This is a genomic window from Solitalea lacus, from assembly GCF_022014595.1.
GTDB lineage: Bacteria > Bacteroidota > Bacteroidia > Sphingobacteriales > Sphingobacteriaceae > Solitalea > Solitalea lacus.
The window spans coordinates 2,825,899-2,883,342 of record NZ_CP091740.1 but is presented as its reverse complement, the minus strand read 5'-3'; the positions used below and the strand labels follow the sequence as shown (position 1 = coordinate 2,883,342).

Annotated in this window: 60 protein-coding genes and 1 other RNA gene (2 of these 61 cut by a window edge); 25 read left to right on the top strand and 36 right to left on the bottom strand. The window is 35.7% G+C overall.

Annotation, left to right across the window (positions count from 1 at the left end; all coding sequences use genetic code 11):
- From L2B55_RS12450 to L2B55_RS12440, 3 genes are all read right to left on the bottom strand, one after another.
- A protein-coding gene (locus L2B55_RS12450) for an MATE family efflux transporter (protein ID WP_237846138.1) crosses the window boundary here: on the bottom strand, positions 1-632 show its beginning. 757 nt of this gene lie to the left of the window's left edge; 632 of the gene's 1,389 nt are visible here — the first part of the coding sequence; it begins with the start codon at positions 630-632; its stop codon lies off the left edge, out of view.
- A gap of 164 nt (positions 633-796) precedes the next feature.
- The gene (locus L2B55_RS12445; RefSeq protein WP_237846133.1) at positions 797-1,420 is read right to left on the bottom strand and encodes an AlbA family DNA-binding domain-containing protein; all 624 of its coding nucleotides are present in this window, start codon (positions 1,418-1,420) and stop codon (positions 797-799) included.
- 12 nt (positions 1,421-1,432) lie between these two features.
- Positions 1,433-1,918 carry a DUF4442 domain-containing protein gene (locus L2B55_RS12440; RefSeq protein WP_237846130.1) on the bottom strand — a complete coding sequence of 162 codons (486 nt, stop codon included), beginning with the start codon at positions 1,916-1,918 and terminating at the stop codon, positions 1,433-1,435.
- 191 nt (positions 1,919-2,109) lie between these two features.
- Between L2B55_RS12440 and L2B55_RS12435 the strand changes: the two genes are divergently transcribed.
- The 4 genes from L2B55_RS12435 (at position 2,110) to L2B55_RS12420 (ending at position 8,296) form a co-directional block, all read left to right on the top strand.
- Positions 2,110-3,369 (top strand): MFS transporter, encoded by a 1,260-nt coding sequence (locus tag L2B55_RS12435; RefSeq protein ID WP_237846127.1) that lies wholly within the window; start codon positions 2,110-2,112, stop codon positions 3,367-3,369.
- Between the two features lie 102 nt (positions 3,370-3,471).
- Complete coding sequence (hemF, locus tag L2B55_RS12430; RefSeq protein ID WP_237846124.1) at positions 3,472-4,371, top strand: oxygen-dependent coproporphyrinogen oxidase; 900 nt, start codon at positions 3,472-3,474, stop codon at positions 4,369-4,371.
- A 196-nt stretch (positions 4,372-4,567) separates the two neighbouring features.
- Entirely contained in the window at positions 4,568-7,135 is a 2,568-nt protein-coding gene (gyrA, locus tag L2B55_RS12425; protein WP_237846122.1) for a DNA gyrase subunit A, read from the top strand.
- A gap of 27 nt (positions 7,136-7,162) precedes the next feature.
- Positions 7,163-8,296 carry a tetratricopeptide repeat protein gene (locus L2B55_RS12420; RefSeq protein ID WP_237846119.1) on the top strand — a complete coding sequence of 378 codons (1,134 nt, stop codon included), beginning with the start codon at positions 7,163-7,165 and terminating at the stop codon, positions 8,294-8,296.
- A 196-nt stretch (positions 8,297-8,492) separates the two neighbouring features.
- Here the strand turns inward: L2B55_RS12420 and mgtE are convergent, their stop codons facing one another.
- The 7 genes from mgtE to L2B55_RS12385 all read right to left on the bottom strand — a co-directional run bounded on the left by mgtE (position 8,493) and on the right by L2B55_RS12385 (position 18,657).
- Positions 8,493-9,875 carry a magnesium transporter gene (gene mgtE, locus L2B55_RS12415; RefSeq protein ID WP_237846117.1) on the bottom strand — a complete coding sequence of 461 codons (1,383 nt, stop codon included), beginning with the start codon at positions 9,873-9,875 and terminating at the stop codon, positions 8,493-8,495.
- Positions 9,876-10,087: 212 nt separating this feature from the next.
- Positions 10,088-10,822 (bottom strand): polyprenol monophosphomannose synthase, encoded by a 735-nt coding sequence (locus L2B55_RS12410; protein WP_255696442.1) that lies wholly within the window; start codon positions 10,820-10,822, stop codon positions 10,088-10,090.
- A 129-nt stretch (positions 10,823-10,951) separates the two neighbouring features.
- A complete protein-coding gene (locus L2B55_RS12405; protein ID WP_237846112.1) occupies positions 10,952-12,652 on the bottom strand; it encodes a peptide MFS transporter in 1,701 nt (566 codons plus the stop codon).
- A gap of 57 nt (positions 12,653-12,709) precedes the next feature.
- Positions 12,710-14,368, bottom strand: coding sequence for a peptide MFS transporter (locus L2B55_RS12400; RefSeq protein ID WP_237846109.1), 1,659 nt, complete (start codon positions 14,366-14,368; stop codon positions 12,710-12,712).
- A gap of 333 nt (positions 14,369-14,701) precedes the next feature.
- On the bottom strand, positions 14,702-16,873 hold the full coding sequence (locus tag L2B55_RS12395) for a S9 family peptidase (protein WP_237846106.1): 2,172 nt from the start codon (positions 16,871-16,873) through the stop codon (positions 14,702-14,704).
- A gap of 32 nt (positions 16,874-16,905) precedes the next feature.
- On the bottom strand, positions 16,906-17,817 hold the full coding sequence (locus tag L2B55_RS12390) for a hypothetical protein (RefSeq protein WP_237846103.1): 912 nt from the start codon (positions 17,815-17,817) through the stop codon (positions 16,906-16,908).
- Positions 17,818-17,985: 168 nt separating this feature from the next.
- On the bottom strand, positions 17,986-18,657 hold the full coding sequence (locus L2B55_RS12385; protein WP_237846100.1) for a DUF4136 domain-containing protein: 672 nt from the start codon (positions 18,655-18,657) through the stop codon (positions 17,986-17,988).
- A 247-nt stretch (positions 18,658-18,904) separates the two neighbouring features.
- On the opposite strand from L2B55_RS12385, the gene L2B55_RS12380 reads away from it, so the two are divergent.
- Both L2B55_RS12380 and L2B55_RS12375 read left to right on the top strand, forming a co-directional pair.
- On the top strand, positions 18,905-19,360 hold the full coding sequence (locus tag L2B55_RS12380; RefSeq protein WP_237846097.1) for a hypothetical protein: 456 nt from the start codon (positions 18,905-18,907) through the stop codon (positions 19,358-19,360).
- A gap of 202 nt (positions 19,361-19,562) precedes the next feature.
- A complete protein-coding gene (locus tag L2B55_RS12375) occupies positions 19,563-20,039 on the top strand; it encodes a hypothetical protein (RefSeq protein WP_237846095.1) in 477 nt (158 codons plus the stop codon).
- 57 nt (positions 20,040-20,096) lie between these two features.
- Here L2B55_RS12375 and xerD read toward each other — a convergent pair whose 3' ends face one another.
- Positions 20,097-20,996, bottom strand: coding sequence for a site-specific tyrosine recombinase XerD (gene xerD / locus L2B55_RS12370; RefSeq protein ID WP_237846087.1), 900 nt, complete (start codon positions 20,994-20,996; stop codon positions 20,097-20,099).
- 136 nt (positions 20,997-21,132) lie between these two features.
- Here xerD and aroQ point away from each other — a divergent pair, with 136 nt between their 5' ends.
- A complete protein-coding gene (aroQ, locus tag L2B55_RS12365) occupies positions 21,133-21,552 on the top strand; it encodes a type II 3-dehydroquinate dehydratase (RefSeq protein ID WP_237846085.1) in 420 nt (139 codons plus the stop codon).
- A gap of 139 nt (positions 21,553-21,691) precedes the next feature.
- Here aroQ and L2B55_RS12360 read toward each other — a convergent pair whose 3' ends face one another.
- From L2B55_RS12360 to L2B55_RS12345, 4 genes are all read right to left on the bottom strand, one after another.
- Positions 21,692-22,048, bottom strand: coding sequence for a helix-turn-helix domain-containing protein (locus L2B55_RS12360; protein WP_237846082.1), 357 nt, complete (start codon positions 22,046-22,048; stop codon positions 21,692-21,694).
- Positions 22,049-22,053: 5 nt separating this feature from the next.
- Positions 22,054-22,347, bottom strand: a complete 294-nt coding sequence (locus L2B55_RS12355) for a type II toxin-antitoxin system HigB family toxin (protein ID WP_237846070.1) — start codon at positions 22,345-22,347, stop codon at positions 22,054-22,056.
- A gap of 432 nt (positions 22,348-22,779) precedes the next feature.
- On the bottom strand, positions 22,780-23,364 hold the full coding sequence (locus L2B55_RS12350; RefSeq protein ID WP_237846069.1) for a carboxymuconolactone decarboxylase family protein: 585 nt from the start codon (positions 23,362-23,364) through the stop codon (positions 22,780-22,782).
- A gap of 64 nt (positions 23,365-23,428) precedes the next feature.
- A complete protein-coding gene (locus tag L2B55_RS12345) occupies positions 23,429-23,983 on the bottom strand; it encodes a peroxiredoxin (protein WP_237846063.1) in 555 nt (184 codons plus the stop codon).
- A gap of 180 nt (positions 23,984-24,163) precedes the next feature.
- On the opposite strand from L2B55_RS12345, the gene L2B55_RS12340 reads away from it, so the two are divergent.
- Positions 24,164-24,583 (top strand): CBS domain-containing protein, encoded by a 420-nt coding sequence (locus tag L2B55_RS12340; RefSeq protein ID WP_237846062.1) that lies wholly within the window; start codon positions 24,164-24,166, stop codon positions 24,581-24,583.
- Between the two features lie 8 nt (positions 24,584-24,591).
- Here the strand turns inward: L2B55_RS12340 and L2B55_RS12335 are convergent, their stop codons facing one another.
- A complete protein-coding gene (locus L2B55_RS12335) occupies positions 24,592-25,596 on the bottom strand; it encodes a glycosyltransferase family 2 protein (RefSeq protein WP_237846060.1) in 1,005 nt (334 codons plus the stop codon).
- A gap of 94 nt (positions 25,597-25,690) precedes the next feature.
- Positions 25,691-26,548 (bottom strand): lysophospholipid acyltransferase family protein, encoded by an 858-nt coding sequence (locus tag L2B55_RS12330; RefSeq protein ID WP_237846058.1) that lies wholly within the window; start codon positions 26,546-26,548, stop codon positions 25,691-25,693.
- A gap of 137 nt (positions 26,549-26,685) precedes the next feature.
- On the opposite strand from L2B55_RS12330, the gene L2B55_RS12325 reads away from it, so the two are divergent.
- The 3 genes from L2B55_RS12325 (at position 26,686) to L2B55_RS12315 (ending at position 29,776) form a co-directional block, all read left to right on the top strand.
- Complete coding sequence (locus L2B55_RS12325; RefSeq protein ID WP_237846056.1) at positions 26,686-27,315, top strand: WbqC family protein; 630 nt, start codon at positions 26,686-26,688, stop codon at positions 27,313-27,315.
- Positions 27,316-27,427: 112 nt separating this feature from the next.
- Positions 27,428-28,417, top strand: coding sequence for a biotin synthase BioB (gene bioB / locus L2B55_RS12320; protein WP_237846055.1), 990 nt, complete (start codon positions 27,428-27,430; stop codon positions 28,415-28,417).
- A gap of 99 nt (positions 28,418-28,516) precedes the next feature.
- A complete protein-coding gene (locus L2B55_RS12315) occupies positions 28,517-29,776 on the top strand; it encodes a hypothetical protein (RefSeq protein WP_237846053.1) in 1,260 nt (419 codons plus the stop codon).
- Between the two features lie 353 nt (positions 29,777-30,129).
- Here the strand turns inward: L2B55_RS12315 and L2B55_RS12310 are convergent, their stop codons facing one another.
- Together L2B55_RS12310 and L2B55_RS12305 are read right to left on the bottom strand one after the other, a co-directional pair.
- Positions 30,130-30,516, bottom strand: a complete 387-nt coding sequence (locus L2B55_RS12310; RefSeq protein ID WP_237846051.1) for a hypothetical protein — start codon at positions 30,514-30,516, stop codon at positions 30,130-30,132.
- Entirely contained in the window at positions 30,516-31,019 is a 504-nt protein-coding gene (locus L2B55_RS12305; RefSeq protein WP_237846049.1) for a hypothetical protein, read from the bottom strand. The genes L2B55_RS12310 and L2B55_RS12305 overlap by 1 nt, the downstream gene beginning before the upstream one ends.
- Before the next feature lie 315 nt (positions 31,020-31,334).
- Here L2B55_RS12305 and L2B55_RS12300 point away from each other — a divergent pair, with 315 nt between their 5' ends.
- Together L2B55_RS12300 and L2B55_RS12295 are read left to right on the top strand one after the other, a co-directional pair.
- Positions 31,335-31,730, top strand: a complete 396-nt coding sequence (locus tag L2B55_RS12300) for a hypothetical protein (RefSeq protein ID WP_237846047.1) — start codon at positions 31,335-31,337, stop codon at positions 31,728-31,730.
- Positions 31,731-31,803: 73 nt separating this feature from the next.
- Positions 31,804-32,049: a hypothetical protein gene (locus L2B55_RS12295; RefSeq protein WP_237846045.1), complete on the top strand. Its 246-nt coding sequence runs from the start codon at positions 31,804-31,806 to the stop codon at positions 32,047-32,049.
- 322 nt (positions 32,050-32,371) lie between these two features.
- Here L2B55_RS12295 and L2B55_RS12290 read toward each other — a convergent pair whose 3' ends face one another.
- Positions 32,372-32,584 carry a hypothetical protein gene (locus L2B55_RS12290; protein ID WP_237846042.1) on the bottom strand — a complete coding sequence of 71 codons (213 nt, stop codon included), beginning with the start codon at positions 32,582-32,584 and terminating at the stop codon, positions 32,372-32,374.
- Between the two features lie 160 nt (positions 32,585-32,744).
- Positions 32,745-33,563 (bottom strand): 4,5-DOPA-extradiol-dioxygenase, encoded by an 819-nt coding sequence (gene ygiD / locus L2B55_RS12285; protein ID WP_237846040.1) that lies wholly within the window; start codon positions 33,561-33,563, stop codon positions 32,745-32,747.
- Between the two features lie 134 nt (positions 33,564-33,697).
- Between ygiD and L2B55_RS12280 the strand changes: the two genes are divergently transcribed.
- Both L2B55_RS12280 and L2B55_RS12275 read left to right on the top strand, forming a co-directional pair.
- A complete protein-coding gene (locus L2B55_RS12280) occupies positions 33,698-34,231 on the top strand; it encodes a TrmH family RNA methyltransferase (protein WP_237846036.1) in 534 nt (177 codons plus the stop codon).
- A gap of 18 nt (positions 34,232-34,249) precedes the next feature.
- Entirely contained in the window at positions 34,250-34,918 is a 669-nt protein-coding gene (locus tag L2B55_RS12275) for a YdeI/OmpD-associated family protein (RefSeq protein WP_237846035.1), read from the top strand.
- A gap of 95 nt (positions 34,919-35,013) precedes the next feature.
- On the opposite strand, the gene L2B55_RS12270 is transcribed toward L2B55_RS12275, so the two are convergent.
- The 3 genes from L2B55_RS12270 to L2B55_RS12260 all read right to left on the bottom strand — a co-directional run bounded on the left by L2B55_RS12270 (position 35,014) and on the right by L2B55_RS12260 (position 36,591).
- On the bottom strand, positions 35,014-35,265 hold the full coding sequence (locus L2B55_RS12270; protein WP_237846034.1) for a hypothetical protein: 252 nt from the start codon (positions 35,263-35,265) through the stop codon (positions 35,014-35,016).
- 269 nt (positions 35,266-35,534) lie between these two features.
- Positions 35,535-36,248: an ImmA/IrrE family metallo-endopeptidase gene (locus L2B55_RS12265; protein ID WP_237846025.1), complete on the bottom strand. Its 714-nt coding sequence runs from the start codon at positions 36,246-36,248 to the stop codon at positions 35,535-35,537.
- 10 nt (positions 36,249-36,258) lie between these two features.
- On the bottom strand, positions 36,259-36,591 hold the full coding sequence (locus tag L2B55_RS12260; RefSeq protein ID WP_237846021.1) for a helix-turn-helix domain-containing protein: 333 nt from the start codon (positions 36,589-36,591) through the stop codon (positions 36,259-36,261).
- 299 nt (positions 36,592-36,890) lie between these two features.
- Between L2B55_RS12260 and L2B55_RS12255 the strand changes: the two genes are divergently transcribed.
- The 5 genes from L2B55_RS12255 (at position 36,891) to L2B55_RS12235 (ending at position 40,647) form a co-directional block, all read left to right on the top strand.
- Complete coding sequence (locus L2B55_RS12255; RefSeq protein ID WP_237846018.1) at positions 36,891-37,970, top strand: PEGA domain-containing protein; 1,080 nt, start codon at positions 36,891-36,893, stop codon at positions 37,968-37,970.
- Between the two features lie 18 nt (positions 37,971-37,988).
- Positions 37,989-38,570: a leucine-rich repeat domain-containing protein gene (locus tag L2B55_RS12250; protein ID WP_237846015.1), complete on the top strand. Its 582-nt coding sequence runs from the start codon at positions 37,989-37,991 to the stop codon at positions 38,568-38,570.
- Between the two features lie 87 nt (positions 38,571-38,657).
- Positions 38,658-38,751, top strand: an RNA gene (ffs, locus tag L2B55_RS12245) — signal recognition particle sRNA small type.
- A 90-nt stretch (positions 38,752-38,841) separates the two neighbouring features.
- Entirely contained in the window at positions 38,842-39,510 is a 669-nt protein-coding gene (gene fsa / locus L2B55_RS12240; protein ID WP_237846011.1) for a fructose-6-phosphate aldolase, read from the top strand.
- A 162-nt stretch (positions 39,511-39,672) separates the two neighbouring features.
- The gene (locus L2B55_RS12235) at positions 39,673-40,647 is read left to right on the top strand and encodes a hypothetical protein (protein ID WP_237846008.1); all 975 of its coding nucleotides are present in this window, start codon (positions 39,673-39,675) and stop codon (positions 40,645-40,647) included.
- A gap of 6 nt (positions 40,648-40,653) precedes the next feature.
- On the opposite strand, the gene L2B55_RS12230 is transcribed toward L2B55_RS12235, so the two are convergent.
- Positions 40,654-41,751: a DUF3810 domain-containing protein gene (locus L2B55_RS12230; RefSeq protein ID WP_237846005.1), complete on the bottom strand. Its 1,098-nt coding sequence runs from the start codon at positions 41,749-41,751 to the stop codon at positions 40,654-40,656.
- A gap of 4 nt (positions 41,752-41,755) precedes the next feature.
- Positions 41,756-42,244, bottom strand: coding sequence for a D-glycero-alpha-D-manno-heptose-1,7-bisphosphate 7-phosphatase (locus L2B55_RS12225; protein ID WP_237846004.1), 489 nt, complete (start codon positions 42,242-42,244; stop codon positions 41,756-41,758).
- 295 nt (positions 42,245-42,539) lie between these two features.
- Here L2B55_RS12225 and L2B55_RS12220 point away from each other — a divergent pair, with 295 nt between their 5' ends.
- Entirely contained in the window at positions 42,540-44,582 is a 2,043-nt protein-coding gene (locus L2B55_RS12220) for an OPT family oligopeptide transporter (protein WP_237846001.1), read from the top strand.
- Positions 44,583-44,636: 54 nt separating this feature from the next.
- Here L2B55_RS12220 and L2B55_RS12215 read toward each other — a convergent pair whose 3' ends face one another.
- The 4 genes from L2B55_RS12215 to L2B55_RS12200 form a co-directional block, all read right to left on the bottom strand.
- Positions 44,637-44,867 carry a ferredoxin gene (locus L2B55_RS12215; protein WP_103788451.1) on the bottom strand — a complete coding sequence of 77 codons (231 nt, stop codon included), beginning with the start codon at positions 44,865-44,867 and terminating at the stop codon, positions 44,637-44,639.
- Between the two features lie 40 nt (positions 44,868-44,907).
- Entirely contained in the window at positions 44,908-46,152 is a 1,245-nt protein-coding gene (locus L2B55_RS12210; protein ID WP_237845999.1) for a peptidase U32 family protein, read from the bottom strand.
- A 157-nt stretch (positions 46,153-46,309) separates the two neighbouring features.
- Positions 46,310-47,734, bottom strand: a complete 1,425-nt coding sequence (locus L2B55_RS12205; protein WP_237845997.1) for an MFS transporter — start codon at positions 47,732-47,734, stop codon at positions 46,310-46,312.
- A gap of 364 nt (positions 47,735-48,098) precedes the next feature.
- Entirely contained in the window at positions 48,099-49,421 is a 1,323-nt protein-coding gene (locus tag L2B55_RS12200; RefSeq protein WP_237845995.1) for a sugar MFS transporter, read from the bottom strand.
- A gap of 282 nt (positions 49,422-49,703) precedes the next feature.
- Between L2B55_RS12200 and L2B55_RS12195 the strand changes: the two genes are divergently transcribed.
- The 4 genes from L2B55_RS12195 (at position 49,704) to L2B55_RS12180 (ending at position 52,180) form a co-directional block, all read left to right on the top strand.
- A complete protein-coding gene (locus L2B55_RS12195) occupies positions 49,704-50,600 on the top strand; it encodes a nucleotidyltransferase family protein (protein WP_237845994.1) in 897 nt (298 codons plus the stop codon).
- A gap of 133 nt (positions 50,601-50,733) precedes the next feature.
- Positions 50,734-50,976, top strand: a complete 243-nt coding sequence (locus tag L2B55_RS12190; RefSeq protein ID WP_237845992.1) for a hypothetical protein — start codon at positions 50,734-50,736, stop codon at positions 50,974-50,976.
- Positions 50,977-51,033: 57 nt separating this feature from the next.
- Positions 51,034-51,555 carry a DUF6580 family putative transport protein gene (locus tag L2B55_RS12185; protein WP_237845990.1) on the top strand — a complete coding sequence of 174 codons (522 nt, stop codon included), beginning with the start codon at positions 51,034-51,036 and terminating at the stop codon, positions 51,553-51,555.
- A 235-nt stretch (positions 51,556-51,790) separates the two neighbouring features.
- Positions 51,791-52,180: a hypothetical protein gene (locus L2B55_RS12180; RefSeq protein WP_237845988.1), complete on the top strand. Its 390-nt coding sequence runs from the start codon at positions 51,791-51,793 to the stop codon at positions 52,178-52,180.
- Between the two features lie 116 nt (positions 52,181-52,296).
- Here L2B55_RS12180 and L2B55_RS12175 read toward each other — a convergent pair whose 3' ends face one another.
- The 6 genes from L2B55_RS12175 to cobT all read right to left on the bottom strand — a co-directional run.
- Positions 52,297-53,058, bottom strand: coding sequence for a hypothetical protein (locus L2B55_RS12175; protein WP_237845986.1), 762 nt, complete (start codon positions 53,056-53,058; stop codon positions 52,297-52,299).
- A 319-nt stretch (positions 53,059-53,377) separates the two neighbouring features.
- Positions 53,378-54,571 (bottom strand): class I SAM-dependent methyltransferase, encoded by a 1,194-nt coding sequence (locus tag L2B55_RS12170; protein ID WP_237845984.1) that lies wholly within the window; start codon positions 54,569-54,571, stop codon positions 53,378-53,380.
- Positions 54,572-54,663: 92 nt separating this feature from the next.
- Positions 54,664-55,353: an SIR2 family NAD-dependent protein deacylase gene (locus L2B55_RS12165; RefSeq protein ID WP_237845982.1), complete on the bottom strand. Its 690-nt coding sequence runs from the start codon at positions 55,351-55,353 to the stop codon at positions 54,664-54,666.
- A gap of 12 nt (positions 55,354-55,365) precedes the next feature.
- On the bottom strand, positions 55,366-55,932 hold the full coding sequence (gene cobC / locus L2B55_RS12160) for an alpha-ribazole phosphatase (RefSeq protein WP_237845980.1): 567 nt from the start codon (positions 55,930-55,932) through the stop codon (positions 55,366-55,368).
- On the bottom strand, positions 55,917-56,765 hold the full coding sequence (locus tag L2B55_RS12155) for an adenosylcobinamide-GDP ribazoletransferase (RefSeq protein WP_237845978.1): 849 nt from the start codon (positions 56,763-56,765) through the stop codon (positions 55,917-55,919). The genes cobC and L2B55_RS12155 overlap by 16 nt, the downstream gene beginning before the upstream one ends.
- Before the next feature lie 57 nt (positions 56,766-56,822).
- Positions 56,823-57,444, bottom strand: the 3' portion of a protein-coding gene (gene cobT / locus L2B55_RS12150) for a nicotinate-nucleotide--dimethylbenzimidazole phosphoribosyltransferase (RefSeq protein WP_237845976.1). It continues 416 nt past the right edge of the window; 622 of the gene's 1,038 nt are visible here — the last part of the coding sequence; its start codon lies off the right edge, out of view — the gene reads right to left on this strand; the stop codon is at positions 56,823-56,825.

The following is a 57,444-nucleotide window of genomic DNA, read 5'->3' as shown; positions in this document are numbered from 1 at the left end:
ATGGCCATTAAAATACGATCTGTTAAGGTTGCAATACCCACGCCAACAACCCCCATCGGTTTTATCCCGAACAGTCCAAATACTAAGGTTACTCCAACCAAAATATTTATTAGGTTACCCCAAATGGTAATACTCATAGCTTGTTTTGTAAATCCCAGCCCTTCTGTAAACTGCTTAAAAGTGAGAAAAACCATTAAAGGTATTATTGAAAATCCCAACAATCCCAAAAAAGGTTTTGCTTGTTTAGCCACTGCCTCTGGTTGGTTGAGATATTGAATCAGAAATAACCCGAAGAAAATAATTAAAAACAAAATAAAGCCTGCAGTGATGTTTATTTTAAGACTATTGGCTAACAGTTTACCACATTCAGCTTTATTTTTACGTCCGTTTTCCTGAGCAATTAAAGGGGTTAATCCATAGGAGATTCCTATGCCCGTTACCATAAAAAGAGTGAATATACTGCTGCCTAATGCAACTGCTGCCAATGATACATCACTTCCGGTTTTCTGACCGATAATAATGCTATCGGCAATAGCAACAGCAACATGTCCCAACTGCGAAATAACAACTGGATAGGCTAATTGAAAATTGCTTTTATATTGATCCCTGTATTTATAGTATAATTGATGCATGATCTTTAATAGAACGTATCGAAATAAAAATAAATTTATCTATCTGATACCAAATAATATGAAAAAATGGAGTTGAGCCGGAACGCGCCGATGTGCAGCCATTAATATGACAAAGATACTTTTCGGTGACTTTTAATTGTACGTTGCTACAAACAGGTTACAAGTTAGCTTGCCGTGTAAAATTCCAGTTTTTCAGTAGTGTGTACCCTTATAACACCCGTTAAAACCAAATTTACTAAAATACGTGATGCTGCTCGCTTGGAAATATTGAGCATTTTGGTGTATTCCGGAAGTGTAATTCGGTCGTTATTTGCAAGGTATTCTAAAAGGGCCTTTTCTTTAGATGAGTATTCAATCAATACATCATCTCCTTTGGTTTCCTTACTTAGCACATCAACTACAATTTTGCTGGCCAGTACACTATGGTCTTTAATTCGAATGTAGACCCACCATTTATTGTCTTCGCCAAGGGCATAATGAGGTTTAACATCACTTTCTTTAATTTCAACCACAAGGACAATTTTATCGTCAATTATTACTTCCTCAAAGATTGGTTCCAGTTGTGGACGACAATAAATATGAGCGGCCTGAGTAATCATGTATCGTTCTTCATCCTCTGATTTTACTCCCTTGATAGAACCATTATCGGCTACTCCAATTAATAATTTACCACCACGTGTATTTGCAAACGAAACCATTGTTTTGGCTATTTTTTCACAACTGGTAATGGTTTTTTTGAAATCGAGGGTTGCACTTTCTCCTTCTAGTATCAATCGTTTGAGGTTCATGGCAGTAAAGGTTTAGAAACCCGCCTGAGAATGTTGTTCCGGACTAATTTTTCGCATCCATACTTCGGTATAAATCATGGCGCAAAGCTCTCCTTTGGTATTTCTGGCCTCAACAGGATATGCTTTCGAAAACTTACCTATTGTATTTAATGCTTGTTCAGCCTCGTTTACATCTTCATCGGTTAGGGTAAATATAAGAGTTAGGTTGGTATTTCCCGGTTTTTTGTATTGAATATCCGCACTTTTTAACCAGCCCAGCACTTTAAAGCTTTTATGACGAAAATGCTGCCAAAACATTATGGAATAAAAAGGATCTGCAGCGCTAAAAATAGTCCCACCAAAAATAGTTCCGTTATAGTTTTTGTTCAACAAGCTCTTGCTAACCTTAACCTCAATGGTTTTAAAGTCTTCCGAAATATGCTTTACCCATATACGTTGAAAAAAAAGCGGTGGATAAAACCTCATTAACCATTTAAGCGTGTTATTTGATATTTTCATTCTCAATAAATGCTGGGCTTGATCAAACCCCTAAACTACAATTTTGAAGGAGTTATTCAACAGTCTCAAGGAAAATATTATGCATACATAATTAATTCCTTTTATTTATTGGGTGAATCAGGCATTGTGCAGTTAGAAATTTGGGTTTTATTGTTACATACCTATATTAGCGAGCTTAAACTAATTTTTGTATGCAACTTTCTGAACCTATTAATCAAGTGGAGCAAAAGAAATCAACTACTAATCGAAACATAACCTTATTAATTATTGTAGCCGCACTAGGCTATTTTGTTGATATCTATGATCTTATTCTGTTTTCGGTAATCCGTATTAAAAGTTTAAATGGATTGGGTATCACCAACCCTGATGAACTGTCATCCATCGGTTCATTTTTAATTAATTGCCAAATGATAGGGATGCTTACCGGTGGTATTTTATGGGGTATCCTTGGTGATAAGAAGGGGAGATTGTGGGTTTTATTCGGTTCGATCATAACATATTCATTAGCAAATATTGCCAACGGCTTTGTGACAACTGTTGATCAATATGCCGCTTTACGTTTTATTGCGGGCGTGGGTTTAGCAGGAGAGCTAGGAGCGGGTGTGACACTTATTACTGAAACAATGAGCAAAGAAAATAGGGGATATGGAACTATGCTGATTGCTGGTATCGGTTTATTTGGAGCTGTTGTGGCCGCCCAGGTTGGGGGCCATTACTCTTGGCAAACTTCATACATAATTGGTGGTGTGATGGGATTGGTTTTGTTGCTAATGCGTGTTGGAGTAATTGAGTCGGGTATGTTTCATAAAATTAAAGATGTCGAAGTTGCCAGAGGGGATTTCTTTATGTTGTTCACTTCATGGAGCCGTTTTTCGCGTTTTTTAAGCTCTATATTAATTGCCGTACCGGTTTGGTTTGTAATTGGAGTGGTAGTAACCTTTGCTAATGATTTTGGAAAAGCAATGGGGGCTACTGAAACATTGAGCCCTGGTAATGGAATTATGTATGCTTATATTGGTATAGCACTTGGTGATTTGTTGTGTGGATCATTGAGCCAAGTGTTCAAAACCCGTAAAAAGATGGTATTTATCTTTTTAACCGCCACTCTTCTATCGGTTTTATACTTTTTATTGTCTAAAAGTTTTAATGCCCGTTTCTTCCACATCATGTGCTTTATAATGGGCTTGTCGACAGGTTATTGGGTTGTGTTTGTAACAATGGGAGCAGAACAGTTCGGAACTAATATCAGAGCAACAGTAGCTACCACCATTCCAAATTTTGTAAGAGGTTCTTTAGTTCCAGTATTGCTTTTCTTTAACTTTCTGAAACCTAATTTCGGTATTATAAATAGTGGATTAATCGTAGGTGCAACTACAATTGCTTTAGCCTATATTGCTTTATATAATTTGGAGGAAACCTACGGGAAAGAACTGGACTACGTGGAAAAGTAGCCAGTAACAAGGTTCGATGTGCATAGTTACTTATCATTTGAAACTGCGACTATGGTTTATTTACGTTGATAAAACTCATAATTAAAGATTATTTTTGTCGGTATGCTAACAAAAGAACATATTGCCGATTGGTTTCGGGGATTGCAAGATGATATTTGCCGGAAACTAGAAGCAGCCGACGGCAGCGGTAAGTTTCTGGAAGAAAATTGGGTTAGGGCAGAAGGTGGCGGTGGTAGAAGCAGGGTGTTGCAAAACGGATCCGTTTTAGAAAAAGGCGGTGTGATGTTTTCTGCGGTGCATGGTGAATTACCAGAACCGGTTCAAAAATCTTTTAAATTAGAGCAAAAGACAACTTTTTTTGCTACTGGAGTGTCTATCGTAATTCACCCTAATCATCCCTTGGTACCAATCATTCATATGAATGTTCGGTATTTTGAAACTCCGGAGGCGGATTTGAAATGGTTTGGAGGGGGTATTGACCTAACTCCTCATTACGTAAATGAAGAACAGGCTAAATTTTTCCATCAATCACTGAAAAATACCTGCGATCAGTTCAATGAGCATTATTATGAGCAGTTTAAACGTTGGGCTGATGATTATTTCTTTATCAAACATCGTAATGAAACGCGTGGAGTGGGAGGTATTTTCTTCGATCGTTTAGGAGAATCTGAGCATTTTACTATGAATGACCGATGGGAATTTGTAAAAGCTGTTGGTGAAACCTTTACCAAGGTATATGTGCCCTTAATAGAACAAAACAGAATTAAGGAGTTCACTCCTGAGCATAAAAATTGGCAATATCTACGCAGGAGCAGGTATGTCGAGTTTAATTTATGTTATGATGCGGGCACCAAGTTTGGATTGGAGACTAATGGCCGCATAGAGTCTATCTTAATGAGCATGCCTCCTCAAGCAAATTGGGCTTATAATTACCAACCATCACCCGGAACAGAAGAGGCTAAAACACTTGAACTGTTGAAAAAGGGAGTTAACTGGGTGTAAGTAAATTTTCAGAAGAATTTAAAGGAACGATCACTAACATTTTCTTGCTTAGTGATCGTTTTGTTTTTGAAGGAATAATAAATAAATTAAATTGCTAATATTATGCTTTAAGGCATAGTTTTAAGACTGAATTATCATTCAATTTTGTTAAATTCGCAGGCATTCTTATAATTTTTGAATCACCAAAGATCAATAAATGGCAGAAGAGAATAACGAACAGATAAACGGAAGTAAAATCATTCCTATTAATATTGAAGAGGAAATGAAAGCAGCTTACATCGATTATTCGATGTCGGTAATCGTTTCCAGAGCCTTGCCTGATGTTCGCGACGGATTGAAACCGGTACACCGCCGGGTTTTGTTCGGTATGCTTGAACTAGGAGTAGGCAGTAGTAAACCCTATAAAAAATCTGCCCGTATTGTAGGGGAGGTTTTAGGTAAATATCACCCACACGGTGATAGTTCCGTTTATGACACTATGGTGCGTATGGCCCAAAATTGGTCATTGCGGTACCCATTTGTTGATGGACAAGGAAACTTTGGTTCAATTGATGGTGATAACCCGGCAGCAATGCGTTATACGGAGGCTCGTTTGCGCCGTATTGCAGAAGAGATGCTGGCAGACATCAATAAGGACACTATTGATTTCCAGCTTAACTTCGATGACTCTCTTGAAGAGCCAACTGTACTTCCTTCAAAAATCCCTAACCTTCTTGTAAATGGTGCTTCAGGTATTGCTGTAGGTATGGCCACCAATATGGCTCCTCATAACTTATCTGAGGTAATAGATGCAACGGTTGCTTATATTGATAATCGCGACATCACTATTGATGAGTTGATGAAGTACGTTAAGGGGCCTGATTTTCCTACCGGAGCAACTATTTACGGATATGAAGGAATTAAAGATGCCTTTACTACCGGTCGCGGCCGGGTGGTAATGCGTGCCAATGCCGAAATCGAAACCTTGGAAAATGGTCGTGAACGCATTATCGTAAATGAGATTCCATACCAGGTTAATAAGGCAGTGATGATTGAACGTACGGCTGAGATGATTAACGAGAAGAGGATTGAAGGAATTTCTGAAATCAGGGACGAGTCGGACCGCGAAGGTATGCGTATTGTTTACGAGGTGAAACGTGATGCTAATGCTAATGTGGTTTTAAATAATCTTTATAAGTACACAGCATTACAAACATCGTTCAGTATCAATAATATAGCCTTAGTAAAAGGGCGCCCGATGTTGTTGAACTTGAAGGATATGATCCACTATTACGTAGAGCATCGCCACGAGGTAGTAATCAGACGTACTAAGTTTGAGCTTTCAGAAGCTGAAAAGCGTGCCCATATTCTTGAAGGATTATTAATTGCACTTGATCATCTTGATGAAGTTATCTCTTTAATTCGAAACTCTCCAACTCCAGATGAGGCTCGCGTAGGTTTAATGGACAAATTTGGATTAAGCGATATTCAGGCTCGTGCAATTTTGGATATGACGCTTCGTCGTTTAACCGGACTTGAACGAGACAAGATTAAAGATGAATATGCTGAATTAATGGCTACCATTGAACGTTTAAAAGCTATTTTGGCTGATGAAGGCTTAAGAATGGGAATCATTAAGGATGAGCTAAACGAAGTAAAAGATAAATTTGGTGATGAACGTAAAACTCAAATTGTTCACGCTGAAGGCGAAATAGACATTGAATCTTTAATTGAAAATGAAGATGTTGTAATTACTATTTCTCATGCCGGTTACATTAAACGTACTAAACTTACCGAATATCGCAAGCAAGGTAGGGGAGGTCGTGGATCAATGGGTGGCAGTACCCGTGAAGAAGACTTTATTGAGCACTTATTTATTGCTCAAACGCATAATTATATGTTGTTCTTCACCGAGAAAGGACGCTGTTTCTGGATGAAAGTTTATGGAATTCCGGAGGGTAGCCGTATATCCAAAGGCCGTGCAATGCAAAATCTAATTCAGATTGAAAGCGACGATAAGGTGAAGGCATTTGTCACGATAAAAACGTTGAAGGATGAGGCTTACCTTGAAAGCAATTATATTATGATGTGTACCAAGAAAGGTACCATTAAGAAAACCACCCTGGAAGCTTACTCGCGTCCTCGTATCAATGGTATCAATGCTATTTCTATTAATGAAGGTGATCAGTTGTTGGAGGCTCGTTTAACCACAGGTAGTTCAGAAATTTTAATGGCCCTTAGATCAGGAAGAGCAATTCGCTTTAACGAAAGCACGGTTCGTCCGATGGGACGTACTGCGGCAGGGGTGCGTGGTGTTACCTTGAGTGGAATTGACGATGAGGTGGTTGGAATGATTGCTGTTGATGATAAAGAAACAGCAGTATTGGTGGTATCAGAAAAAGGATATGGAAAACGTTCTGATATAGATGAGTATCGCGTAACCAATCGTGGTGGTAAGGGTGTTAAAACCATTAACGTAACCGAAAAAACAGGCCAATTAATAGCTATTAAGGATGTTAAGGAAACTGATGATTTGATGATTATCAATAAATCAGGTATTACTATACGTATTGGTGTTGATGAGTTGCGTGTAATGGGAAGAGCAACCCAAGGTGTTCGTTTGATCAAGCTTAATGAAGATGATGAAATTGCTTCAGTAGCTAAAATTGAGGATGCAGGAGAAGATACTGAAGGTGAAGATGTTGTAAATTTAGCTGATTCTTCTGCTAATGAAGATGCAACCGGAGATGAGTCTCAAGCGTCATCTGATAGTGAAGAAAATTAATTAATAAGATAAATAGTATATTCTGAAATGAAAAAAATCTTGTTATCTGGATTGTTTTTAGCAGCCGCTGTTGTTGCTAAAGCACAAAATGCGGAATTAGATAACGCCGAAAAAATGGTGATGCTCGGTCAGCTTGATAAAGCTAAAGAGTCAATTGATAAAGCCGCTGTTCATCCAAAGACTGCAAATCAAGCTAAAACTTTTTATTTAAAAGGTAAAATTTACGGCTCTATTGCTTTAGATACTACAAAAAAGAATTTGGATTATGATCCTGCAAAGGTTGCCTATGAATCTTTGAATAAAGCTAAAGAGCTTGATACCAAAAAGCAGTTGGATGAGACCGAGATGAAAAATGCATACTTCAACATTTATGCTTCTGCTTACAATAAAGGTATTGCGGCCAATAATGCTGAAGATTATCAAACCGCATTGAAAGAATTTAAGTTTGCTTCTGAAGTGAATCCTCAGGATACATCATTATACCTAAACATTGGTATTATGGCTGAGAAACTTAAAGATAACGCAACAGCCAAAGCTTCTTACCAAAAGCTTGCAGATATGAATTTTAACAAGGAGCCATACATTTATCACCAATTGGCTGAGTTATATAAAGCTGATGGTAATAAAGAGGCTGCAGTTGCCGCATTGGAAAAAGGTCGTAAGTTATTTCCTTCAGATAACACTTTGATGATCGATGAGATCAACTTTTATTTAAATGAAGGAAAATCTGATGTTATTATTGAAAAGCTGAATAAGGCTATTGCTACGGATCCTAAGAATAAAACCTTATATTTTACTTTAGGAGTAACTTATGAAAATATCAAAAAGCAAGCTGAAGCCATTGCTGCTTACAAAAAAGCATTAGAAATCGATCCAAACTATTTTGATGCTAACTATAATTTAGGTGCTTTATACTACAATGAAGCTGCTGAAATTATTAAGAAAGCCAATATGCTTCCTTCTAATAAAGTAAAAGAATATGATGCAGAGCGTGCTAAATTCCAGAAAAAAGCATCTGAAGCGCTTCCTTATTTAGAGAAAGCTTATGAAGTCAATCCTAAAGATCGTAACGTAATGATTTCTTTGAAAGAAGTATATGCTCGTACTAACCAAAAAGAAAAGTATGCTCAGATTGATGCAGCTTTAAAAGCGATCGAATAAGCTTCTTGATTTTATCATATAAAAGAGCGGCTCTGCAATAATTGTAGAGCCGCTCTTTTATTTTGCGTATATACCTTAATGATAATCAAGGACATTGTCATTCCTGAGCTAGTGTCATTAAGGATAATAACAATAAACAAAAACAGACTGCACATTGTGTGAACAGTCTGTTTTAAATTTTATAGTTAAGAAATTTTTACAGCAATATTCCGCTCAGTACTAATGATGCTACAGTAAAATAAATTACCAAACCGGTAACATCAACAAGTGTGGCAACAAACGGAGCTGATGAGGTTGCAGGGTCAAATCCAAGTTTTTGCAATAATAATGGCATCATTGAACCGGATAAAGTTCCCCAAAGCACTACACCAATTAACGATGTACCTACTACAATGGCTATGAGTAACCAGTGAGGGCCATACATATTAGGAAAAATGGAATGCCAAATTGCAATGCGTGCGAAACCAACGATACCCAACATGGATCCCAATATTATGCCAGAAATAATTTCCTTACGCATTACTTTCCACCAATCGGCTAGAGAAATTTCACCTAAAGCTAATGATCGGATAATTAATGTCGCTGCTTGAGAACCTGAATTACCTCCGCTTGAAATAATTAATGGAACAAATAAAGCCAGGACAACGGCTTTATCAATTTCATCTTCAAAGTACCCCATAGCAGTGGCAGTGAGCATTTCTCCAATGAATAGGATAATTAACCAGCCAGCTCGTTTTTTTATCATTTCAAAAAGAGGGGTTTCAATGTAGGAGTCTTCCAAGGCCTCCATACCACCAAATTTTTGAATATCTTCGGTATCTTCTTCCTCAACAATATCGAGTACGTCATCAATCGTTACAATTCCAATCAGAACATTATCCGAGTTTACAACCGGCAACGAAACCCTGTCATATTGTTTAAAAACTTCAATGGCTTCCTCTTTGTCGTCATTAGCATGCAGGAAGACAAAGTTGCCATCCATTATTTCGTTTACTTTTTTTTCCAGTGGAGCGAGAAGGATGTCATTGATTCTTATTTCATCAATTAGTTTCCCTGAACCATTGATAACGTATAAAATTCCTAAGGATTCTGTAAGGTGTCCGTAGCGACGTATATGGTCCAAAACCCGTTCAACTGTCCAATATTCCTTTACTGAAATATAGTTTGGAAGCATTAAACGGCCTACCGAATTTTCAGGATAACCTAATAAGGTACTGGCAACGCGGCGCTCTTCCGGACTAAGCAATTCCAATAATTGCTTTACAACAGGGCCTGGTAGTTCTTCAAATAAGGCAGTACGGTCATCGGCCCACATTTCGTTCAAAATGTCAGCTACACGTTCCTGACCTAATCCCTTCATTAAATCCTTCTGGATTTTAATATCAAGGTATTCAAAAGTATCTGAAGCTAATTCACGGGGGAGTACCCTGAAAACGATGGCACGGTCATCAATCGGAATATCTTCAAACAACTCTGCGAGCTCACTCGGGTGCCAGTCTTTGATAATTTTACGTAATGCAAAAAACTTTTTTTGCTCAATCAGTTCTAAGATTTCCTGGATTTGAGTTGTTTCAATCATGATTTCCGATTAATAATGATGCTACATGGGTGTGAATTTTTATTTTTTGCAAAAGTAGATTTTTCTACCGAAGAATCACCATTCAACGGCAAAAAATGAACCGAAAATTAATATGGTATTTAGTAGAAATGTTCAAGGTTTACCACTTGATCATTTTAGGCGTGTTAGGAAAGAAACAAGGAGATATCCTTGTTTCTTTAAGGCAAAGTTTATTAAGCCTGTTGATATTTCTTGAACCAGCTTCTTATTTTAAGCTGTATAACTCCAAAGATCGCTTCACGGAAAATTTTTGTGCTCATTTTTGATGTTCCTGCTGTACGATCGGTGAAAATAATAGGTACTTCAACCAATTTGAAACCATGCTTTACTGCAGTAAATTTCATCTCAATTTGAAACGCATAACCAATAAACTTAATTTTATCCAAGTCTATAGTTTGTAATACGCGTTTTCGATAACATTTAAAACCCGCTGTGTAATCATGTATTTCAACGCCTGTAATAATCCGGCAATAACGGGATGCAAAATAAGACATTAAAACTCTACCCATTGGCCAGTTCACCACATTTACACCTGTAATATATCGTGAACCCACAGCCAAATCGGCACCGTTTACACAAGCTTCCCTTAAACGAATCAAGTCGTCCGGATTATGTGAAAAATCACAATCCATTTCAAAAATGTATTCATAGTTACGAGCCAGTGCCCATTTGAATCCATGAATATAAGCTGTTCCCAAACCAAGTTTTCCACTGCGTTCTTCTAAAAAAAGTTGTCCGGGATATTCTTTTTGAAGTTGCTTAACAATGCTGGCTGTACCATCTGGAGAGCCATCGTCAATAATTAATAGATGAAAAGGATAATCCAAAGAGAAAACTTTTCGAATCATTCGCTCTACATTCTCTTTCTCATTATATGTGGGTATTATGACGATACTATCTGAAAACACTGTTTATTTTATTTGGAATGCGAATATACTTTAACTATTGGTAAAAAATTAACCCAAACGATTATTTTCAATTAAAAAAAAGGAGTTCGTTTTGCGAACTCCTTTTTTTTAATGTCGTATTGCTGGTTTTTATTTTACACCATGCATCATTTTTTTCAATCGTGGTGTTAAGGCAAATAAAAGTACTGATGCAACTCCACAAAGCACAACGAATACCATGAAGAATTCGAACAAGTTATGAATTTCGAATCCTGCAAAAACAGGGTTAGTAGCGCTGATATTAGCTTCTTGTAAGAATTTTAACTGTTCAGCAGTTGGCGTAACAGTTTTATCTAAAATTGCTTGCAAATCAATTCCTGCTGTTTTTGCCTTTGTAAATTGCTCTCCGGTTGCAGGCAATATTGATCCTAAAGTTCCAGCAAGGGCATAACCTGATGCATTCGACAAGAAGAATACACCAAATAAGAGTGATGCAAAGCGTTTAGGAGCTAATTTACCTACTAATGATAAACCAATAGGAGATAAACATAATTCGCCAAATGTTTGAATTAAATATAATAATATCAACCATTTTATAGCTAAAAGGCCTGAATTTCCTAAGTCTTTTACATTATGAGCAATAATGAAATAACTGATTGCAATTAATAATAAACCAATAGCTTGTTTGAATGGAGAGATTGGTTCTTTTCCGTTAGCTCTTAATTTATCCCATAACATACTGAATGGAACAGCAAACATTACAACGAAAATTCCGTTGAAGATCTGCACCATCGAAGGTGGCATTTGCCATCCTAAAAAGTTTCTGTCGGTTTGGTTGTCTGCAATAAAGGTTAATGAAGAACCAGCTTGTTCAAATGCTGCCCAAAAGAAGATAACAAAGAATGAAACTATATAAATTACTAAGATTCTATCTCTTTCAACTTTTGTCAATGATTTATCAGATAGAATTAAGCCTGCCAAAGTCAAACCACTACCATAAATAATTGAGTAGATAACATTCTGACCAAATACTTTATTGAAAACTAATGCTAATCCAATAAAAGAAATCACTGAAACAATTAATGCAGTAGAAGTAAAGTGCGCTGTTTGAGCTTCACCTTCAGCAAAGTCTGCTGCCTGATTGTGCTTAGGCAATCCACCAATTGGACGTCCTTCTGGAGTAATTACGTATTTATCTTTTAATAAATAGAACGTTAAGGTACCAATAACCATGGCAAATGAAGCTGCTAAGAAACCCCATTTAAATGCGAAAATGTCCCTGGTTCCATCCGCATTAACAACGTCGCCAAGCATTGGGCAAATGAATTGACCTAAGAATGCTCCTACATTTATACCCATGTAGAAAATTGTAAAAGCTGTATCCAATTTGCTTTTTTCTTGCGAAGGGTAAAGGCTTCCCACCATTGAAGAAATATTAGGCTTAAAGAAACCGTTACCAAATATGATAACACCTAAAGCAACATATAATAAAATTTTGGCCAGATCCAAGTTAGTGCTAAATGTACTTGCACTGAAGAATAACAATAGCTGACCTATGGCCATTAATGATCCTCCGAGCATAATACAATATCTGTTCCCAAGGAATCTGTCGGAAATAAATCCACCTAGCATAGGTGTTAAATAACACAAGCCTAGGAATCCGCCGTAAATTAGAGATGACTCTTCTTTACTCATCAATAAAGAATTTACGATGAATAATGTTAACAGCGTTCTCATTCCATAGAAGTTGAAGCGCTCCCACATCTCAGTTCCGAACAATACCCAAAGTCCCTTAGGGTGTTTTGAGCTTACTTGAGCTTGCTCTCGTGCAATCGGTTGATTTTGATTCATTTTTATTAAAATGTGCTTATTTAAAAGTAGGTTTATTTATCTATATTAATTGTTTTATTACTTAATGCCTTTTTCCTTCATAATTCCGTTCAACCATTTCAACAATGCAAAACCGATTAACGCTGAAAACATTAATAAAGCAAAGTTTACCCAAAAGAAACTGGTTTTGTGATCGTATGTATCCCAAAGGGTAGCTAATACGCCTGATAATTTATTTCCGATTGACGTTGCTAAAAACCATCCGCCCATCATTAATGAGGTAATACGAGCAGGACTTAGCTTTGACACCAAAGACAGTCCCATCGGACTCAAGAATAATTCACCAATGGTAATTATACCGTAACCAGCTACCAACCATAAAACCGAAACTTTTTCAGTTCCGTTGTGGCCGGCATAAACGGCTCCAACCATTACCAATACAGATAATGCTGAAATAAAAATTCCGAATATGATTTTTGACGCGGTTGAAGGTTCTTTGCCTTTTCCTCTTAGCCAGGTAAAGAAGGCGACCACAACAGGTGTTAACAAAATTACCCATCCCGGATTTATTGATTGACTTAGGTTGGTTGCCCAAAGTTCAGCATTGCTTCCTTCTGAAGGTAAGTGCTCTTTATTAACATTTTTAAAATAAACGGGGTAATTATATTCTTTTTGGACAACACCATTTACTTTTTGCAAACGGAAGGCTTCATCATATTGAGCAACAGAATCTTTTACGTAAGTTACTGTTTGAGAAAATTTTAGCTTGTTGAAAACTTGCTCCGCAGTTGGGTTAGAAACGTGTCGATCAGTATAGCGGTCTGCCCAAGTATTTAAAGCCGAACCATTTTGCTTGAAAACCGCCCAAAAAAGAACTACCACAGCAAAAATTGTAAGCAGTGCTGCTATTGGTCTTTTTTCTGAAGCTGAGGCTTTAAAGTATAAAGAAGAGTAAAAGTAAATTACCGGAATGCAGGCAAAAATAAACGCATCTGTGCTGTTAGAGCCAACTAAAGGATGTCCAAGTAATGATTGTGGAAGAATCCATCCGATAATACCAGCAAAAATGGAAGGAAGAAGGATTAAATAGATAATTTTGCTAAATGGCATATCTCCTTCCTGCACACCTTTCTTAACATCAAAAGCTTTATAGTGACGTAATCCTAACAAGAATACGGTTACGCCTATGAACATACCAACACCGGCAGCCACAAATGCATAACCCCAACCCAGCATAATATATAAAGCGGCACCGAAGAAATTGCAAATAAAGGCTCCAATATTTATTCCCATGTAAAAAATATTATAACCCTCATCTTTTTTCTCTTGAAACTCAGGTGTGGTATAAATATTCCCCAGTAGGGTTGAAATATTTGGCTTAAAGAAACCGTTCCCTAGTATTACTAATGTCATGGAAAGGTAGAGGATAGGTAAACTGTGAATTGCCATTAAGCAATATCCAATACCCATCATAATCCCGCCAATAATGATTGATTTTGCGTAACCCCAATACCTATCGGCAATTAAACCACCTACAAATGGGGTTAAAAAAACCAAGGCAATAAACGTTCCGTATAAATCTGCAGATTCAGCCTCTGTCATGGCGAAACCAGCCTTAACATCTTTAAGATATAAGGTGAATATGCCAATCATTAGATAATAGCCGAAGCGTTCCCACATTTCAGATAAAAATAAAAATGGAAGTCCTTTAGGATGTTTAGCTTGCTTCTGAGCCATCTTGGTTTTCTGGTCTTATTACTTATTTGTTTTTAGATTGGTTTAGAGGGAAAAGATTTTCCCAAAGCCGCTAAAGTAGAAATATTTTTCTGTTAAGAAAATGTTTTAAACGCAAGAAAATCATATCATCTTAACTTTTTTACATTAAATATTGATTTCCAGGTTTTTAAAATGATTTTATTAAAACTGCTATTAAAATAAGTTAAATTTTAATATGCTGATAGTTAGTATTTTGGTTTGTAAAATATAATTATTTGAATAAGAATTTTGCTATAAAAATAGCAAAGCACGTCTGTTGAACGTGCTTTGTTTAATATTATGTGTGGAATTATTCTACAAATTTTTAAGAACAAAGTCGACCATCATTGTTTGTAACTGCATGCGGTATTTTACCCCATGATGCTCATTTGGATAGTAGAAACTTTCAAACTGTTTATTTTTTTTGATAAGTGCTAAAGCCATCTCCGCAGAATTCTGGAAATGCACATTATCATCAAAAGTACCATGAATCAATAAATACTTCCCTTTGAATTTATCAGCATAATTGATAGGGGAGTTATCATCATATCCTGAAGGATTCTCTTGCGGGGTACGTAAAAAACGCTCCGTGTAAATGGTATCATAATATCTCCAAGAGGTTACCGGTGCTCCGGCAATAGCCATTTTAAATACATCAGCCCCGCGCGTAATTGCTAATGAAGCCATGTATCCACCAAAACTCCACCCATAATAACCAATACGGGCTGCATCAACGTATGATTGTGTTCCTAACCATTTGGCAGCATCTATTTGGTCCTGAATCTCATATTTACCTAACTGCATGTAGGTCACTTTCTTGAAATCAGCACCACGGGCTCCTGTTCCTCGGTTATCCATACAAAAAACAATATACCCTTTATCGGCTATGGATTGATACCACAAATCACCACCGTTCCAGCCATCCAGTACCTGCTGACTGCCAGGTCCACCATAAGCATACATGAATATTGGATATTTTTTATTGGGATCAAAATTGGCCGGTTTGATCATCCAAGCATTAAGCTTTAAGCCGTCAGGCATTGGAACTTGAATAAACTCTTTGCCTTGATATGCATAGTTGGAAAGTTGAGTTTTAAGCTTTTGGTTATCCTCAAGTAAACGAACTTCCTTACCATTTTTATCTCTCAATACAAACGAGGCCGGTGTGTTGGCGTTACTGTAAGTGTTAATAAAATAAGAGAAATCGCTGCTAAAGGTGGCATTGTTTGAACCTTCTGCACTTGTTAGTCTTTTTTTGCTGCTTCCATCAAGTTTGATTGAATAAATCTCACGTTTAGTTGGAGAGATTTCTGCCGCTTGGTAATAAATGGTTTTAGTTTTTTCATCTATCCCGTAAAGAGAAGTAACTTCCCATGCACCTTTTGTAATCTGACGAACCAGTTTTCCACTTAAATCATACATATAAATATGACAATAACCATCCTGTTCACTGGTAATTATAAACGATTTATTGTCGCTTAGGAACGTAAGATCGTCATTTACATCGATATAACGTTTGTCAGTTTCAGTTAAAATTAGTTTGGTTGAACCGGTTTGGGCATTGGCTAGTAAATACTCCAATTTATTTTGATGGCGGTTCATTCGGAACACGCATAAAGTATTGGAGTCATTCGTCCATTTTATACGCGGAATGTATTGATCCTTTTCAGGGCCTATATCAACCGTGGTTGTTTTACCGTTAACCAAATCGTAAACGTGGATACTTACAATGGCATTCTTTTCACCTGCCTTAGGGTACTTATATCGGTACTCTTCAGGATATAAATTGTTATAAACCGGGATGCTGATTTCAGGAACTTCAGTTTCATCAAACCTGTAGTAAGCAATCTTTTTCCCATCAGGAGACCAAAAGAAAGCTCTGGCAAATTCAAATTCCTCTTCGTAAACCCAATCAGTTCCTCCATTGATAATTTTATTTTTCACACCATCGGTAGTGATTTTTTTCTCATCTCCGGTTGTTAAATCTTTAATAAAGATGTTATTATCACGAACAAAGGCAACTTTGGAGGCGTCAGGAGCAAAGTCAGCATATTTTTGCTTTCCATTTTCTGAAAGTGCAACCAAGCTGCTTGTTTTTTTGTCGAGGATGAAATTGTTTATTAAACTCGATCGACGGTATACTGGCTCTGTTTCAGTCGCAATTAACACTTTACTCTCGTCATTGCTAAATGAATAATCGTCAAGCTGAATGGTTTTTCCCTGATAATTCAGTTTACTATTTTTTAGAATAGTATCTTTTACCAAGCCTGAAGCATATTCGTATTTCAATACATAGGTATCGTTTTTAGCCCTGTCATTAAAAATGGAAGAATAATGCTTACCATCCTTCATTGAGTTTAAGCCAAAAACACCTGAAGCAGCAAAACTTCGTTTGGTGTAAATTTCATCTAAAGTAATAGGCTTTTTTTGAGCTGAACCGATGAACGGCACCAGCAGTAAAAAAGCGGGAATTAACATTTTTCTCATATTTACCTTATTAATGTATTGGATTGGAGGATTTAATTTTTTCTTTTCTTAACCGGAGTTTGCTGGGGATTTGTCATTTTTTTTGGATCATTAAATAACTCGTCTGTAATTGACGGATCGTTACTCAAATTCAGGTCCGATATGAAAACCCACTTGCCTTTATCATATTTAAACCCATCATATGACAGATCTGGAGCATAAAACTCATAATTTCCTTTTTTACTTGGATCAGTTGGAACTAAATGATCAAAAACAATCCATTTTTTAGAAGCACTGTATTTAACCATCATTGAAGCGGCTTTACTGTACTCAAAAACAAAACGATTATGCAATTTTCCTGTACTGTCTTGTAAAACAGGTGCACCCATGGTAATTTTTCCATCAGCAATGCTCATTGGTTCGATTACACGCATGGAGGTTTGGTTGTCATTACCTTTCCAACCGAGTAATAAGTATGGTTCGTTTGATGAATTAGGAGGAATTATATCATAATATTGAGCACCTACCCAATATTCATTTGAGGTAACAGTGTCATTAATGTTTTTAATCAAGTCGGTATAATCCTTAAGTGGATATAATTCTAATCCTTTTGGATTATTTATCTGAACGGCCCCATAGTATCGGTAAGTTCCATTTTCTTGTGCAAAAGGCCAGCTGAAAATTCTGAACTTGTTTGCCGGATCCTTGACAATGGAAATCGTTGTTTTTAGCGAATCAAAAGGATAATTAAACGAGCCAGGTAATTTTAAGGCTTGCACCAATGTTTTAATAAACATGTAAGTAGCATTCCTTCGTTCAAGTTCGTTTTCACCGTTGATAGATTCAGCGTCAATTTTTTTTAGGGTCTTTTCAAACTTCTTAAACTGCTCATCTGTTTTTGATTGGGCAAATAGCGCTGAAATCCCCAGGCAAAAACATGCAAAAATGGTTATTACTCTTTTCATCGAACATATTATTCAACCTCAAATATAATTATTGATAAATATTATGAATTTGAACTTTTGTTTGTCACAAAAATGATAGTTTCAAATGGTTATAAAATTGATTTAAACCTAATAAAGAAAGCCGACAATTTAGCCGGCTTTCATAGTAAATCATTAAAAAACTGTTGACTATTTCTTTTTAGGCGGAGTTGTTGATTGTATTACACCTTCACTTACCATTTTTGCAACAATCAGGTCGGCAAACTCTGTTGCATTCTTGTCAATATTGGAAGGGTTAAGAGTTTCTGACTGCGCTGACCATACTAATTTTTCGCTATTCACATCATATAAGTTGGTCTCAAGATAATAAGTTTTATCAGTTGTGTAATAGCCTGGGTCATATACTCCTACGCCGCCATAGTATCCCCAAAAACTACCATAATAACCACCTGGTGCATACGTGGTGGTTCCAGGAACATATCGGGTTTCAGAATCTTTATTAACTAAAGCAATTGCGATAATACCATCGCAGCCTGCTTCTCTGAATTTTTGCAAGAGTTTTTCTTTATCTATTTTTTCTTTAGTCATTTCCGGAGAAAGTACACTGGTACTTTTGGTCACTGTAGCTCCTTGTGCAGCCAGTGCAGTTGCCATTTTATCTTCTACAGTTTTTCTATAAGCCAAGTTTTTACTCACAGCTACAATAAACAGGTTTTTGTAAGTTTTGGTTGCATCATTAGCTTTCCATGTGGCTGTAACTTTTGTAGCAGGAGAACAAGCACTTAAAATGATTGAAGAAATAATAAACAATGCTAAGCACCTGGTGCCAACACTTTTTTTAAGAGCGAAATTGTTGATCATAATTGGTATTAATAGAATAATATTATTAGAATACTAAAGTTAATAGAGATTTAAATATCCCTCTTAACGATGTAAATTGCTTTCTATTAAATATATACAAAATCTATTAAATGCGCTAATTCAAGATTTAATTAATGGGAGTTTAAATTATTTGATTATCCGAGTAAAATAATTTGAAAAAGAATAAAATGTCTAAGTAAATTTAATAGGTATTAACCTGTGGTTCTACCTCTAATATCTAAAAACTATGACTAATTTCTTTCCCAGTGATCACGATCATAAGATCGATTGTGACAAAGCCAAGAGTTTTATTGAAAAATTCGAAAACAATCATTACCGAAATGGCATTGTTTTTTCCTGGAACAAGTTGGAAAACGAGCCCCCTATGATTCCTAAATCAGAGGCCTTTAAACGAGATGCTATTTTGCAACTGTTAGCAACTGACGGTTGTGAAGGCATAAGAATTTATTTTGGACAAGGAGAAAACGGGTATCAAACTGCTGAAAATCCACAGAAAGAACGATTTCATTTGATACTAGTGCCAATTGACATTGAAGGCAAGCCGATTTGGCCCAAAGCAATTGAATCCAAAGGTCTACAGGGTGGGCCACAAATTAACATCCTTATGACAGGAACAGGTGTTTCAGAAAGTGGAGACCCGATAGTGGTGGAAAATGGTTTGCCATGCCCTCCACGTTGTTAGAGTAATATTTATGCAACTTGATATTTGGTATTTAAGCTCTTACAGTATACTGCCTGCAACTTTACTAGGGATGGTACGCTATAAAAATTCAGATAAAAGCTACCATCCCTTTTTGTGGCTTTTATTTGTCGGCTTAATTGCAGAGTGTTTGAATATTATACTAGCCCATTTAATACATAACAACCTTATTGTTCATAGATACATGATACTTCTGGAATTTGGTATTCCAATGTATCAGTTTAAAGTTTGGGGTTTATTTTATAAAAAGAGACAACTATATTGGTCATTTTTAGCATTAATACTTATCTCCTGGCTTGTAGAAAGTATAATTAATAACAATATTTTTGACCTCCATTTTATTGGGGTAAATATCTACACCAAGTCTTTATCCGCTTTCCTAATTGGTATTTTAAGTATCCATCAGTTAAATAAAGTTGTGCTAACGGAGAAGGCTGCTTTATTCACTAATTCTAAATTTTTGATTTGCTGCGGATTCTTGATTTCTTTTATTTATTTGATGTTTCAAAGCATTTTTCAATTGTATGAATCAACAAGCAATGAGTTTCTTAACAAAATTATTGTACCATTTGCCTACGGCAACATTTTTGTAAATGTGTTTTTGTTTCTTGGGGCCGTTTATTTTATTCCCAAAAAGAAAAGGAATCTTTGGTTGTTGTAGTAGAAATGAGTGGTTATTTCACTAAAACAAACAATGGTTAGGGTTGGAACAGGATGTTTATGCTCTTGGATGAAAGTCAATAATGGTCTGCCGCAGAAATTCCCTGTCTAAATGGGTATAAATTTCAGTAGTGGTAATGGATTCGTGACCTAACATTTCCTGCACTGCACGTAAGTCGGCTCCGCCTTCAACTAAATGAGTAGCAAATGAATGGCGCAGAGTGTGTGGACTTATGCTTTTCTTGATTCCAGCTTTTTCGGCTAGGTCCTTAATTATTAAAAAGACCATTACCCGGCTTAATTTGGCTCCTCGGCGGTTTAGAAACACAATATCCTCATTGCCTGGTTTAATTTCTTGATGATTCCTGATGGTTTCTTTATAAATCAGCAGATGTTTAATTGCCTGGGCACTCATTGGAACCAATCGCTCTTTATTACCTTTTCCAATCACTTTAAGAAACTCATCACCAATATGTAAACCCGATAGCCTGAGGTTTACCAATTCTGAAACTCGTAAACCGCTACCATACATGGTTTCTAATATTGCTTTATTGCGTATTCCTTCTGATTTTGACAGGTCAATAGCTTCAATTAGTAAGTTGATCTCATGAACACTTAAGGTATCAGGAAGTTTTCGGGCTAGCTTTGGGCTTTCAAGCAAAAGGGTAGGGTTGTCCGTAATGATATCTTCTAACAATAGAAAATGAAAAAAAGATTTTAACCCTGAAAGCACACGGGCTTGAGAGCTTGCTTCCATACCCAGTTCGTTAATCCAGATAATAAATTCTTTAAAATGAGTAAGTTTAATGGATTGAGGAGTTAAGGATAACTGTTTATAATCGAGAAATTGAATAAGTTTAGTTACATCATTTACATATGCATTTACCGAATTAGGAGATAATGATTTCTCTAACTGTAAATACGATTTATATGCTTTTAAGTATGAACTCCACAACATAACTCTGCAGGTAAAAAGTAGGGTTGGAGGCAAATATATTAATTGTAGTTTTGTAGTGTTGATAATCAAAAATTATTATTGCCATTTTCGAAAGAAAATAGTCTTATAGGCAAATAAACATCTTAATTTTGTTTACATGAAACTACTTATTATTAACGGTCCAAATTTGAATTTACTTGGTAAGCGCGAGCCTGAAATTTATGGAAGTTTAACATTTGAGCAATATTTTGATGAGTTAAAAATTAAATATCCAATAATCGATTTGGAATACTTTCAGAGTAACATTGAAGGTGAATTAATAAACAAATTGCATGAAGTGGGTTTTTTGTACGATGGAATTATTTTAAACGCAGGAGCTTACACACACACATCAATTGCCATTGCCGATGCAATAGCTGCCATCAAAACGCCTGTAATTGAAGTACATATTTCAAATGTGCATGCACGTGAAGAGTTTCGTCATCATTCATATCTTTCAAAAAACTGTGCAGGAATAATTGTAGGATTTGGTATTGATGGTTACCGGTTGGCAGTTGAGAGCTTTCTAAAGGCTTAATTCATGTAGAATAGGAATGGTGCTTGTTGATTTACTAAACTTATCCCAAACAAAAAGCCCCTGAAAATTGCTCGTTCAATTCTCAGGGGCTTTTCTTAAGTGTAGTTGTGCAACAGCTACCGCTGTTATCCGTCGTGATTTAATATGATTGAATTAGAACATCAGTCGGAATATGTAAAACGTCGTGTAATTTTCTAATCATTTCAAGTGATAATTTTCTTTTGCGATTTAAAATTTCACTTGCACGACTTTTTAAACCCACAATGTTAGCCAAATCGTTTTGATTGTAACCCATTTGTTCCATTCTGAATTTAATTGCTTCGATTGGATCTGGTAAACCAATAGGGAAGTGTTCATTTTCGTATTGATCGATTAAAATTCCGAGTACTTCAAGTTCGTCACCTTCTGGTGTACCAATTTTAGCATCAAAAATCATTTCAAGTCTTTCAAGAGCTTGATTATAATCTGTATCCGTTTTTATAGGTTTAATTTCCATAACTCTTAAATTTCGTTAGCATTAATTTTATCATATTCTGAATGCGTCCCAATAAAACGAATCCAAACCATTTGATAATCATAATTTATTTTCACAATTAATCTATAATTATTTCCTTTTATGTTGAAAACAACACGATTATCATTTAAAATACTTGCACTTGGATATTCTTGCTTAATTCCGTTAGGATTTTTCCATGTGGCTTTACTTGCTTCCTGAAACCAGGACTTTAATTGTTGTTCGCAATCAGTATGTGATTCCCAAAAGTCCCTTAATATTTTTTTAGCAATTACTCTCAAGTTTCTAAGTTTTGGACAAAGGTAAAAATAAAGTTCCCAATACGGGAATTATTCAAAGATTTTTTCTGGCTTTGCGTGAAAAAAGGCATGGTGCGCGGTAAGCGAAAAGACTGAATAGAATCTTAGGTTTCTTCAACTCTAAGCTATGAAAATGAACGCCGGGGCTAAACAGGTCGACAGCAGAAAACTTCCTTCTTGCAGAAAAGGATGCTTACAATGCCTTTGAAAAGGCATTCCATAAAACCACCTAGCTTTTTAGTGGAGAAATATTCGCAAAGATTATTGAGAACAGTACGTAGTCGAGTATGTAGCTCCTAAAGAAGGGTGTCCGAAATATTAATGTTTAATGTACTGGGTATGTCGAACGGGATGTATGGTGATGTGAGGGGACAGGTAATCAAAATGATTACCTGCCTACTCGGTGGCACTGCATTAAATTATAGCCGCAAAACCTTTTATAATTGCTGTTAAACGTATTGCATCATAAACACGAGCTTGTGTACTTTCATGCTTTAAAACTGAATCCTCGTGAGCATTTACGCACATTTCACATCCATTTACTGCCGAAATTGCTAAACTCATAAGCTCGAAAAACTCTTTGCCTAAAACAGGATTCATCATCACACTCATTTTAATACCGGCAGGTGTTTGGTTATAGAAGTCTTTGTTGGTATAATGACGGAAACGGTAAAACACGTTATTTACATTCATCATTGATACAATAGCAACCGTTTCAGCCAATTCATCAAGAGTGGCACCATTGTCAATTGCCATTTGTTCAAATACAGGAATTAAAACGGTGTTTTTCTCATTGATTGCCACAGACAATGCGAGTAAAGCAGTTTCTTTTTTTGTAAGATTTGGATAATTCAATGCATTTTGGACATTAATTTTCAAATCTTTTAAGTATTTGCTATCGGCTTCAGCCAATTTAACCAGCTCTTGCGAAATACTATTTTCGTTGATATTTAATTGCTCCAATAACGAAGCTAATGTTTCATTTTTTACTATTATCATAAAATTTTTTGAAAGGAATTAGGAGTTTTGAACTGTGGTAAAAGAGTTCAAAACTCTTTATTATTTATGCCTTAATTGTTTCTTCTCCTTTTGTCCAGTTGCAAGGGCATAGCTCATCGGTTTGTAATGCGTCTAACACGCGCAATACTTCAGTAACATTACGGCCAACACTTAAATCATTTAAACTTACCCAACGAATAATTCCATGAGGATCGATGATATAAGTCACACGGTAGGCAACTTTTTCATTGGCTTCTAAAATACCCAATTCTTCAGCTAAGGACTTTGAGGTATCTGCTAACATTGGGAATTTAAGATTACGTAAATCATCGTGGTTTTTTCTCCAAGCCAAGTGAACAAATTCACTGTCTGTTGAGGCGCCAATTAACTGAGCATCACGATCTTTGAAATCCTGATATTTATTGTTAAATTCAGCAATCTCGGTAGGACAAACAAACGTGAAATCTTTAGGCCACCAAAACATTACCATCCATTGGTTAGCATTAATATGGTCTTGTGAGGTGATATCGTAAAACTCACTGCCTTTTTCAATTGATACAACAGCTTGTTTTTTAAATTCTGGGAATTGTGAACCTACTGATAAAATTCTGTTTTGCATGTTAACTTTCTTTTGATTGTTTTTCTTTTTGATGTTGCAAAAGTGAAAGTTCTTGAATTATAATTCAAATTGATATTTTTTATTTAATAATAGATAAAATCTATTTAATTACTTAAGTGTTTGAGAATCAAATAGAATTAACCTGATAAAATCCTTTATATTGTATAATAATTGACAACTATGAAAAAATTAGATTCAGTTAGCCAAATAATGACCAAATCAGTTGTTACTGTTAGCGAGGATGATGGACTGCAGGAGGTGGTGAAACTACTGAAGACTCATTCAATAAGGCATATTCCAGTGGTGAAAGGGCAGGAGGTAAGTGGAATAATTAGTCGAACGGATATAGACCGGTTGACATTTGGTTCCTTGTTTGATAATCAGGATAGCTCTGAAGATGCCATTTTAGAAATGTTAAGCATTGGACAGGTAATGACTTCCAAGCCTCATACTGTTACACCAGAAATGTCAATAAAAGATTTGGCAGAAATTTTTACTAATGAAGAATACCATGCTTTGCCGGTTGTTAAAAACGGCGAATTAGTAGGCATTGTAACCACAACAGATGTAATTAGGTATCTTCTTGAACAATATAACTAGACGGTGAGTTAAAGGTCAGTGAAAACTTTCTTCTTCTGAGCAAAATAAGCCCAAACAATGCTGCTTTTCCAAAAGCCATTGGTATTGGGCATTTGTACTTTTGTACGCTTTCTAGTCCATTTTTTGAGATCCAAAAGAAAGTGGGTATGCGCCTTGTTTATTGAAATGGCATGCTTGAGTTTTCCTTCGGCAATAAATTTAAACCAGGCTAGTAAATCAAGCCAAAAACGAATAAACAATACTCCAAAAACGTTACCTGAAGGTAAGTTTTTGCATAAAATGGCCAGGTTGTTTCTGAAATTGAGGTATGTTTTAAACGGACTTTCAGCCTGTAATGTTCCGCCTCCTACGTGATAAACCTCTGAATTTGGACAGTACACCACTTTAAATCCCTGGTTCTTTAGGCGCCAGCATAAATCAATTTCCTCCATGTGGGCAAATAAGTCGGCGTCCAAACCTCCAACTAAATCGAAATACTTTTTCTTGATGAACATAGCGGCGCCTGATGCCCAGAAAATTTCTGAAGAAGATTCGTACTGACCTTCATCTTTTTCAATTGAATCAAAAATACGTCCTCTACAAAAAGGATAACCCAGGTAATCAAGGTATCCACCTGCCGCCCCTGCATATTCAAAGTAATCTTTGCGGTTAAAATCTTTTAATTTAGGTTGAGCAATGGCAATCAATTCATCTGATTCCATTTGTTCAATAATCGGCTCAATCCAGTTAGGTGTTACTTCTATATCTGAATTTAACAGAACAAAATAATCGGCATGAACACGGGCTAAAATATGGTTGTACCCCCCTGCATAGCCATAATTTTGGTCATTAATTAAAACAGTAACTTGTGGAAAGTTGGTTTTTACATATTCCACTGAGCCATCGGTCGATGCATTATCACCAACAATTATTTCTAGATTTTTATAAGTTGATTGAATTATCGAAGGTAGAAATTGCTCAAGAAATCGTTTTCCGTTCCAGTTTAATATTACTACTGCTACTCTGGGCTGCATTAGGTATGTTTTTTATTTATTAGTAAGAAGTTTTAAAGTAAACACAGCTATAAATCTTTGTTTACTTTAAAGCATTTATCATTTATGAATCTACTTATTTCCATCTTCTGTGCGACCACAACCAAATGTCGGGTTGTTCATGAATTACTTTATCTAAGTATCTAATATGTGTTTCTGTAATTTCACCATCAGCTGTATCTTTAGGATTCTCAAACAGCGGTACATATGTAATGGCATATTTACCTCGTTTTACTTTCCTGAGATCACAAAACACGATAGCACTATTAGTCATTTTAGCAATTTTTTCTGTTCCTAAGAATACATAGGTTTCTTGGTTGAGAAATGTTGTTTTATATACACTTTCTCCCTTGCCTGGATATTGATCACCTGCAAGAATTAGATTAAAAGGTTTATTACGGTATTCGGTTAATTTTCTAAACGTTTGTTTCATTGGAACTAAAACCGCACCGAACCTTGTGCGCATGTTTAAAACCAATTTGTCAAAATTTTCATTTTGCAATGGTTTGTAAACTATTAATGACGGATAGGTGAAAGCGTTACTATGAGCTAAACATGCCAATTCCCAATTAATCATATGGCCAACAACACCAATTACGCTTCTACCGGCATCATGGTAATTCTTTACTATTTCTTTATTGCTAACAACAAATACTTCGTTTAGCTGCTTTTCAGAAATGGTTAGCATTTTAACACATTCCAATAGCATATCGGTAAAGTTGCGATAAAATTTGCTTGCAATTGCCTTAATTTCTTGATCAGATTTGTTGGGAAAGCTATTTTTTAGATTGGTTAGAATAACTTTTTTTCTGTAACCCACCAAATCAAAAATGATTATCTTAAAAAAATCGGAGACTAAATATAGAATAGGAAAGGGGAGTAGAGCGATTAAATAAAGAAGCGGAAGAGCTAAATAAAAGGTAATTTTTTTCAATTCGATATTATTATATGTGGCAACAAATATAGGTTATTGAAAGATTATTGATCTGTAATAACTGTTTCTTTACAAAGAAATGAACATTGAAGCAAAAAGTTAAAGGCTCACATTAAAATTTCATTAATTTTGGCCCGATGGAAACCGGATTAATTCTCCCTTCGTGCTATCTGCCACCTGTAAGTTGGTTTGCTGCGGTAATTCAGCATACTGGACAAGAGATAAAAGTTGAAAAATATGAACATTTTCCAAAGCAAACTTACCGTAACAGAGCTCATATTTATTCACCAAATGGTTTATTGGCCCTGAGCATTCCGGTGGTAAAAGGATCTAAGAATCATACCAAGCTTAAAGATGTTAAAATAAGCTATGATGCCAATTGGCAAAAAATCCATTGGAAATCATTGGAAAGCTCCTATAGGAGTTCTGCATATTTTGAATTTTATGAAGATGAATTAAGACCTTTTTATGAAAACCGATTCGAGTTTTTATTCGACTTTAACGAAAAGCTAAACGATTTTTTGTTTAAAAGTTTAAAACTGAATAAGCAATACAATTATACCGATAACTACGAGGCAACCTACGCAATGGGCGTATCTGACTTAAGAGAACTGATTCACCCTAAAAAAGAGGCCTTAGTAAAAAGTGATGAATACTATCAAGTATTCGCAACGCAACATGGCTTTATTCGTGATTTAAGTGTCGTTGATTTGATATTCAATCATGGAAATCGCGCGCTTGAAATCATAAAAAAAGCAAAAGTTTAACGCTCAATAGATTTTTATTATACTTGAAGCCTGAAAGCGGAAGAAGAAATACCTTGTTTTTGACCCATTCAGGCCTCTTTTCATTAAACCAAATTATCTAATACTTTCAATAATGGCTGAAGTAAGACACAACTGGACGAAAGAAGAAATTGCCGAAGTTTATAATACTCCGCTGATGGATTTGATCTATCGCGCGGCAACAATACACCGTGAAAACGAAGATTATGCTGAAGTGCAGATCAGCAGTTTACTTTCTATTAAGACCGGAGGTTGCCCGGAAGATTGCTCTTACTGTCCGCAAGCGGCACGTTACCACACAGATGTGGAAGTACAGGCATTAATGCAGGTTGACCAAGTAATATCAGCTGCTCAAAAAGCGAAGGAGGGTGGGGCCTCTCGTTTATGTATGGGGGCTGCTTGGCGTGAAGTGCGTGATAATCGTGACTTTGACCGCGTTTTGGAAATGGTTAAAGCAGTAAATGAACTTGATATGGAAGTTTGTTGTACTTTGGGTATGTTGAACGAAAATCAGGCTCAACGCTTAGCTGATGCTGGTTTGTATGCTTACAACCATAATCTGGATACATCAGAAGACGACTACAAACGAATCATTACCACTCGTAATTTTGATGATCGATTAAATACAATTGAAAATGTGCGTAAAGCTAAAATTTCGGTTTGTTCTGGAGGGATTGTTGGCTTAGGTGAAACGACTGAAGATCGTATTTCAATGTTACATACCCTGGCAAACATGCCTAAACACCCTGAATCAGTTCCAATTAATGCTTTGGTACCTGTAAAAGGAACTCCTATGGAAAATCAACCACGTGTACCAATTCAAGATATGGTAAGAATGATTGCTACAGCTCGTATTGTAATGCCTAAATCAGTGGTTCGTTTATCTGCTGGTCGTACGGAAATGAGCATGTCGGATCAGGCATTGTGTTTTATGGCTGGTGCTAATTCAATTTTTGCCGGTGAAAAATTATTAACCACTCCAAATCCGACTTTTAATGAAGATATGCAAATGTTCGATATTTTAGGTTTAACGGCTCGTGAATCGTTCAAGGAACGAAAAAAAACGCAAGCTGTTGTGAGCTAAAATTCTTTTTAGATATTATATAAAACCTCAAGAAATTGAGGTTTTTTTGTTGCCAAATAAAAAATCAAATTGTTTTTATTGTTAAAAGTATTTCATTAAATGAAAAAATATTTACTTATAGTAATTGCATTAACTTTTGTGTTAGTATCGGTTAAAACATTTGCCCAAACCAATTTTGTTCCCGGATATATTATAAAAAAGTTTAACGGAGATACAATTAAAGGAGAACTGGATGATCGAAATTGGGAATCCAATCCGTCAAAAGTTACTTTTCGCCAAAGTGGTGGTGGTGCGGAAACAACATATACTATCAATGAAATAATTGCTTTTGGTACAGATGAAGAATCTTATAAGCAGTTTACGGTTGATATGAATGTTGGAACCAAAAATATCAACCAGATGGAACCTAATGTAATGCCAATTAACGTAAAAGATTCAACTGTTTTTTTGCACTTACTGATAAAAAGTGATTATGATTTATACTTGTTTCATGATAAGCTTGCAGTTGATCACTTATATATTGTTGATCATGAGGGAAAAGCAAAAGAGCTTATTCACCAAAAAGCATTAATTGAGCGAGGTGGAGGAAGTTATGTTGCCGAATTAAACACATTCAGAGAGCAATTAATAGGCCTTTTAAACCCCAAACCATCACTTGCCGCTAAAATTAATACTGTATTATTCGGAACAACAAACATTGTAAGAATATTTGAGAAGCATAATGAAGAAATAAGTAACCCCAATAAGATTGTTAGGAGGAATACTCCATTAGAATTTGACGTATTGGTAGGTTTTAATACTATCAATCCATCATTTAGTGGTGGAGGTAATGTCCTGAGTTTGCCTTATAAATTTAAAAACTCTTTTAGCCCCACTATAGGAGTCGCCCTTACGTATTATCTGCCTCGTAATCGGAAGCAATTTTCTATAGATAATCAATTGATTTATAGTTCGTATTCAACAGTTTCTGAAGGATCTTATAAAATTGATGAGTTTCATAATGTCTCTGATCTTCGAATAATGGCTAGTTATATTAAAATGGTTAATCTGCTTAGATATCAATACCCGAATGGACTTATAAAACCCTTTATTGGTTTAGGTATCTCTAATGGCTTTGCAATAAATGTTGATTATAATTATTATTCAGAAAATACTGTTGTGGCAAGTCATTCAGGACGTCTACCATTTTTTAATGAATTTAGAAAGTATGAGCAAGCATTGGTTTTTGCCTTAGGTGCAAATTATAGAAAATTCAAGTTTGACCTACGAAATGATCGCTCAAATGGAGTATCACCTTACTCTGGAGTAAAATCAAGTATCAATTATTACCAGTTTTTAATAAGATATACGATAAAATAGGACTTTCAAAATAAAACCGTCTCTGATAACGACGGTTTTTTTACTATATATTAATTTCCTATAATTAACATTACCGTTAAGGAAGAAAGAAGAAAAGCTCGTTTTTGATGCTTTAAAGGCCGTTTTTGAGATTCAAGAGTGCACGCGTTTTTGGCCTTGCAGAATAGCTCTAATCTAAACAACAAAGAAACTGAAACGAAAAAACAATAGTTAAAAGAAAATATTTTTTGAATGCTTTTTTTGAAAAGATAGGAGGGGTTTGTTTGTGCAAAGTTGCGCACTATTTTGGATACTGTCTTTTGTGTCAACGACAACGCAACGAATGTGGTTACTAATATATAAAATATTAATGCTTAACTGTTAAAATAGTTCATTACAAACTCCTTTACCTTAATTAGTGCATCCTTTGCATCCTCTACATTGTCAACTAATTGATCTCTGTGAGTAGCAATGCACCCTTGTGCAGTATACCTTGAATCTATTGATAACCAGTATAATGATTGATAGGCAGTAAAACAGAGACGTGAAACAGGTTCACCATTTCGATTTTGCATCACTTCGGCCCTTTGCTTATGATTGTCAACCGTAATTCCATGTTCTAAGTAAAATGCTTGAATATAGTGAACGGCTATATAAAAAATGACTGTAATTTTCCAGTCATTGTAATCATCAGGAGAATGGTTTTCAATAAAGGCTAAGAACGTTTCGTTATGTTGAGCCTGATTAATATGTCTATTCATTAATGACTCAACTCTATCTCTTTTATCATTTGTATTTTATCTTGGTTCGCTTCTCTTGTGAATCTTATAATTAAAGGAAATTGCTTACCAAGTTCAGTTTTTTCATAATCATCTTGAAAATCGAAAAAAGGTGCACGACTTTCTAATGATCTATCCTTTAAGATTACATCATAAACTGATAGTCCACCCTCACTTTGTACTCTATATGCTTTTTTAATATTCTCTTTGTGAGTAGAAAAAAGCTTTTGTACAATTACATCTATAGTTTGCTTAATCATTTCTAGATTCCTATTGTAATTATCCGCAACCAAGTCTAATGGATCTTGGTCTATTACTTTTTTAACAAATTCAGCCAATTCGGTGCTTGCTCCAATTTCATGTAGCTGTTGACTGAATTTTGCACTCTGAGCCGCATGTGAAAAGAAAGAATGAAGAAGGTCCAATACTTGAACTACATCCTCTCCTTTAAATTTCAATTCAGGTTTATGTGTAGCTGCTTTCATTTGTCTTTGGTATTCTAGTATATACATTAATATACTATTATATAGTATTATATACTAATTATATTTCTATGGTAATATATAATATTACTAAGTGTTACTAAATATTACTTAGTGTTACTTGTATTACTAAGTGTATTACAAATTGTATTACCGTGCACAATTATAACAATTATTAATTATTATATATAAATATCAACAACATTAATACCATATGAAATTGAATTTTGTTTTATAATACCTTTGCTAAATCTCCAAAAATGTTTTGCTATTTGTAAAACCTTTACTTAAAATAGCTCCATTATTAAAACAACGACTATGAAACGTTTACTTATTCTTTTTGCCATTATTGGCGGTATCTCCGTTATTTATTTTGTAACTCAATCCAAAGAATTTAAGAAGCCTAACTATTACACGGCTTCCGACTGCATTAGCGTGAACGCTAAGTATTTAGCTGATAAAACATTTGGCGGTATAAGTAATGTAGACTTAACCTTAGTAAATAAAGTTGATGAAAAATTCGACTATATTGAGGTTAAAGTAGACTATATCAAAGAAAATGGGGAAGTTTTTAAAAGTGAAATTGTACCAGTTCAGGATATGTTTTCGCATGATGCAAAATATGTACACGCGCCTGATAGTCCGAGAGGAGTAAGTATAAACGTTTCTATTTCTAAAGCTGTGAGCACTGAACTAGGAACAACCCTTTATTAATTCAGGAACAATATATTTGCTGTTTTTTGTATATTAATGAACTAGAATCCATAACATCATAATCTAATTCACTATGACACAGGAAGTAAAATTGACCTTTATACTTCAATATCTTTATAGTAAGAAATTTGATGGGGGGTATCATTCCATTATTGAAATTTTGCAAGAAAAAGGAATTGAAGTAAATATTAACGAAAGCAATGCCCTTGCGAGGGAACTTGAGCATAAAGGTTTCATTAAGGCATCAATTACAAAGGATGGAGCGTCCGCATTTATCACTTCTGAGGGAGTTGATTATATTGAAAACATGCAATCATAAAACCTATACAACGACAATGAAAAAGCTACTGCCTTAATTATCTTATTATTTTCCTTTTTTGCCGTTTCGGCGCAATCTCTTAAAGTTCCCAAAGGCTTAACCTTTACCGTTAAAAACAATGTGGTTACGTTGGTAAAATTATCATTCGCCGGGGCGTATTTAGTTAGAATTTTACGCGGCGTTCTAATTTATAAACATTAATCGGAACAATTTCCGCCGCTCTGCTGTAGCCGTATGTTGAAACGGCTACATCGAACGATGTTAAGTGGTTGACTAGCTGAGAGAGCAGATAAAGATTATAAGTGTCTTTTATATCCTTTTATTAGAATAGCCAATGTTGGCGGTAGAGTGAATAAATTACAGATAAAAAGGTGTTTACCTCAAATAGGCAATCTTGTAAAAAACGTGATGTATCGGCGGCGAATGCTTCAGCAGATCGTTTTGAAGAAAATTCAATTCTAGCGCCGTTACCTAAAAATAGCTGGTAAATGCCTTTATCCGTTTGCGTGGCTACGCTCACAGATAGTTGTTTCATTTGTCGTTGTATAAAGTGTACAAAAATCACATTCATTGTTTAAACAATTGTTTTTGTTCTGCTTAAAACGTCAACTTTTTACTTTTCTTTTTTTCCTATAATTAACATTATGTTAAATAGAAAATCAAAATATCTTCCCTTACATCCTTTATTCAGTCTTTTAATTAATTAGTACAGATCTCATTGAAATGGAACCTAAATCCATCCCCTCTATTGGGAATGACACGTTTTCATTGTCTTTCATTAAGCCTATGGTGTAGATTAACGGGATATAATGTTCGGTTGTTGGGATTGATAAAAGTGCGCTTTTACCAAGACTTTCAAAATTTATTAATTTACTATGGTTGTTTTGTATTAGCAGCTCTTTTACAGTTTCATCAAATTCATTAGCCCAGTCATAACCGCCTTGTTCATGAAAATTCACCATTCGTAAATTGTGAACAATATTTCCGCTACCAATTATTAAAACGCCCTTAGAACGTAAAAAATTAAGTTCCTTAGTTAGTTCGTAATGCCAGCTAATGGGTTTAGTGAAGTCAATGCTTAATTGAAACACAGGAATATCAGCTTGAGGAAACATTTTTACTAAAACAGACCAAGTCCCATGATCCAAACCCCATTCGTGATCGAGCTCAATTTGAGCAAGTTTAACTTGCTGTTTTGTTAGTGTAGCAAACTCAACACTGCCCGGTGCCGGATACTCTACTTCGAATAATTGCCTTGGAAAACCTCCGAAATCATGAATGGTACGCGGTTTTTCCATAGCAGTAACATAAGTCCCTCTGGTTAGCCAATGGGCAGAAACAACCAAAATTGCTTTTGGAACTGCAACCAACTCCCCTATCAATTTCCAAGCTTTTGTATAATCGTTTTCTTCAATTGCATTCATAGGGCTACCATGACCTACAAATAAAGCAGGCATTATAGGACTGTTAGTTGCAGTTGTTAACGACTGTACCCAGCTTTTTAAGGTTTCCATTTTTTCTTTGATTTCTACAAATATACAAATACATGTTTAAACATTTAAATTTATCTAAGTATTTAAGCTGCTTAAATTCAAAATTTCCACGTCTAATTCTAACTTTAATTATTTTTGCGCCAAAACATAATAAAATGCGGAAACTGAAATTGGATGAATTGAACAGGGTAAGTGTTGAAGAATTTAAGGATCAAGAAAAACTTCCTATTGTTATCGTTTTAGATAACGTTAGAAGTATGAATAATATAGGTTCGATTTTCAGAACATCCGATGCCTTTGCACTTGAAGGTATTTATTTATGTGGAATAACGGCTCAACCTCCTCATCGTGATATTGAAAAAACAGCTTTAGGAGCAACACAATCAGTTGATTGGTTTTATTTTGCTACTACTGAAGAAGCGGTTGCTGATTTACATGCTGAAGGCTATGAAGTACTTGCAATTGAACAGGCTGAAAACAGTATTATGTTGCAGGATTTTAAACCTATTAATGGTAAAAAATATGCGTTAATATTCGGAAATGAAGTGAATGGTGTTGGAGACGATGTAATGAAAATGGTTGACAAATGCCTTGAAATTCCTCAGTTTGGTACCAAACACTCTTTTAATATTGTAGTAAGTATGGGTATAGTTGGTTGGGACTTTTGTTCTAAATTAAAATTAAGTTAAGCTTAAATAAATCACAAAATGCCTCAAAATCCACTTCATAAAAAGTTGAGAATTCAGCCTGGTAACCAACTTTTATTGGTTAATGCCCCAACAGGTTTTATGTCATTAATAGAACCCTTACCAGAGGAGGTTACACTTAATTTTGAATTAAAAGGATTAAAGAATGATGTTGTGCTCCTGTTTGTTAAAAATATGGAGGAACTGATAAGAGACTTAAGTGTCGTAGTTAATGCCTTAAAGCCAAATACAGTTTTCTGGATTTGTTATCCAAAGAAAACTTCAAGCATTAAATCGGATTTAAGTTTGATGGATAGCTGGAAAGAACTCGACGAATTTAAATTGAGTGGAGTGGCCGCAGCATCTGTTGATGATACCTGGACCGCTTTGCGTTTCAGACCTTATGATCAGATTAAGAAGTCGGAGGTGTGTAATGAAGAAATTAAGCAAAATGAGTTTTCTGAATTTATTGATGTAGAAAATCGTCAGGTCAACCTCCCTCCTGATTTGAATAATGCCATGCAATCACATCCAGCATCACTCACGGCATTTCAAAAGCTCTCTTACACCAACAAAAAAGAATATGTACTTTGGATTTTAACAGCCAAACAAGATAAAACTCGTGTGGCAAGGATTGATAAAGCAGTTGAAAAATTGATTTTAGGGAAGAAAAATCCTGCTGAGAAATAGCAAATATAACCCCAGTGTTGCAAAAAAGCCATTAGGCGAAGCCACAGCTAAATATTCACTCTGAAGAAAAATTGATGGAGCTTACAGCGGTATAATTATAATTTTCTGTTTTTCTTTTGTAACTCTATAAATTCATCCAAGGTATTACAAGGCAGAATACTTCCTTTCGATTTTACCTCTAAGATAAATGTATCACACTCGGCTTTAGTAAAAATTTCCTTATGATAGGCTTCTAAAAGGATGTCCATTGTGGTGAGGTAGTGAATACCATGTAGTGAACAATAGGCACTAATATCTTTAAGATTACTGCTTGCAATAAATTGTTTTTGATGCCTTGCAACCGCCATACAGGCACTTTCTCCTTCACCAAATTTTTTCGTAAGCAGAGCATATTCTACAATTATTTCACGTTGGGAAGGAAAGGAATTATAGGCACTTTAGTCATACTAAGAAAATTGACAACCTGAGTTTCTATGCTTTTACTTCTGCACAATTCCGTCTTTACTTTATCAAGCATCACAAAGCGGTTAGGGAAAATTTTAGATAGCGTCAGAATTTGCCTCCATTGATAAAGTGCCTGACAACATCAGAATCCAATAGTATTTTAGGCTTCTGGTTATTCTTGCTCATTGTCATTAGTTATCCTAGAAATGTCCACACCAATATCATTCATCAAACTAATGAAATGGGATTCAGATATAGTGCCCTTATCAAACAATTTTTTGGCTCTTACCCCATAGTCTCCTATAACAAGGTTCTCATTACCTTTTTTATACAAAGTATCATCATAACCAAGCATTAAAGCGCTAGCAATGACATTTTTTGTATACGCTTCATACTTGGAGTAATCGATCAATCCCAGTTTCTCTAACCTAATTAATAATGCAGTTCTACTACAGGCAAAATATTGTTCTATTTTTACTAGAGTAGACAATGAGATCTTATTTTTTGAAAGTTCTTCTTTAGGAATTAAAGAAAGTATCCCATCCTCAGGCATTAATAAATAAGCGGCAAACCAATCTGCTTCAAACTCAGTTTTATCTTTTTTATCGAATCGTCCAGCATGGCTTACTTCTGCAGTAAAGTCTTTTTGTATAAATAAATGATACAGTTCATGGGCGACCGTAAAATGTTGTTTGCTCAATCGATGTTCTGAATTTATGATGATAAACTTCTGCTCACCTTGCTTTACCGCCATGCCAGAGAAATTATCGCTCAAGGGCCTAAATAGGGCAACGACTCCAAGTTTAGGTAACCAACTTTTTAGCCGAATAGGCTCACTTACTCCAATGCCTTGGATTAATCTAAACTGAGATGCTTCTACTTGCAAATGATAATGACTAAGCATGAGTTTCCAGTTCTATAAGCTTAAAGTAATTTTTAACAATCTTTCTGAATTGCGCTATCTGATGTAAGTCACTTTCTTGAATACCTTCAGCCCTAAAAGCAAAAGCAATATTTGTCTGGATTTGATCGTTGTCCGTTTCAAAAAAATCGGCAAGTTCGGCACCGTATAAATCAGCCAGTTTTTCTAAGACATCTAGGGGAGCTACTCTACTATCATTTTCATAATAACTCAACATTTCCCGTTTCACTTCCAGAAAAGAAGCCACCGACTCCTGCGAAAGATTATTCCTTTCACGGAATGCTTTTAAAATTGCACCGGTTGTCATAAGTATTGATTTGTTATTGAGATTTGTTAATGATGTTACAAAATAATACTTTTTTTAGTTTTTTATCAAATTTGTAACAAAATATGTATGCAAGTTTTAAAGTTGGTATGCATCAATCTCTCCCCGCAAATCCCAAAGGAGGCATAAGGCATTGTATTTTTTTGTCCCTATTCTTAGGACAGTAATTATTAAGATCTTTAAAAATTGCTGTCCTAATTTAATCACCTATCCTAAAGTATTCTACATTTATCCTAAGAATACTATATTTGGCGCGTTAACCTAATCAGTACTAAAGTTATATGCTATTACCCAAACCAGTTTTAAACAAACTAGTTTTTACACTTTTCTTTCTGTTTTTGTCCCTTTCAAATCTGCAAGCTCAAAATTCCTACATACAAGTAAATGGCGAAGCTGGATTATCCGTTTTCCTGAACGGACTGTTCAAAGGAAAAACTTCAGCAGATATTGGTGGATATGTAATTGAGAATGTATCACCTGGCCAGAATAAATTGAAAATCGTCAAGGATGGTTATGCGCCTTACGAAGAAGTCGTTACGGTAAAAGCCGGAGAAGTACTTGCTTATAAAGTTAAGCCGTTTTCTAAACACACAGTATTATTTTCCGAGCAGGGAAATTCCCAGTCAACAAATGAACAGGTTAAAATTGAAACCGGTAAACTAATCATACAATCTGTACCTATCGAAATCAAGTTGTCCATTTCTAATATTGAGAACGCCGATAACCTGTCCAAAACTAAAGATCAATGGTTGGCTGAATCTGTTCCTGCCGGGAATTATACCATTGAGTTTTCACTTAACGATAAGAAAATTAAAAAGATTGTTGAAATATTGGCTAATGAGACTACTTCCGTATTCGCCAACATGTTAAGCAGCGAAATCACTGTTAAAAATTCAATTGAAGAAAGAAAAGTACGAGAAGAACTCGATGCTAGGAAAGTTTTGGTATTCGATAGCCTTGCAACTCTATGTAAATTCAATTTTAGAACGGAGTCTGATTTTAGAAATCAAAATCCAGGAATAACTAAAAAAATGAATATTACAACCACAGAAAATGGCGCGACGGTTTATCTTAGAAATCCTCAAAGTTTTAAATATGAGGGGCCGTTCTCATTAGCTATTATAAAAGGCTCATTAGCTTATTCACATTTGTTACATATAAAAAATGGGGATATTGAAAAAACGAGGACTTATTTTAATGAATTAAAAGATTGGATGCTTTCAATAGTTTCAAAGGAAGATGTTAAAGAATCAAACGGCACATATTTTATTAATTTTCAAAAAAGTTCCGTCTCGATTCAAAATGGTGATATTTTTGGAAAGGGTTACATAATTGTATCTTTTTCTACCACCACAAACTAGCTAGAATGTTTCTTTTCTATGAAGACTTCAAAACTTATAACCAACATTTTTTTTGCGGCACCTTTCATTATCGCAGCCTGTACGCCAACGACAGCAAAGCTTCATTATGCTGACAAGGTTAATATGGATACGACTTATTCTACTTCGACAATGGAGTTAGAAAGCGAAAGAATACCTGACAGCGTTTTTCAAATGACCAACTTGCGATACTTAGCTATAAATGGGATGGACTGCGATTATGGAAGTACAAATTGTTGGCAGATTAATGAGATTCCGAGTAACATTAAGAATTTAAAAAATCTTAAGGAGCTCGGCTTAACGCTAAACGCCATTACGACCATTCCAAAAGAATTGACAGAGCTTAGCAACTTAAAATCAATAGACTTAACGGACAATGCAGGTTTGCAGGATATTAACAATCTAACTAAACTTAAAAACCTAGAATTCTTGTATCTGTATGGATGCAGGTTAACAAAGTTGCCAGACAATATTAGCGACTTAAAAAATTTAAAAGAGTTAGGACTTGTAGGCAATAGTCTTGATAAGAATGAACAAGAAAGAATTAAGAAAGCTTTGCCAAATTGTGTTGTTAAATTCTAAAATTTAAGGTTGTTAGTTGATTATCAATATGTTGAAATTATTTTAAAATATTTTAGCATAATTAATAAAAAAACGTACTTTTGTGCCGGGTAAGTCTTGTACGACCAGCTCCCGTTGAACTCCCCCAGGTTCGGAAGGAAGCAAGGGTAGATGGTTGTAGCGGTGCGATATAAGGTGCTTACCCATTTTTTTATTTTATGGCAAGCGCAAAATCCTCTAAGCCAATAATTCCAACATTTCAAATAAGCAAAATCTCATATTTTAAATAATAATGAAGTTTTTCATCGATACAGCCAATTTGGCACAAATTAAAGAAGCTCAGGATTTAGGAGTATTAGACGGTGTAACCACAAACCCTTCATTGATGGCCAAAGAAGGAATTACCGGCGAAGAAAACGTAATGGCTCATTACAAAGCAATTTGTGATTTAGTAGATGATAACGTTAGTGCCGAAGTAATTTCTACCGATTTTGAAGGTATGATTGAGGAAGGTGAGCGTTTAGCAGCTATCGACAAGAAAATTGTTGTTAAAGTTCCAATGATCGCAGATGGTGTTAAAGCATTAAAATACTTTTCTTCAAAAGGAATTCGTACAAACTGTACATTAGTATTCTCTGCTGGTCAAGCTTTATTGGCTGCAAAAGCAGGTGCTACTTTTGTATCTCCATTCTTAGGTCGCTTAGACGATATTTCAACTGACGGTTTACAGTTAATTGAAGACATTCGTTTGATTTACGATAACTACGGATACGAAACTCAAATTTTATCGGCTTCAGTTCGTCACCCAATGCATATTATTGAATGTGCTAAAATTGGTTCTGATGTAATGACCGGTCCGCTTTCAGCTATTAAAGCATTGTTAAAACACCCGTTAACTGATATCGGTTTACAACAATTCTTGGCTGACCATGCAAAAGCTGCAGCAGCAGCAGTTAAATAAGCCTGTTTTAATTAATTATAAGTTTAGTAATATGAAAGTCGGCCTATAAAGCCGACTTTTTTCGTAATTCTGAAATTTGTGATAAAAAATACTTAAAAAAACTAATACTGATATTTATAAACTTATTGATTATGACTATATTAGGTAGAAAGTACTTGCTTCATGAAAAAACATTTAATCTACTCTCTCTCATTGTTGTTGTTTGGTGTGATAAACAATAGCAATGCTCAAGTTATTTATGAGCCAAATTCATATAAATTGGATGCTCAAACTTTCCTAAAATCACCGCCTCTGAAGATAAGTTTCTTAAATGCAACCTCGCCGTTAATGAAGGAGAAGGGGCAAACAGCCAAAGAGAAGATAGAAAATAAACCTTGGTTTGTAAGTAAGTTCTCCGTTACTGGAGGAGGTTTCTTCCCTATTAATAATACTAAGGTTCAAGTAGGAGCTTCTGACGGTTCAACAGGAACAGAGATTGATTTCGAAGACGATTTAAATCTTAATAAGAATACACAAACCTTCCTTTTGGGATTTAGTACTCATTTAGGAAAAAGGCATAAGCTCGAATTTAATTATTTCACGATCCATCGGAGTTCATCTGGAACTCTTGACAAAGAAATCCATTTTGGAGACAGTATTTATCCTGTAAATGCAAATGTTGATGCTTTTTTTGATACAGATATTTTGAGGTTCTCTTATGGTTACGCGTTTATTTCTAATCCAAAAGTTGAGGCTGGTGCGTCCTTTGGTTTTCATTTGGTTAAGATGAATGCTGGTATTGCAGGGCAGGGAAATACCCAGGGGTTTAATGCAGCCACTGATTATGGTTTTACAGCTCCCCTACCCGATTTTGGATTATGGGGTGGCTATGCTTTTTCTCAAAAATGGGCTGTATTGGGAGAAATAGATTACTTTCAACTTAAAATTGAAGACATTAAAGGACAAATTATTGGAGCCAATTTGGCTGTTAAGTATAGGGCCTGGGAACGAGTTGGGGTAACTCTTGGTTATACAGGGTTTAATTTCAAAATAGATATGGAGAAAAACAGTAAGAAAGCAAACTTAAAGTGGGGATATAATGGGCCATCTATTTCAGTTGTATACCAGATGGGTACACAAGGGAAAGGGCCGTTATAGTTTCAGCTATTTTTTGTCACCCTTTTTATTGTGTTGATAGTAACCTAGTAGCAAGTTCACAAATTCATTATAGCTTCTTATGCCTTTTGGCTGATTGTTCGATTTTAAGAACCAGTCATAATACCATTCAATATAAGGCTCAACAGCATTTTCATATTTACGCCAAAAAGCACGGTATTCTTTAAGGTCTGCCCTGACCCCCTTATTTAAACTTAAATAACATTGTTTGCGTGCTACTGAGTCCAATCTCCCCAATTCTGATGCGGTGTATATGAAAGCCTCAAGCTGAGCTGAGTATTTAAAGAAAGAATTGTTTGTTTTCAGGGCGGTCAGGTAACCAACAAAATTAGCTTCTTCTTCAGCAGAGATCCCTGTTTGGTGTGCTATTTCATGGCAAATGGTAAAAGGTTGGGTAAATTGAGGAGGGTTGGTATTCACCTGCGCTTCACCCGAAAACGGGTTGTAATAACCAGCAATTCCGGCATAATTCATCAATATATTATAAACCGATGTTTTTGTAGAAAAATAATTGATCGAAAATGAATCCGGTTGTTGGTAACCCCGTTGAGCGATTGCATATAGCTCCTGGGCTCCTTTGTTTGATCGGTATTGTTTTAAAGAATCGCCGGTGAGCTGTAAATGAGTTTTATTTACTTCGGCAGCTAAAAATTGAGCTAGTTTATGTAATTGCTCTTTGTCTCCCCTTTCAGTATTGAGATTAAGTTGTTCACTTAAGGGCTGTCTGAAATAATTAAACCCCCATAAAAGTTGAAAGATTAGGTAGGCTAAAATTATCCATGAAAAACTGTTCAAAAAGCCTAAACCAATAACCGAAAAACGGTTTTCTTTCTGTTTTATTAAGTGTTTTATATAACGAATGATTCCAATTAAAGCTATTGAGATAATTATCGTATAAAGTATGTCTCCAAAACTAAAAGGCAACCAGCCTGTGATTAAACGCTGCACAGTAGAAATAGCTTTATACAAATGCTCATGGTAAATATGATCGATAAAGAATGACCATCTAGATAATATTCTGAACAAAGTGAATATTAAAAGCAATGTCAATACTTTGTAACAAGCTATTTGAAACTGTTTAGACATACAATCAGGCGGTAATTAAGTGCATAATTTCTGAAATTGGTTGATCACTATCAATTAAAATTCCTGTAACACCAGCATTTTCTCCTGCTATAACATCCCGTTCACGGTCGCCAATAAAGTATGATTTTGTTTTATCAATATTAAACCGTGCAATAGCTTTTTCCAGTAGTAAAGATCCTGGTTTTCGACAAAAACAACTGCCTGTGTATTCAGGGTGATGATTGCAGTAGTAAATTTCAGCAAATTCAATACCATGCTCTGCATAAATACGTCGTAATTCGGTGTGCATGCTTTGCAAAGTAGCTTCGGTATACCAACCTTTTGCTAACCCTCCTTGATTGGTCACTACAATCAGTAAAAATCCCCTGTCACGAAGAACTTTCAACGGCTCGAAATTGTGCTCCAGAACTTGAAAATCATTCAACGTACAAACGTAATCACCTAGTTCTTTATTTAAAACGCCATCTCGGTCGAGGAAAACTGCCTTGTTCATATTGCTTGTTAAATTGAATTTGATTTTGTTGGAGGAATAACATTATTCTTCCTTAAATCCCTTTGCAAATATGATGATTTAAAACTTTATTTATTGTTTCAACCATAAACCAAACTTCATGGAATATTGGTTTTTGCCAGTAGTATTGAACTTTAAGCAACGTTTTGTAACTACAAAGAATTAAATATCTTTACTAAAATAGATAACCAAGAAACCTGATTACTTTCACTATTGAAACCAACAGATATTAAGTTGTTTACATGATTTTGTAGTGAAAGAAAACAAAAATTAAAACATGCAAGATTCTACACCTCAGTTTAAGCCTTATGTTGCTGCCAGCTCTGATTTGGCCGAGTTTACAGTCAAGTCCATATTATTGGGCGGAATATTTGGTATTATTTTCGGAGCAGCCAATGTGTACCTGGCTCTTAAAGCCGGTCTCACTGTTTCTGCATCCATTCCGATTTCAGTAATGGCCATTTCGCTGGGTAGAAAACTTTTTAAGACCACTATCCTGGAAAACAACATTATCCAAACAACTGGCTCTGCAGGCGAATCTATTGCATCTGGTGTGGCTTTTACCTTGCCTGCATTTCTGTTTCTGTCCATTGGTGATGGAGGAAAAAGTGTTGGTGCTGATTACTTTAATTATCTTACCATATTTACCTTAGCTGCAATGGGTGGAGTTTTGGGCACCTTAATGATGATTCCATTGCGCAGGTCGCTAATTGTTAAGGAGCATGGAAATCTTCCCTACCCTGAAGGTACAGCATGTGCATCGGTATTAATTGCCGGTGAAAAGGGCGGCGACTTTTCTAAAACGGCTTACCAAGGTCTAGGGTTTGCCATTGTTTATGCCGTATTTCAGAAAATATTCAATCTGATAGCTGCTGTTCCTACATGGGCCACTAAGCAAACTGATAAATTTTTTCCATCCGCTACCGTTAATGGTGAAATTACTCCTGAATACTTAGGAGTGGGTTATATTATAGGTCCCCGTATTGCAGGGGTATTAGTAGCAGGTGGTGTCCTTGCTTGGTTAGGTTTGATTCCTTTGCTTGCATCATTGGTTCCAGGTGAAGCTATTGCAACGCAATTAATCAAGTTGGGTTACATGAAGGATTTAGCTACTGGAGGAGGCGATTTGGGTTGGAATCCTGTTAATAAAACTTTTGAAGATACCGCATCGGCAATTTATTATGCTTATGTACGGCAAATTGGTGCTGGCGCAGTGGCCATAGGAGGTTTAATGACTTTGTTAAAAAGTATTCCAACTATTATTCGCTCATTTAAAGAAAGTATCGGGTCATTGAAGGATCGTCAATCGGGCGATGGAATTTCAAGGACAGAGCGAGACCTTTCTTTTAAAGTGGTCATTATTGGTAGTGTTATTCTGGTATTATTGGTTTTGTTTATGCCTCAAATACCTAGCAGCTCTTTAATAGGTAAGTTGCTGATTGGGGTTTTAGTAATTGTATTTGGGTTCTTTTTTGTTACCGTTTCAAGTCGAATTGTAGGTCTGATAGGATCAAGCTCCAACCCTATTTCGGGTATGACCATCGCAACTTTGATGGGTACATGTTTAATTTTTATCAGCATCGGTTGGACTGGAAAAGTTTTCGAGCCAATGGCTTTGGTAATAGGTGCTATAATTTGTATTGCTGCTGCCAATGCCGGGGCTACTTCTCAGGATTTAAAAACCGGATTTATCATAGGAGCAACTCCTAAATATCAGCAAATAGCGCTGTTTATTGGCGCAGTGGTTTCCTCAGTCGTTATTGGCGCCACAATCAAAATGTTGGATACCCCTACTGAGGCGGCAATGCGAGAAGGAGTTATGCATACTATCGGTACTAAAGCTTTTCCTGCTCCGCAAGGAACATTAATGGCTACTTTAATTCGTGGTTTGTTGTCATTTAATCTTGATTGGCAATATGTTTTAGTGGGGGCGTTTTTATCCATTACAATTGAGTTGTGTGGGGTTAATGCATTATCATTCGCTGTAGGAGCTTATCTGCCCTTGTCTACTACCCTGCCAATTTTTGTAGGTGGGGCAATTAAAGGATTGGTTGATTGGAAAATGAAGAAGGAAAATCGCCATGAAGACGAAGAATTAGGAAAAGGAAGTCTGTTTGCTACCGGATTGGTTGCCGGAGGAGCTGTTGCAGGAGTGTTAATTGCCTTTGCGCAGGTTTTATTTGAAGAACAATTAAAAGCAGTCAGTTGGCAGGATTCATTAACAGCTGCTCTAGGTTCTGGAGGATATCAGCTGTTGGGAACACTGTTGTTTGCTTTTATGGGGCTAGTTTTATATCGTATAGCTATGAAAAGAGATTAATAATTTGAACATATATTGAAAAAGGCTGTTTAAAAAATTAAACAGCCTCTCTTCTTATATTTTACTTACTTTAATTATTCTCACTGGGCAAGCATTAGCAGCGATTTCTACCTGTTCAAAAACAAAATCATGCGGAACGCGTACTGTATGAAATCCCTTTTTATCAACTGAGTGCAGTAGGTTTGACTTTCCATCCTTTTTCGACATTCGAAAATGCTCCGGATCAAGTTCTGCGCAATAATTACAACCAATGCACTTTTCGCGTTGCAGCGTAATAATAACCATAATGTTTTGTAATCACACTTTAACTGTGTGCAACCTCGCTCTATGCTTCTACTAACTTATATAATTTATCAGACTTACGGATTTTAAAATCAAGAGGTATAGTAACCTGATCGCCTTTTACAGCTTGTTCAGCAAATACATCATTAACCATCAGTTTGTCAATGTCAAATTCTTTAACCCCTGTAGTAGGTCCGGTAATTAACATTTTATCACCTACTTTAATGTCAAATGCTTCAAGTTTAAATTGAGCAATTCCGGCTTTGGTAAAGTAATGTTCTCCAGTTCCAACAAACAATTTTTTACGAGTCGCATGTGATCCGGGATGATCCTTTGTCCATTCTCCTAGCTCCTGGCCCAAGTAATAGCCACTCCAGAAACCACGATTATAAACTGTTGCCAATTGCTCCATCCAGTTATCAACTTTTTCTTTAGAGTAGCTATCCTCTTTATAAGAGTCAATAGCCTGGCGGTAACATTTTATAGTTGTAGCCACATAATCGGCAGCACGTCCACGTCCTTCAATTTTTAATACACTCACACCTGCATCTAATACTTTATCAAGGAAATTGATAGTGCATAAATCTTGCGGCGACATGATGTATTCGTTATCGATTTCTAACTGAATTCCATCTTCATCAGTAACCACATATTTTTTGCGGCAGTTTTGGCGACAGGCACCTCTGTTTGCAGAAGAATTATGAGTGTGCAAACTTAAATAGCATTTTCCAGATACGGCCATACAAAGCGCCCCATGACCGAAAATTTCAATTTCAACCAGTTTACCAGAAGGGCCTTTGATCTGTTCTTTTTCAATGGCATCGGTGATTTTTTTCACCTGATTCAAACTTAGCTCACGACTTAAAACAACCGTATCAGCAAACAGGGCATAAAACTTAACAGTTTCAACATTAGTAACGTTAACCTGTGTTGAAATATGTACTTCCATGCCAATACTGCGCGCATGTGCAATAACAGCATGGTCAGCGGCAATAATTGCCGTAATTCCGTGTTTCTTTGCTTCACCCACAATGTTTTTAACCATATTCATATCATGGTCGTAAACAATTGTATTTAGGGTGATATAGGTACGAATACCTTTGGGTTTACAGCGGGCAACAATTTCAGGAATATCCTCTAAAACAAAATTAATAGATGATACAGCCCTCATATTCAACTGCTCAACACCGAAGTACACCGAATCTGCACCATTGTCGATAGCAGCCTGCAACGATTCGAAATTACCGGCGGGAGCCATCAGCTCTATATATCTGTTAGTATTCTGCATTACAAAAAAATCAGCCTGCAAAGATAGTTGTTTTCACTCGTAATTGGAAGATGGTTAGTGAGTAATACGATTTGTACACCGCAAGCTGGGAATTGCAGAAAACAAAAAGGGATTTCATTGCAGAAATCCCTTTTTAGATAAGATAAATCGAATATTATTAGTGAGCAGCCGCTACCGCTTCCTGTTCATAATCAATACCCTGCGCTTTAAGGATACCTTTTACACGAACGGCAAAGAATGCAAGATAAGCAAAACAAACAACGGCAATCCAATATGACTGGTGAATACCTATACTGCTATCGGCAATAGCTCCCTGAACTAATGGAATGATTGCCCCGCCTAGAATCATCATAATTAAGAACATTGACCCCTGGCTGGTGTATTTACCTAAGCCAGCTGTAGCCAAAGCAAAAATACAAGGCCACATGATAGAACATGCTAAACCACCACTGATGAAGGCAAACTTAGCAACGGCGCCTTTTGCGAATAAACCAATTAACATGGCAACAACACCAAATAAAGCAAGAATCAAAAGCGTTTTTGCTGGTTTATCTTCACCTATAAAGTAACATACAATAAACAATACAATACAGAACGCATACGGATATAAATCACTGATAGGATGTCCGCCTAAATAATTTGCACCCAAAGCAACTGCAAAGGCAATGAAAGGAATGAAAACAGTCAAAATTTTATTGGTTGACGAAGAAAAATTAAATACTGAAATAGCACCTGTCCAACGTCCAATCATCAAACTGGCCCAGTATAATGAAATAAAGTGAGCAATTTGAGATTCTTCATAACCACCAAACTCAGGCAATTTTAACAAGGCGCCCATGTTACTCTGAATAGTAACCTCAACACCTACATAGATAAAAATACCGACCATACCTAAAACCAATTGAGGGTATTTCAACGCTCCTAAACCTGGCTCAATATGTTCATCGTGGGTAATTTTGGGAAGATTAGAGAACATGAAGAATAAAGCAACAGCAACAAACAGTCCCGCTAAAATCATGTACATAGTATTTACAGAGGTAATTTCTACCCTAGAAGCATCACCTCCTGGGCCTCCAAATAAGAAGTAACCAACAATAATAGGACCTACAGTTGTTCCAAATGAATTAACACCACCGGCAAAACTCAATCGGTTGGCACCAGATTTTGGTTCACCAAGTGAAATGGCAAATGGCTGGGCACAGGTTTGTTGCAGTGAGAATCCTAAAGCAATAACAAAGAAAGAAGCCAAAATGAAGGTATATGAGCCGGAGTTTACTGCCGCAATCATTAACAACGCTCCAAAAGCAGAGAAAAACAATCCGTAAATGATGCCCATTTTGTAACCTATTTTATTTAAAATATCGATTCCTACGATTTTATCAATAAGATATAAACCTAAAGAACCGAAGAAATAAGCAAAGTAAAATGCCCAGTCGATCAGCTGCGACTGTAATTGGGTCAACTCGAAATGTGATTTACAGAACGGTATAAATACCCCATTGGAAGCTGCTAAAAAGCCCCAAAAGAAAAATACCGTTACCAGCGTAAGAAACTGGGATTTGGTTGAACTACTGTTAGTCATGATTTTTGATTGTAAGTGTTTATCGAATAAATCAATGTTTGTTTAACGTCCCTAAAATTCCCCTTAGTTTATTCAGCATTTTGCAAATAGTCAAGGAAGATTTTAAAACTTTTGAAATTGCATGTTAACATAAATAAAAATTTTGCACAAATACTTCTTTACAAAAGTTCATATGGCTAATCTAAATACTATTTCTAAAAATCAAAAAAATAAATACTAGTTAAAACTAACCTCATTGACCGTTAAGGTATTAATTTAAAAGTAATGCTAAATCGATTTATTTGATCTGGAAGGATAGAATTAAAACGAAGGAAGGCTTGCAGATTGTCTGCAAGCCTTCCTTACGATTAGAAAATATAAAATCTTAGTTATACTTATGTTTTAAGCCAACTTTATGTCCTGAAACTGCAAAATACAAAATATATAAATAGCAAGGAATGATAGCGATAAAGTATGCTAATTGGAAGTTTAAGTGTAAATGATCTTCTAAAAAAGCATAAAATAAAGGCCAAATTGCACCGCCTGCAATACCCATAATCATAATTGCAGAACCTGTTTTTGTAAATTTTCCCAAGTGATTAATACCAAGCGGGAAAATTGCAGGCCACATTAATGAATTAGCTAATCCTAATAATGCGATAAAGATTACTGAGGTATATCCTGAAGTTACATAGGCAAGTACAGAGAATATAATTCCTAAAATAGCACAAATTCTTAATGCTTTCTGTTGTGAAATATATTTAGGAATTGCAACAATACCCAAAATATAGCCAATCAACATACCTGACAGCGTTAAAGCTGTAAAATATTTTGCAATATCAGCACTAATTCCCAATGCTTTTCCGTAAACACCTATAATGTCTCCAGCCATAACTTCGGCAGCTACATAAACAAAAATACAGAAGGCTCCTAAGAACAAATGTGGGAATTGAAATATGCTTTTGTGTTTAATTACCTCTCCGCTGGCATCATCAACAACATCCTCTTCCACCTGGACTTCAGGTAAGTTGGTGTATTTAATTAATACAGCAAATAAGCAGAACAAAACCGCCAAAACAATGTAAGGTGTGTTTACACGACTTAGAACTTCATTTAATAGCTGTTCTTTTTCTAAGCCTGTTGCTGCCTCAATTTTTTTCTCTACTGTTTCAGCGTTTTTCAAAAAAATACTACCCATAATGAAAGGTACAGTGATACCTGCTGTTTTATTACAGATACCAGCAAAACTAATTCGCTTTGCGGCACTTTCAATTGGGCCAATAATCGTTAAATATGGATTAGAGGCAGTTTGTAATAAGGCCAATGCTGCTCCCTGTACAAAAATTCCTGTTAAAAATAATCCAAATGTGCGGGTTTGGGCTGCCGGAATAAACATTAATGATCCCAAGCCTAATATTAATAATCCGACAATAATTCCATTTTTAAATCCAATTTTCTTTAAAATCCATGAGGAAGGTAAAGCCAAAAAGAAATAAGCCATGTAAGAGGAAAATGTTACCAAAAACGCTTGAGCATTTGTAAGACCAAACGAAAGTTTAAAAAACGGTATTAATGTTCCATTAGCCCAGGTTACAAACCCGAAAATGAAAAACAGCATACAAATAATCACAAGAGGTGAAAGAAAGCTGCTTGACGCGGACGTTTTCTTTTCCTCGGCAACAAGGGTTGAAGTAGAGATTTCAGACATTGTATAGTATCTTTTGGTTTTTAATGTTTATCGGCGCTAACGTAATTAAGTTTTTTCATAAATAAAACTAATTATTTAACATTTTTTAAATTGTTTCTTAATGAAACTGCATTCGTTTTATATTATTCTCAATTAATTAAGAAATTTATAATGCCAATTTATCTTTGCTTTTAATTTTAAATGTTGATATTTACGCCGTTTTGAATTTGAACTAATTAACTTTCCAAACTTGCATTAAGCTCGTTTGGATGCAAACCACTTTATAGAAATTACTATTTATCAATGAAGCCTACTTTACTAGTTTTAGCAGCAGGAATGGGAAGCCGTTATGGCGGCGTTAAACAAATTGACAAATTCGGCCCTAATGGCGAATGTTTAATGGATTATTCATTATACGATGCTGTTAAAGCCGGTTTTGGTAAAATTGTATTCATTGTTCGCGAAGAAATTGAACAAGATGTTCGAGATTTATTTGATAAGAACTTAAAACCACATGTTGAGGTTGAATATGCCATTCAACGTTTAGAGGAGCCTTCGGATATTATCCCTACTGGTATAGAGCGTGGTAAACCTTGGGGTACTGGTCATGCTGTACTTGCGGCTGCTGATAAGATTAATGAGCCTTTTGCAGTTATTAACGCAGATGACTATTACGGTCCTGAAGCATACCAAATTTTAGCCAAATATCTTTCAGGTGACTTAAAGGAAGGCGATTATTCAATGGTAGGCTACATTTTGAGTAATACACTTTCTGATTATGGATCTGTTTCTCGTGGTTGCTGCCAGGTTGAAAATGGTTTCCTTACAGAGGTAATTGAGCGTACTAAAATTGAACGCAACGGTACAGGAATTAAATATGATGACAAGAGCGGTAAAGGTGTTTTACCTGAAAGCACCGTTGTTTCAATGAACTTCTGGGGCTTTACTCCTGATGTGTTCGACCGTTTTAAAACTCGTTTTGCAGAATTTGTAAAAGAAAACGCTAGCGATCCTAAATCTGAGTTCTTTATTCCACTTCCGGTTCAGGAAATGATTGAAGAAAAGTCGGCACGTGTTAAAGTGTTTGAAACTAATAGTACATGGTTTGGAGTTACCTATACTGAAGACAAGGAGTTTGTAAGTAATTCGCTTAAAAAACTTATTGCTGATGGTGTTTACCCAGAGAAATTGTGGAATTAAGATAGAATAACTGAAACATATTATAAAAATTAGAGCCAAGCGCTACTTTGTAGCAACTTGGCTCTTATTATTTATGTTGTGTTGTTAGCTAATTTTGCTTTTGTTGCATTAATTTAATAACTGAATAATAAAAATGAGAGTTGTAGAAGAAATAGCCTTTCCAGGATGTAAAGTGAGTATTTTGGCGATGAACCAAAAGTTTATCATCAAATTTGAGAAGGGCAGTTTAGAACAAACTTATAAAGTAGCCGAAATAGACCTGATTTTTGGTTTGGATGATGTAAAGAAAATGCTGAATGAAGATTTTCTTACTAAAGTGATGGATCGCTTTCGCCAAATGGATGCAGATTTTGAGGAACAGCTGTCAGCTCTTTAATTGGCGTTAGTTTTTATAGATTTTAATACCCTACTCTATTTTTAGTACTTTTGATATATGGAAAATAAACTGATCAATCCGCGTTTTGCCGTGGTAACTTTAATGATAGTAATAGCGGCTATTACCCGCTTCTTACCACACCCACCTAACTTTACTGCTATTGGTTCATTAGCCTTATTTGGAGGTGCAATGTATGCAGATAAGCGATTAGCTGTAATTATGCCTTTGGCTGCAATGTTTATCAGCGACTTGTTTATCCCTTACGGGTTTTCACCTGCTGTTTATGCAAGTTTTGTAGGTATTGTTATTATAGGCTTTATGTTGCGCAATAAAGTTGGTGTTAAAAATGTTGTACTTGCAACTTTGGCTTCTGCAGTTTTGTTTTTTGTTGTAAGCAACTTCTTTGTATGGTTTGGCGGTACAATGTATCCTCAAACATTTGAAGGATTATTATTATGCTACACTGCTGCAATTCCCTTCTTTTGGAATATGCTTGCAGGTACCGTTTTCTTTAATCTGATTTTTTTCGGGGGATTTTATTTACTGGAAAAGCAATATCCGGCTTTAGCAGTTCGCTAGTTAAAGTTTTAAAAATATATTTTAGACGCCTTTTTAGCTAAAACTAAAAGGGCGTTTTTTTATGTCCTTTTATTGGGGGGTGCTTCAAAGTGTTTATTTACATATAATTATGCGTAGTGGTATTTGTAAATCAGGAGTAAATTGGTAAATTAAGACTTGTCTAACTACTTGAAAGAAGTTTACATCTGTTTAGCTGATGTTTTTGCTGAAAAATTTTAAAATCAAAATTTATGTTATGAAAAAGTTTATGCTCTTGTTGGTTGTAACCCTTGTTAGTTTGCAGGTTGCCAGCGCTCAAAACCAAAAATGGTCTGATTTGTCAAAAGAAGAAAAAATGATGAAAGCAAAAGCTTTTAGAGAAGACAATCAGAAGTATTTAAAAAATGAACTCAAAATGACTCCAACTCAATTGGAAGATATTGACAATGTGAATGTTTGCTATTTGTCAACCTTGGACAGAATTAACAGATATGCTAAAACTGAGGAAGACAAGGAAAAATTAGCTGAGTTTGCAACAGCTGCTCGAAGTGCTCAGTTAGATGCCATTATGGGTACTGAAAAACGGGATAAGTTTATGAATTATGTAGCGGAGAAGCTTAAAAAGTCAAATATTAAATTAGAATAAATAATAACCCAACGACCTTCCTCAGGAATAAAATAAACAGTGCTAAAGGATTAATACTTTTTAGCCTTTAGCACTGTAATAATAAACTATACTCTACTAGAAATCGATTATTTTCTTTAAAAGTTAAATCCAAACTTAATCACAGGGCCAAAAGTGGTAACATCATATAAAAGACGATCCTGACCGCTACCGCTAGAGTAATCAATATTGAATACGCGATATCCTGCTGTTAGCATAAATAGATTAGAGAAACGATAAGTGGCATACCCTTGCAGTTGCCATGCTAGATCAGAACCAAGACCAAAACCACCTATATTACCACGCAATTGAAATAACCATTTATCTAAAGGAAACATTGCCCTGGCAACAAGTGCGGGATCTACCCAGGTTTTGGAAATTTCGCGATTCAACTCACTAGGGCCTGTTGGACTATTTACTGTTAGGTTTGCTTCTGATTTAATGGCATTTAATATTGCTCCTGCTCCTACATCCAACCAAGGTAACACCTTATATAAACCATCAACTTCCCAACCTAATTGTCTGGCATCCACATCGCCAGAGGATATTATGGAACTGCTCGTTACATCTTCTCCAAGATCCATATAAAGTAGGTCTGAGCTAATAGTCCATTTATTATTTGTTGCTTCTGCATAAAGCATGGCTCCTAATTGCAGGTGATTGAAAATATCACCTGGGTTTTCATCAATATCTGCATCCGGTAAATTTCCTAAGCCTATTGTACCATGCATGTTGGGAAACAATATGTAGGGTTCAACTATATAATGCCATTTTTTGCCTTGGGCATGGGTTATCATGCTTGCAACACATAGTATAAGCAATAACAACCAATGACGTGAGGTACCTGGTAAATTTTCCATAGAAATAACGGTTTAATGAATGTTCACTTATCAAATTACCTTTTAATGCAAAGTTTGAGGCTTAGAACTTTTAAAATGATGGGATAAGGCAGCTAATGATTGGCCATAAGTGGCCTTGATTTTTGAATGTAATTTACTGATTTTTAGCTAATTAATAGATGTGTGTAAAGTTTGAAAATTTGTTTTTAGCAATAGAGCCAGATGTGAATACAAAACTGTAGAAAATGGTACAGCCTCTGTAAATGTATTTTACAGAGGCTGCACTAATATTAAATTAATTCAAATGTTGTTTTACCTTATTAGATTAATAATATTGATACTAAACATTATAAAATCCATTATTGATTAATAGGGTTTCCAATTGCTGTTCCTTAATACCGTAAGCTAATTTTAGTTGATCTATTTGAGCTTTAACTGTCCTTTGATTTTTATTATCCTTCATCTTACTACCCACAATCATAACATTTTTACGTGTATGCTCATTAGAGATAAACTCAAATACTTTTGATTTATATCCCTGTGATTCAAGTAATAAAGAGCGCAGTCCATCGGTAAGCATTTCGGCCTGTCGTTCTTCAAAAATTCCATGCTTTAAAACAGGGGTAAGTTCTGTTGAGCAATGAAGTTGTTTGCGGATTTGTTTATGACAACATGGTGCGCAAACAATAAGCTGGGCCCCTGCACTAATACCCTTATACAAGGCATCATCAGTTGCTGTATCGCAGGCGTGCAAAGCAATCAACAGGTCAATTTTTTCAGTTTTGTAATTCTCTATTCGTTCCGAAACAAAATGCAAATTTTTAAAGCCGCACTTTTGAGCGATGGAATTACAAAGGTCAACCAATTCTTTTCTTAATTCAATGCCGATAACTGTTGCATTTATACCCAGATTATTCACTAAATAATCATACAAGGCAAAGGTTAAATAGCCCTTTCCCGATCCCATGTCTATAACTTGGAAATCCTCTTTACTTATTGCTGCATTCTTAACCAAACCTTCAATAATCTCAATGTATTTATTGATTTGACGGTATTTATCAGCCATTGATTTTATAACCTGGCCCTTTTCATCAACAATGCCCAAATGCATGAGGTAATTAGCTTTGTCAGCTTCGATTAAGCGTTTTTTAGGTTGATCATGCGTTTGAGCCACCGATTGGGTAAAGGTTGGTTTTGATTCAATTATAGTAGCAACACGCTTTTTATTCAGTTTCAATGCAATGTCAGCCTGGGTGGTAAATAATATAGCCGATAGAAACGGATTGTTGATATATGACTTCAGAACCTCTATCCCCTCTTCAATATCATAGTTTTCAACCTTATCTTGAGTTTGAAAATGATAAGTGAGGGAAAGTTTTAGTTCTTGTTTAAGTTTAACCGGTTTAACGTATATGTTTAATAACTGGGTATTCCCAATAGTTTTAGCCAAAGTAAGCTTAGCAAACGTTTCGTTAGATAAACTTGTACGTAAATGATCAAAAAATGTATTGTAAACTACTGAATTATCCATCATCTGTAAAAAAGCAAAGTTAAGGTAAAATGAGTGAAATCGCTTTAATCTGCTATATATTGATTTTATACCTCAACTTAGGGGGCAAAATTAGCTTATCCCCCATTTTCTTGTAAAAGGAGCTCAACTAATAGTGGTAAACCGACACTAGCCTTTTCTTTAATGGTTTTGATATTTCCTGAAACATAAGGTGTATTAGGGTCGACCAAAAACTTAGGGCTTTCATATGGAACAAAGTCAATTAGTCCAGCAGCCGGATAAACTTGTAAGGAAGTCCCAACGACTGCAAACAAATCTGCCTCTGAACATTCACGGGCGGCAGGTTCAATCATCGGAACGGCTTCACCAAACCATACCACATGCGGCCGTAGCTGGGAGCCTTTTTCGCACTTCTCTCCCATTTTAATTTCATAACCTTCTATGTCATAAGTAAGGTTCGGGTCCAAACTGCTTTGTGATTTGGTAATGATGCCGTGTAAATGAATCACCTTGTTTGAACCTGCTTTTTCATGTAGATTATCAATGTTTTGAGTAATAATTACTACATCAAAATATTGTTGCAACTCGGCAAGAGCATAATGTGCAGCGTTGGGTTCTGCTTCAACAACCGCCTTTCGGCGCATATTGTAAAACTCTTGCACCAAAGCAGGGTTCTTACGCCAACCTTCAGGAGTAGCTACTTCATTGATGTCGTAACCTTCCCATAAACCATCACTATCCCTGAATGTTTTTAAACCACTTTCGGCACTTATGCCGGCACCTGTAAGTACAACTAGTTTTTTCATAATATGCTAAAATCACGACAATTTATTATTGATAAATTGAACTGACCAATGATTGTAATTGAATGACAATTTACTAACTGAACCGTAATCAATTGCCAATTTAAAAGCATTTTTTAATGGTATTCCCAAAACTTCACATAACCAGCTTCTGATTACTCCTGCATGAGTTATTATTACGATCTGTTTTTCTTGATTATTAATCAGTTCGTTAATGAAATCAACTGTTCGCCCATGTAATTGAACAAAACTTTCACCGTTTGGCACCTGAATGTTTACAAAATCTTCCATCCATGGATTTAATTCGGCTTGATTTATATTATTCCAGTCCTGAAGTTCCCAGTCTCCGAAGTTCATTTCCATTAAACGATCGTCAAATAAGACTTGGTTGGTAAGGTGGCTGGCTAAGGTTTTGCAACGTTTCAGTGGACTGGAATACAGAGTTTTATTTTGAGGGAGCAGTAAAGATAATTGCTCGCTCGTTTGTTGTACAGAATCCTGTAAAACATCCAGATCACTTTGCCCGTAACATATACCTTTGGCAATGTTTACCTCTGTATGACGGATTAAATAGATGTCCATAAGGTTGAAGCAAAAAACAAATAAATAATTACTTCAGCTAGCTGTTGGGTTGCCCCTAAGCAATCACCGGTATAACCATTAATCCATTTATTAAAATATCTACCCAGGTAATACTTTAACAATACTAAAGGCACAAATACAGCTAAGTACAACCAGTTGTTAAAATAATAACATACAATTAGTAATGGTAAAATACCCCAAAACATGGCAAGTAAAAGACTTCTAAATGGTAGCTTTTTAGCAATGGGTTTTGCCTTTGAGTCTTCGTTTTCTCGTGAATATTCGTGGGAATAAATGAATGACAAAGCTGTTGCACGACTTAATGAATGGGCCACAACTATTACAAAAGGCAAAATTGTAAGGTTTATTGCAGTTAAGCCAAAAAACTTGATGCTTAACATAAGGACAATTCCAATTACACCATAAGCTCCTACCCTGCTATCTTTCATTATTTCAAGGATACGCTGTTTAGTCCAGCCACCTCCAAAGCCATCACAAACATCCCCAAAGCCATCCTCATGAAAGGCTCCTGTAATTAAAATACTGCTGATTATGCTTATTATTACAGCAAGAGCGGGATTAAATAGCTGGGAAGAAAGCCAAAACGTAATTGCTGCTACCATACCCACCAGCCAACCGATAATTGGAAAATAAACAGTTGCCCGGTTTAAATATTCTTGCTGATGAGTAATCCATTTAGGGCAAGGAATTCGCGTGTAAAACATTATTGCTGTAAAAAACAAGTTAAGCTGAATAATCAATGCCCTTTTAAATGACGACTTGTCTGGGGTTGAATTAACTTGCTGTGAAAGCATTTGCTCAGTTTCTTGCATATGGGGTTTATGAGTTTGTCTAAAAATACTTTTAGCGTAATGCTTTATTGTCTGCCACTAAGTGGTAACATTGCTCACTCCTGCACTTTCAAAAGAAGCCATTTCGTTCATAAAGTTTACTGCTGATTGGATAATTGGATAGGCCAGTGCGGCGCCAGTTCCTTCGCCTAAACGCATATTGAGCTTTAAAATCGGCTCAGCATTTAAAAACTCCAGCATTAGTTTATGACCGCTTTCATCACTTTGATGGCAGAAAATGCAATATTCAAGTACAGCTGGATTAATAGCCTGTGCAATTAATAAAGCCGATGTAGCAATAAAACCATCAATTAAAATCACCATTCTTTCTTCAGCTGCTTGTAACATGGCTCCTGTAATTTGAGCAATTTCAAAGCCTCCAAAAGTGCTTAAAACCTCCATCGGCTGTTGAGGTTGATATTTACTAGCTGCCGCCTCCAGGACTTTGCATTTTTCAACAAGCTTTTCATCATCAAGTCCGGTACCTCTGCCTACGCATAAATTCAATGGGATTTCGGTTATTTTATGCATAATTACAGCCGCTGATGAAGTATTGGCAATACCCATTTCGCCAAAGCCAATAATATTACAGTTTGTTTGCGCAATTTCTTTAACCAATGCAGCGCCCCTGTTAATTGCCAATTCTGCCTCTTTTATTGAC

Bases quoted from the DNA above. Each gene is read 5' to 3' on its own strand.
- L2B55_RS12445 (WP_237846133.1), bottom strand. From the start codon at position 1,420: ATGAACCTCAAACGATTGATACTAGAAGGAGAAAGTGCAACCCTCGAT.
- L2B55_RS12440 (WP_237846130.1), bottom strand. From the start codon at position 1,918: ATGAAAATATCAAATAACACGCTTAAATGGTTAATGAGGTTTTATCCA.
- L2B55_RS12435 (WP_237846127.1), top strand. From the start codon at position 2,110: ATGCAACTTTCTGAACCTATTAATCAAGTGGAGCAAAAGAAATCAACT.
- hemF (WP_237846124.1), top strand. From the start codon at position 3,472: ATGCTAACAAAAGAACATATTGCCGATTGGTTTCGGGGATTGCAAGAT.
- gyrA (WP_237846122.1), top strand. From the start codon at position 4,568: ATGGCAGAAGAGAATAACGAACAGATAAACGGAAGTAAAATCATTCCT.
- L2B55_RS12420 (WP_237846119.1), top strand. From the start codon at position 7,163: ATGAAAAAAATCTTGTTATCTGGATTGTTTTTAGCAGCCGCTGTTGTT.
- mgtE (WP_237846117.1), bottom strand. From the start codon at position 9,875: ATGATTGAAACAACTCAAATCCAGGAAATCTTAGAACTGATTGAGCAA.
- L2B55_RS12405 (WP_237846112.1), bottom strand. From the start codon at position 12,652: ATGAATCAAAATCAACCGATTGCACGAGAGCAAGCTCAAGTAAGCTCA.
- L2B55_RS12400 (WP_237846109.1), bottom strand. From the start codon at position 14,368: ATGGCTCAGAAGCAAGCTAAACATCCTAAAGGACTTCCATTTTTATTT.
- L2B55_RS12395 (WP_237846106.1), bottom strand. From the start codon at position 16,873: ATGAGAAAAATGTTAATTCCCGCTTTTTTACTGCTGGTGCCGTTCATC.
- L2B55_RS12390 (WP_237846103.1), bottom strand. From the start codon at position 17,817: ATGAAAAGAGTAATAACCATTTTTGCATGTTTTTGCCTGGGGATTTCA.
- L2B55_RS12385 (WP_237846100.1), bottom strand. From the start codon at position 18,657: ATGATCAACAATTTCGCTCTTAAAAAAAGTGTTGGCACCAGGTGCTTA.
- L2B55_RS12380 (WP_237846097.1), top strand. From the start codon at position 18,905: ATGACTAATTTCTTTCCCAGTGATCACGATCATAAGATCGATTGTGAC.
- L2B55_RS12375 (WP_237846095.1), top strand. From the start codon at position 19,563: ATGATACTTCTGGAATTTGGTATTCCAATGTATCAGTTTAAAGTTTGG.
- xerD (WP_237846087.1), bottom strand. From the start codon at position 20,996: ATGTTGTGGAGTTCATACTTAAAAGCATATAAATCGTATTTACAGTTA.
- aroQ (WP_237846085.1), top strand. From the start codon at position 21,133: ATGAAACTACTTATTATTAACGGTCCAAATTTGAATTTACTTGGTAAG.
- L2B55_RS12360 (WP_237846082.1), bottom strand. From the start codon at position 22,048: ATGGAAATTAAACCTATAAAAACGGATACAGATTATAATCAAGCTCTT.
- L2B55_RS12350 (WP_237846069.1), bottom strand. From the start codon at position 23,364: ATGATAATAGTAAAAAATGAAACATTAGCTTCGTTATTGGAGCAATTA.
- L2B55_RS12345 (WP_237846063.1), bottom strand. From the start codon at position 23,983: ATGCAAAACAGAATTTTATCAGTAGGTTCACAATTCCCAGAATTTAAA.
- L2B55_RS12340 (WP_237846062.1), top strand. From the start codon at position 24,164: ATGAAAAAATTAGATTCAGTTAGCCAAATAATGACCAAATCAGTTGTT.
- L2B55_RS12335 (WP_237846060.1), bottom strand. From the start codon at position 25,596: ATGCAGCCCAGAGTAGCAGTAGTAATATTAAACTGGAACGGAAAACGA.
- L2B55_RS12325 (WP_237846056.1), top strand. From the start codon at position 26,686: ATGGAAACCGGATTAATTCTCCCTTCGTGCTATCTGCCACCTGTAAGT.
- bioB (WP_237846055.1), top strand. From the start codon at position 27,428: ATGGCTGAAGTAAGACACAACTGGACGAAAGAAGAAATTGCCGAAGTT.
- L2B55_RS12315 (WP_237846053.1), top strand. From the start codon at position 28,517: ATGAAAAAATATTTACTTATAGTAATTGCATTAACTTTTGTGTTAGTA.
- L2B55_RS12310 (WP_237846051.1), bottom strand. From the start codon at position 30,516: ATGAATAGACATATTAATCAGGCTCAACATAACGAAACGTTCTTAGCC.
- L2B55_RS12305 (WP_237846049.1), bottom strand. From the start codon at position 31,019: ATGAAAGCAGCTACACATAAACCTGAATTGAAATTTAAAGGAGAGGAT.
- L2B55_RS12300 (WP_237846047.1), top strand. From the start codon at position 31,335: ATGAAACGTTTACTTATTCTTTTTGCCATTATTGGCGGTATCTCCGTT.
- L2B55_RS12295 (WP_237846045.1), top strand. From the start codon at position 31,804: ATGACACAGGAAGTAAAATTGACCTTTATACTTCAATATCTTTATAGT.
- L2B55_RS12290 (WP_237846042.1), bottom strand. From the start codon at position 32,584: ATGAAACAACTATCTGTGAGCGTAGCCACGCAAACGGATAAAGGCATT.
- ygiD (WP_237846040.1), bottom strand. From the start codon at position 33,563: ATGGAAACCTTAAAAAGCTGGGTACAGTCGTTAACAACTGCAACTAAC.
- L2B55_RS12280 (WP_237846036.1), top strand. From the start codon at position 33,698: ATGCGGAAACTGAAATTGGATGAATTGAACAGGGTAAGTGTTGAAGAA.
- L2B55_RS12275 (WP_237846035.1), top strand. From the start codon at position 34,250: ATGCCTCAAAATCCACTTCATAAAAAGTTGAGAATTCAGCCTGGTAAC.
- L2B55_RS12270 (WP_237846034.1), bottom strand. From the start codon at position 35,265: ATGGCGGTTGCAAGGCATCAAAAACAATTTATTGCAAGCAGTAATCTT.
- L2B55_RS12260 (WP_237846021.1), bottom strand. From the start codon at position 36,591: ATGACAACCGGTGCAATTTTAAAAGCATTCCGTGAAAGGAATAATCTT.
- L2B55_RS12255 (WP_237846018.1), top strand. From the start codon at position 36,891: ATGCTATTACCCAAACCAGTTTTAAACAAACTAGTTTTTACACTTTTC.
- L2B55_RS12250 (WP_237846015.1), top strand. From the start codon at position 37,989: ATGAAGACTTCAAAACTTATAACCAACATTTTTTTTGCGGCACCTTTC.
- fsa (WP_237846011.1), top strand. From the start codon at position 38,842: ATGAAGTTTTTCATCGATACAGCCAATTTGGCACAAATTAAAGAAGCT.
- L2B55_RS12235 (WP_237846008.1), top strand. From the start codon at position 39,673: ATGAAAAAACATTTAATCTACTCTCTCTCATTGTTGTTGTTTGGTGTG.
- L2B55_RS12230 (WP_237846005.1), bottom strand. From the start codon at position 41,751: ATGTCTAAACAGTTTCAAATAGCTTGTTACAAAGTATTGACATTGCTT.
- L2B55_RS12225 (WP_237846004.1), bottom strand. From the start codon at position 42,244: ATGAACAAGGCAGTTTTCCTCGACCGAGATGGCGTTTTAAATAAAGAA.
- L2B55_RS12220 (WP_237846001.1), top strand. From the start codon at position 42,540: ATGCAAGATTCTACACCTCAGTTTAAGCCTTATGTTGCTGCCAGCTCT.
- L2B55_RS12215 (WP_103788451.1), bottom strand. From the start codon at position 44,867: ATGGTTATTATTACGCTGCAACGCGAAAAGTGCATTGGTTGTAATTAT.
- L2B55_RS12210 (WP_237845999.1), bottom strand. From the start codon at position 46,152: ATGCAGAATACTAACAGATATATAGAGCTGATGGCTCCCGCCGGTAAT.
- L2B55_RS12205 (WP_237845997.1), bottom strand. From the start codon at position 47,734: ATGACTAACAGTAGTTCAACCAAATCCCAGTTTCTTACGCTGGTAACG.
- L2B55_RS12200 (WP_237845995.1), bottom strand. From the start codon at position 49,421: ATGTCTGAAATCTCTACTTCAACCCTTGTTGCCGAGGAAAAGAAAACG.
- L2B55_RS12195 (WP_237845994.1), top strand. From the start codon at position 49,704: ATGAAGCCTACTTTACTAGTTTTAGCAGCAGGAATGGGAAGCCGTTAT.
- L2B55_RS12190 (WP_237845992.1), top strand. From the start codon at position 50,734: ATGAGAGTTGTAGAAGAAATAGCCTTTCCAGGATGTAAAGTGAGTATT.
- L2B55_RS12185 (WP_237845990.1), top strand. From the start codon at position 51,034: ATGGAAAATAAACTGATCAATCCGCGTTTTGCCGTGGTAACTTTAATG.
- L2B55_RS12180 (WP_237845988.1), top strand. From the start codon at position 51,791: ATGAAAAAGTTTATGCTCTTGTTGGTTGTAACCCTTGTTAGTTTGCAG.
- L2B55_RS12175 (WP_237845986.1), bottom strand. From the start codon at position 53,058: ATGGAAAATTTACCAGGTACCTCACGTCATTGGTTGTTATTGCTTATA.
- L2B55_RS12170 (WP_237845984.1), bottom strand. From the start codon at position 54,571: ATGATGGATAATTCAGTAGTTTACAATACATTTTTTGATCATTTACGT.
- L2B55_RS12165 (WP_237845982.1), bottom strand. From the start codon at position 55,353: ATGAAAAAACTAGTTGTACTTACAGGTGCCGGCATAAGTGCCGAAAGT.
- cobC (WP_237845980.1), bottom strand. From the start codon at position 55,932: ATGGACATCTATTTAATCCGTCATACAGAGGTAAACATTGCCAAAGGT.
- L2B55_RS12155 (WP_237845978.1), bottom strand. From the start codon at position 56,765: ATGCAAGAAACTGAGCAAATGCTTTCACAGCAAGTTAATTCAACCCCA.